Origin of the sequence: Synechococcus sp. BIOS-U3-1 (assembly GCF_014279975.1) — a bacterium.
In the GTDB taxonomy this organism is placed as follows: domain Bacteria; phylum Cyanobacteriota; class Cyanobacteriia; order PCC-6307; family Cyanobiaceae; genus Synechococcus_C.
Map to the genome: position 1 here is coordinate 1,708,598 of NZ_CP047936.1, position 52,462 is coordinate 1,761,059.

Genomic DNA, 52,462 nt, shown 5'->3' on the forward strand with positions numbered 1-52,462 from the left:
GAAGCTCCTGGCAGTCCAGGAACAACCTGGGTCTGGCCATCCCACTTGTCCAGGAAGAGTTTGTAGAGGACCTGATCATCGAGGCTCTCGTTGAGCGTGTCGTAACGCAATGCTTCCTGTTCGGCAATTTTGACCTCCGTCTGGGCGCGCAGCAGCTGCTGCTCAGCAATCTGTTTCTGCTCAATCGCAGCTCTGTATTCCTGACCAATTTCCAGACCGGTGAGATCCAGACCTACAACCTTCACGTAATCGAACTGGTCCAGTTCCTCAGCAACCGTTGAAGCCACAAGCGAAGAAATATCGTTCCACTCCGAAGCGATGGTGACGAGTTCGTACTGGGAGAACACAGACTTAAGAGCCTTCAGCAGCGAAGGCTGGATGATGCGGGGATACACATCGCGATCACTGCTGGCAATCGTGCTGTAAACACGACCCGCTTCATCCGGACGCAGGGCGTATTTGATGGTGGCTGTGGCCTGGATCACCTGAAGATCCTTGGTGAGCGTGGCGAAATTCTCTGGTTTCACCTGGGTTCTGATGCTGAATGGCCAGACCTGCTGAACCAGGGGTGCTTTCACGTTGAGTCCTGGCTGACGCGGAACCCCACTCACCTTGCCAAGGGTGGTGATCACCGCAACCTCACCGGCTGGAACCACGAACAGCGCCTGACCCAAGAGCAGCAAACCGGCCAGGACAAGGGCAACGATCGCCACCAGGCCTCCTTCAGGACCTCCTGGGTTGACCGATCGCATCGACGAAGGGCTCTGCATGAAATGAATGCGTCAGACGCTCAAGTTCGCCCTCTTCTAGCGACAGCCGGCTCTCTCTGCTCGCGGGGCCGATCAAGGCCTGATAACGTCCGCCAATCCTGTCTGGGTCCCATGCTGAGAAGTCTGTTCTCACTGCTGTTTGTTGCCCTCCTGCTGATGGCGCTACCGGCATGGGCTGCAGACCTGCGGCTCACCTCAGTGACCCTTGCTCCCTGCGACGCTTCCGACCCTGGCTCCCAGCCAAGCAACAGCAACAGCCAGCGCAGCAACATCAGCAGTCCTGAGGGAGCCAGCTGTTACGTCCTGAGCGGGAACGTCAACAACCCCAGCCGTAACTCGGTTGTGGACACCGATGTTTATGCCCGGATCCTGGATCGCAGCGGTGAACCGGTGCTTCAGAACCGCACGCGGGTGGGATCGATCGGAGATGTCCTGCCAGGAGACCACCCTTTTGCATTGCGACTGGCGGTACCGGCCGGGACACCAGGACCGTTTGAGGTGAAAAATCCACGCGCTCGAGGTTTCAATGCGCCGGTACGCAGCAGAGCCAGCGACGACGAGGAGTTGTTGCCGCTCGAGCAGGGCGTAGTGCAACCTGGGCTGGAAGACGAGATCAGCTGATGCTCCAGATGCTTCGAGCCGGAGCAGTCATCATGCTGATTCTGATTGGCATGATGCTGATCAGCTATCACCCGCGTGCACGACAGCCAGGGAAACGGATGCCCTCACTTCAAGACAATCGAATGATGCCCAGAAACACAATGAGGCGTCTTCGCCAAGACAGGCTTTAAGGCCTCAGGTCAGAGCCGGCTCTTAAGCCATAGCCATCCGTGGATAGTGGGTTGCCGATCATGAATTCACCGACGGAACATTCCAGCCGACTGGAAAGACCTGATGCCTGCTCAAACAATTCGCTGCTTCCAAAACTGAGACCACAAGGCGCGAGTCCGAGAGCCGTCGCAACCAAATAAAGCTGCTGGTAGATCGACCCGACATCTTTAAGGATCAACGCATAAGACAAACCAGTTTGCTGATGAAGACTTGCATTTCTGCCGTACCGGGCAGACATGACAACAAGAACATCGGGTCGCTGGCCCAGTCCCGGTGAAACAGAAGCCACTTGAGGTGCACGGCAGGTCGAGGCAGCTGCAAGGTCCAGCATCTGCAGGCAGGGCTCACCAAGGTCACGGAGCTTTCCCAGAGAGTGATTGCACGAGTCGTAGTGATAAAACCCGGACTGAAGGCCGATACATCGGTTGATGCACAAATAGAGCTCTATGGAATGAAGGGCTCCAGCGCTGGCGACAGGTCTCAACAAGCCTGGATAGGCTCGAGAAAGTCCCGGATCGCAAAGAATTTCCTCACGTATGTGCATGGAATGCCAGAGGAAATCACTTAGCACCGCAGCAGTAACCGGCTGCTCCTGATACCTACGGATTGTTTTACGTTCGCGAACGACCTGAAAAAAACTCAGGTTGTGATTAATCCGGGAAGGACTAGGAAGAGCTGCTGTAGAGAGAATGATTCTTTGATGCTTCGCAGGTAGCTGATTTGTATTGTTTGAAGTGGGGATTGCTTGATAACGACAGACATCAATCATCTGTTCACGCGTATGACAGTGAAACGCAAGATCTTCAGTCGTCCAGCCCGCCTCAACAGCTTCTTGATCAATATCTGCGACACCTTGACCATCACAAACTCCTGCAATATCTGAGCTCAACAATAGTGAAATAATATCCGCATAATGCGAACGTAGATCAATGGGAAGAGCCTCTTTGAGCGTAGCCTCATCGCACGCCAAAACAAGCTGCATCAGGATCGGGAACAATCGTTGATCCTTCAGACGAACAGTTGCAGATGACAACGGTGATGTGATTTCTAGCCCATCAACTAAAGGCTGAACATTGACAAATCTAGAAAACCTAACGCGATAGTCACCCCCTGGAGCATTCTTTCGGCGAAGCAAAGACTTCACGGGATTAAGAGAAATCGCAGCACCCTCTAAACCAACGAGCTCAACCGAAAGCAACCCTTTCGTGTAAAAGCCTTCAAGCTGACCGAGAAGCTCTAAATGCTGTTCTCGACTAACCCCACGATCTAATAGATCTCTTAAAAGAATCTTCAGCGCATCAGTTGGACGATCAATATGTAGGCTTTGTTGAATTGAATTCAGTCGTGTGGCATAAGGGGTCGTAATAACAACATCGCTCTCATTAAAAGCAATGTGAACACCCTCGCGGAATTGATAGCTCAGCATTGCTTCAATACTAGCTCTATGCGTTTACGCCAAAACCAGCCCTTCTTGATCATGGTTGACCACCAAGAACTAATCCGTTCGAACAATCAATTCAGATCACTGCATCCCGGAAAGTCGTCATTAAGCTTTTGAAGCGTATTGCTAGAGAACGTCGACGGGCCAACTGAGCGCTGTTCAGCCACAACTAGACGAGCTGCACTGAATGATCAGGCTAAATATTTCCAGAATTTCCGATTCACTGCAATTCGCGTCCAGAAATACAACGACAATAGGAATGCTCCAAGAAATCCCAGCCCCATTCCCCACATCAAGGTGTCTTCCACACCAAGAAAGTCCATGCAGTGAAAGAAAGCACCTGCCATAAAGAAGGCAAAGCCGTAAGCTCGAAAATTCTTGGGCATTTCAGTTGAGGCCTGCGTGGAGCTGTTCATTTTCTATTAAATCCTCTATTCAGAAAGGTGAACCATGCGCCGGCAACAAGAAACATTGCCGGCAGACCCGCGAAGAAAACACTGGAATCCGATTCTCCGGCACTGACAATCCAGAAAACTCCCCAAAACCAGGTCAAGAGAAAAATCAGATTGAGCAGTAGCTTCGAGGAGAATTGAGCGATAAGCACTTCTCCAACTCGACGCTGAAAAGTTGTAGCTTGAGTGTTAGCCATAATCATCACTGCCGATTAGATTTTGATACTCACACGTCCTCGCGGCGTATCAATTGCTTCAAAAAGCAAGGTCTCCTCGACCAGGAGCACGAATCAATTGATGCAAAGCCTCCATTTTGACGTGGCTTTGACGATTGAACTGATTGATTTCAAGCAAAAGTACTGCCAACTGATTCAATCAGACAACGCTTGAATAAGCTGACAGTAGAGACTATCTCCAACACCCAAAAAAGGGCAAGAAATGCCTAATTCCCACAAATCAACAACTCAATAACTGAGAAATATTTGTTGATAACCATAAGGAAATGAGTCAATATCCTCAGGCAAATACAGACGAAGACACCACAGCAGGTGGTCAAAGCAAGTGGTCAAAGCAGGTCGTGAGAAGCCGGTTGGAGTTACTAAAACCAGCATTCTTCCCAGACAGGGATTAAGTGAGCAAATCAGACAGCAACGAAAGCTGGCCATCATCTTTGTTTGAGACCGCTTCCCAGCCATTGGAATCCCAGGGACCAAGCAGCGGCTCAAACGCTTTTAACTGATGGCCATCCACGGCTGCCATCCAGGCTTCCTCTAATCCCTCAGGAATCAGCACGGGCATGCGGTGATGCAGCGGCTTGACGAGTTCATTCGGAACCGTGGTGAGGACCGTGCATGTATCAACCTCACTGCCATCACTACCCAGCCATCGTTCCCAGAGACCAGCAAGCCAAAAGGGTTGGCGATCGATCCGCCTGATGATGCGACCTTTTTCGAAAAAACCACTGGCAGGAATCAGGCAACGTCGATGACGCCAAGAGGCTCGAAAACTGGGCTTATCAGCCACTGTTTCTGCACGGGCATTAAAAGGCCTGGGGCCCTGGGAAGGATCTTTCAGCCAGCCGGGGATCAGACCCCAGAGCATGAGCGATGCCTCTGGGCCCGATTGATCAGTACGACATGCAAGCAGTGGCTCGCCAGGAACAATCAAATCCCGTGGTGCGTAGCGACTGCGATGTTCCTGATCCATGCTGTTAAGCAAAACAGGCGGCAACTTGATTAGAGGCGTGGAGAGGGCATAACGACCACACATCTCAAGTCTGCTCAATCAAGATTCCTGACGGAAGATACGTTCCAAGTCGCGACGGAATTGCTGGGTGGTGAGAGGGCGTTCTCCACGACGTCGATTGTTGCGGACCACCAGTGCACCAATCCACCAGACCTGGAGACCTGCGAAGACCGATCCGAACACGAGCAGGCTGAGTGTGGGAGCGTCGAGCTGGAATGGCATCAGCGAGGCGACAAATCAAGCAAAATGAAAGACCCCGCAGTCCATCCATGAAGGAGATCAGTCTTGTTGAACTGGTTGCCCGCAATTTTGCCCGTTTCGCTGCGGTAAGCGGAGTGATCGGCCTGGTGATTTGGCTCACCTGGGTTTTACTCGATTTCGAGCATATGAATACTGGTTTTACCCTGCCTCAGTCGGTGTACTGAAACAGGGAAGGGGTGGTGTCAGCCGACGCCGTCGGCAACCACATCCGCCTTGACAGCCTCGATTGAGACTTGATCTGCAGAAAATGCGGATTCAAGCTGATCTGCCTGGGAACGTGCGTCGGAACTGAACCGACGTGCAATCAATTCGTCAACAGACAGCCGGCCAGGACCCACAGCAAGAATCGCTGTTGCTGAGGCGAAGTACAGACCTAAAAGCTCCAGCAGATAAATGTTGAATCCAGCGGTGCTGACAGCGTGATAGATGGCCACTGTCATCGTTCCCAGGATGGCTAAAGCACCGAAACGAGTTAGGAGACCTGTGATCAACAACCAGCTGCCTCCAACTTCCGAGAAAGCTGCGATGTAAGACAGGGTGATCGGGAAAGGCAATCCCAAAGGACGAACGAACGCGTCGGCGAAATTGCTGATATTGGCGAGCTTTTCGTAGCCGTGATGGATCAGGAGCACTCCGGTGAAGACCCGGAGCAAGAGCAGACCTGCGTCAGCAAGAAATGGACGAGTAAGAATTGTCCTGATCACAGAAGTAAAAGATAGTTTACGAAACGTAAGGGACTAACCCCTTAACGCGTGTGCCCAAAGATCGGATCGCAGGGAAAATAAGCAGAAATACTCAGACAAAGGCGGCAACACGACCCCCTTCCAGCCGTTATGAATGAATCATTATTGCAATCACTTGACATGGGAACAGAAGGCCTGATCACTTTGTTCCTTGGCTTCGGGGCTGCGACTCTCAGCTTGCTGTTCTGGAAACTGAGCCGTGCTCAGTCAACAAACCGCTTGTAAAGCCAGCGCACAAAACCACCAACCACCGGAACCGGTTCAAAGGTTGGGCCCACGAAATCGAAGTAGTCCCTGTGGTCCTCCACCTTGCCTGCCGCGTTGAAGCGCAGGCGACTGGTGCCTGGATAAATGAATTCAATGCCTTTGATCTTGAGGCCCATCTCCCATTCCACGAATGCGATAGGTCCATCAATGGCGATAGCGGCCGGAGTGAGATAGACGTCATCGCAACGCCGCATCAATCCATCCTGTGCCTCGACATAGGCCTGAATGCCCTGGCGCTCCTGAGTCGGGTCTTTGAAGCGCACGTTCTCGTCGTATAGCTCTCTCCACTGCTCCTCGGTGGGAGCGGGCATGCCGTAAGGCTTCGTAAACAGTTCACGCACACGATCAACGTTCACAGCAGCAAACAAACAGGAAAATCACACTATTCAGATTTCTGCGGGGATTGCATAAGCTTCTGGGCCTCTCCAGTGATTTGTCCCATGCCTGATCAGAGATATCAATACGAACCGATCGAAGCATTCGGAGAAAGCCTGACCACCAACCGTCCCTGGAATACCTCAGCACTTGAGATCGTTGAACGAATCAATGGACGCACCGCCATGGTGGGATTCGCAGCCGCGATCATCGGCGAATGGATCACAGGAGAGGGTCCTGCCGGGCAAGTGATTGCCGTGATCCGCTGGTACCTCAGCTGAACTTCAAGACGAACGCCGAATCATCGTCCGTCCGTCAATTCATGAAGTGCGGAGTAGTCCCCCGCGTCCAGGTCTGTTCCATCAGCGCGTTCCAACAAGCTCGCGAGCCCCTCCAAAGCCGTGGCATTGACTCCTGCCAATCGCGCCTCCCGTAAAAAGAGCTGAAGATCCTTGCGCAGCAGGCTGGTACTGAAATTGGGATCGTCGTATTGATGAGACATCATCCGCTCCAACTTCTTGTCGACGGTGGGGGCATACAGAGCGGAAGGTCGCAGCACCTCCATGAAGCGATCTACATCCAGCCCGGAGGCTTGAACCAAACGCAGCGCCAGTGAATACCCATGAGTGAGGCTGGCGATCAGTTGATTGAGAGCCAGTTTCGCGGCAGCACCCGTGCCCACAGCGCCCATCAAGCGCGGCTCTGATGCCAACTGGCGAAGCAGAGGCAACTGAGCTTCGAACACGTCCTGAGCGCCGCCGGCCATGACCAACAAGCTGCCCTTCAACGCTTCAGGGCGACTGCCGAGCACCGGTGCTTCCAGCAAAGAGCCGCCCTGAAGCCGAACCTGTTCAGCAAGGGCGACGCTCTCACTGATTCCCATGGTGCCCATCGGCAGGATGCACCTCCCCGTCAAAGAACCAAGACTGCCGATGACCTCAGCGGTGACGGGACCATCGCGGAGCACTGTGATCACAGCCGATGCAGCCTCAAGCCCCTCCTTGGGATGGTTCAGTTGCTTTGCTCCTGCCTGGACCAAAGCTGCGCAACGAGCGGGGTTGCGGTTCCACACGGTCAGAGTGAAGCCCTTATCGATCAGCCTTTGGCCAATCGCAGCGCCAAGAAGGCCAGTACCCAGCAATGTGATGGTGGTCATCCGGCAGCGTTGAATCCCTTCCACCTTGCAACAAGCGGCGGACCAGCACGATTGATCCGTTCCCCACGTTCAGCCAAGTGGAACGCTGAGTCAGAGCTCGAAGACATCCGTGGTCAATCGCCCAAGATTTAGCAACCAATAGGGGATGTTTTGTCTGGCATCCAAATAATGGCGAGAAAGATCCAGCTCCCACTGTCCAAGCGCCCCAGTTCCATCACTGCGGCCTGGGCAACATTGACCTTCGCCTATGTCGCAGCCTGGGCTGTTTGGGGGTTGGCAAACGCTTATTCCAGCCTTTGATCTCAAGACGAAGGCCGCGCCTCAAGCGGGATTGACGGCTTGATCGTGCTCGCTCACCAGGCTGAATGCGTCCAGATTCATTCACCCTGGAAAATAGTTTTCTTATCTAAGAGAAAAGGCTTTAATTGAGAAATTAAGACCTTTTCTTAAGTCTACCTATTTCTGTTGCAGAGCAGCTGTAGGCGATGTAAATAAATCATCGAGATAGCGCTCAGTCACAGCTCTTTCACTACAACCGTTCTGGTACAAGAATCGTGCCAATGCAGAGGTCATCACTTGATATTGATCCCAATTGGGATTGGAACCGATGAACCCCTTCATTGCAGTGAAAAGAACCTCAGGTATTTCAGATTCCATGCTCACAAAAGGAGTCTCCTCAGGAGTGGCGATGGCCAGAGCGGGATTGATGCAGCTTTCCAGTTTGTTGCGATCCATTCAGTCTTCGGACGTCCGGCTTTCCGCCACTACAAAGCCATGAATCCAGGCGGACGTCAAAGCACTCGACGAATTGCCAGCAATCCCTGATCTCATACGAGACTCATTCCGCTGCAGTGTCTTCCTGCCTAGCGATCTGGCCCATGGATACCTTCTCAAGCGAGCACGACCATCTGTCAAGCGGCGAATGGCACCTGAACCACAAACCACAGACTTTCTTGTTTGATCAGGTTTTTTACAGATTTCCTGTGGAAAAGCACAAGAGTTTGGTGGAAAAGCCCCCTTGTTTTCCACAGGACAACACACCATCAGCAAGGCTTATCGCTGGAAGTTTCACAGGACCCGCCAAGAGCAAAGACGTTTGAGAAACAGCTGGGGCGAACGACGTTGGAGAATCGGAGTAGTACTTGCTACTTATTTGTTCTCAATGGCAGATCGCTGCACAGCGGCAATGTGTGTTGCCTTCACCCATGTCCATGCAGTGCTCCGGCTTCGAGCTCATTTCGCTGCGCATCAGCCATCGGATTGGAGTCCATGAAGCGATGGATCTAGCTTGCAGACCACAGGTCTGAGACTGTTCGGCTTCTACTTGGCACTCAAAGCGTGCCTCCAAGGATTGGGCAAAAGCGCAACTGAATCCCAAAGCCTGCAGACAGGAGCCAGGGTGCCAAGCAATGGGTTGCATCCAAAACCCAGCCCAACCACAAAAAAGACCCCACTGCTAGTGCAGCCGGGCCAGGGTGATGGGGTCCATAGTTTGGGATCACTCAGGAGGCGCGTCAACGCCACATGTGGTGCATTGCTGATGAATTGACGATCAGGTTCTGGTGATGAGAATCATTTCAGCCAGGCATCGAGCCTCTGCCACGGCGATGGCTGACTCAATCGATCAGCTGGAAATGGTCGAAAAAGGTCTGGAGTCCTGATCAAAGAGGAAGGCCGCCCCTCCCCCTGGAAAGACGGCCTAACTCGCTCGTTTGTGCATTGTTCAACCCATCACTTGTTGGCAAAGGAAGGGGTCGAAGCTTCTGGCTAGAGGCGCCCTGGGGCCATTGGCTCTAGGTGTCGGGCTGTGAACTCCTAGGGCACCTAGGGCGGTGCAAACGGAGCGTCGATTGGCGTGACGTATCTGATGTGTACCTAACCAAACGACCAACCCAGGTCATGGTTGAGACTGTTGGAGCAGGGGCCAGAAGTCAGTCTGCTTCTGGGGTCTGCTGTGTTGGACCGTCGTCTCTCATGAACGCCTCCGATCTCGATAGTCATACCTTCGTCAGCGAACACACATATGGCAACCAGCCATCCTGCTCATTGCCTTCACCGGCAAAAAATCCAATAGTGGGAATATTGTGCTCAAGCTCAGGCGAGGGGCAGGAGTGATGACACTTCGACGCGATGGGAACAGATCCAGGCATCCCTGGAGCCACTTTCAGAAAAACCGACCTTTCTGATTCCAACGAGCTGTAGAACCCGTGGTCAACCGTGGGCTTCCAAACGGCGACGGGCATCTGCCTGCGTGCGCCGGATAGCAACTCGCACAGGCAGGAGACCGGCGAACACATTCACCATGAGCAACATCCAAAACACAGGCACTGGAATCCAGTTCACTGTCTCGCCATCCGACAAACGCTGGAGAATTAACAACACGCCGCTAGTGATCAGCGACATGACAAAACGTGCGACGACATCCCATAACAATGGTGTGATGGTGCGCCGAGTGATCGCGTAATAGATGCCAGCAAAAGGCAGAACTGCATGAGCGAATGACCAGGGCCAGGCACGATCGCGAAGGCGATGCTCCAGAGCCCGATGACGGCTGGATTGCTGACCATCTACTGCAGAGCGTTGCTGCAACACACGGTGGTCCGCACGAATGGAGGGGATCGATTCAACGATGGTGCCCCATACGAGGAGGGTCAATCCGAATTGGAGGATCGGATCCAACCGCCAGCCTTGAAAGAACAGGATCGAAGCCGCCAGCGGTAGGGCGATGCAGCGTCCTGCCAGGGTGATCAGAAACCAGAAAAAGTCAAAGCCCTGACGTGATTCGCGCGGTTGATCCCGATCCATCAACACATCGAAGCGTCGTAACGACACCACGAGCGCAGGAACCCAAAGGGCCATCAGCAGCAGCCCTGAGATTGAAGCCCAATTCAGACTCGCATTCACCATCAGCAGCTCCGAGCTGTTCCCATATTGCTTTGCTCATGTCGCTATGTGGATCACCAGTGCGGAAGGAGAGGAGTGGTTGACTGGCTCTCGGCCTAGGGAGCGAGAGCGCGAGGCGTTGCTTCCGGGACAACCCAAAAGTGGGCCACATCGCTTTATCAGACATGAACACGCGGCACCGTCACGTCTTCAATGTCTCCCCGAATCGACTGATATCACTAATTTAAAAAAGGCCTGGGGTCCTGATCGAAACGATGCTCAAACGGCAGTGCATCTGGATGCTGATCACCATCCTCGGCGGCAGTGGACTCAAGAACCTGTCTCAGCAACCTGGCACTCTCCAGCGGCATGTCGCGCGGCACGGAGATGCGGTCGCGCAAATAGCGCAGCGCTGAAGCCGAACCCCTCTCTGGTATCACGGGCTGTTCAAGAATCATTGCCGTGAGTGCGGCCCTCAGCGGTTGGTCAAAACGATCCCCCAGAGGATTTCTTGCCAGAAGCGTGTGGCGATGCCGAAGCACCCTCTCCAAAGCACGCGCTCGCGCAGACACCGATTCACCTGAGGAGCTCCAACGACGTTCAAGCTCATCGAGTCCTGAACCGCTATCCACCGCTAGAGCCATACGCTGCTGAGCTTGGTTGCCGTCAACCCAGCAACCACCCATCTGCGGCGGCAGATCATGGGCATGGGTATGGACATCGCTCTGCGTGCCTCGATAAGTGTCGAGCTGTTCAAGAGCCGTGAGCCAGCGATCGATGAGCGGGTGTTCCCGACGCAACGCGAAGCCCTTGAAATAGGCGAGTGAGGCATTCATCCGTTCCACATAGGGAATGAACACAAGGTCAGCGGTGCCAGGAATCGAACCATCAGGTGCATCGGGATCCAACCAGCGCCCTCCACCGTTGGCGAGTGCCTGCTCCATCTGCTTGGCAACACGCTGAAACTGATCACGGGCTTGAAGCTCCTGTCGCTCTCCGAGACCAGGAGTGCACAACCAGATGCACCAGGCCCTAAACAGCAGACGTTCCAAATCCCGAAGCCGACGGACTCGGCGGTCGGCCATGGGAGCGCCGACAGGTCCGAAGCTGGATTCCAGAGCCTCCAAAATGCGATCACTTTCCGTGATCAAACGTCCATCCAGCTCCACAGCCGGCAGCATCCCGGATGGAACGAGGGCAGTGAACCAGGGTTCCTTAGGGCCATAACAGCGCATGGTCACTTTGCGAATCCGATAAGGAATCCGGCGAAACTCAAGCCAAAGCCACACTTTCTGACAGTACGGGCACCATGCGTGGTGATCGCGGAACAACGTGACCCGAACCGAGTCCTCAGGCTGACCAAACAGGCGCAACGTGGCCTGAGCGTTAGCAGGACCATCGATTCGCTCGGCTGCAGGCGGAGCAAGTGCATCCAATGCAGACCAGCTGAGCGCACCAGCGCCGGATCGGACTTCGGTCATGGCATCCTCGGTACACCGCTGCATGATCATCGCCAGAGCGGATCACCCGTGGACATTGCACACAGCCATCTACTGGATCTTGAGAAACAAGCCCGACGTACCGGTTCAGGACTGACTGCTAGCGACCTGCTGGGGTGCTGGCAGCTGAACACCATCTGGCCCAAGGGACAAACCGAAGCAAGTGTCCTCAACGGCTGGCTGCTACGCAGCATCGGTGCCTGCCTCGAAATTAGGGGGAACTCCGACGATGGGCTTCAACTGCGCAACGCCGTGAACCTGTCAGGTCTCACCCTCCAGTTCACAGGCCCAGGCGAACTGAATGGCCGCCAACCACTGCTGAAATTCCGCTTTGAGCAGGTAGAACTGCTGCTCGGCCGCTTCACGCTATTGAAGCGGGAGCTGCCATCACCGCAAGAAGGTCGGGAGCCGTTTTTCGCTCTGATCAAACGCAGCCCAGAAGGGTGGATGGCCGCGCGAGGCCGGGGCGGTGGGCTGGCGTTTTGGACGCTCAGGGATTAATGCGCTGCTCGGTCCAACCATCCTGAACCGTCCAGCAACGGCGAAGGTGGGGATGGGGCTTGAGGTCGAGCTGCTCAACACGATCCAGGGCGATGCGCATGATCAGCAGGTGATCGGAGATCGGCTCATCATCGGCAACCTCTTCTGGCCAGGGCCCTTGCAAATGAAAGGGTTCACCAGGAGACGGCCAGGCCCAGACCATGCGACCGGAGGGAGACAGGCGCTGCCAATGATCGAACAACGCCTCCGGTTCCTGCTCAGCACTGACCAGAACGGCAGTGCCACGGAGACGAAACTGCTCTCTGGCCTTACGGAACAACCAGCACAGTTCAACTCTCGGCTGGCTGATCAACTCAGAAGGCTTGTCACTGCGAACGTCAGTGAGCAGCTCCAGTTCCCCTGCAGGACTCCAACCTCGAAATACCAAAGTGCGCACACGGGGTGTTCCATCCGTTGCAGCAGTGGCCAACTGCAGCCAGGTCGCTCCAGAAGAGCGTCCCTCTCGTTGACGAGCACCACGCACAAGAGCACGCCAGGGAGGAAGGCTCATCGCAGTCTCCTGATCAATCGGCATGATTCAACCAGGGATCGAGGAACGCGAGCGGGCGCTGCATGGTTGCCGAATATCCAAGAATGCCTCGATCGCGGTAGACGTAGAGCAAGGAATCGTCGCTATCCAAAAGGAAGGTACCGCCGCGCTGCGTGATGAAACGATCATCCGGCACGTACGTCCTCCAGTGACGGAGCACCTCATTCATGTTGCGCAGCCGAACCGTTGCTAGCTCAAAAGGACGCTGAAAACCCTCGCCCCCGGCTCGGCGGAATAGGGCAGCAGGAATTGGAGGCAGGAGGCCTGTGGAAACAATTTCGTCGCCGCCGAAGCGCTGAGCAGCCGAACGGTCGCCGGTGTAACCACGCAACACCTCGGCGAGGGTTCCAGGAGAACCGATGCCGGCACACATCAGCAGAAGAGATGGCCAGGGCCCTCCAGGAGCCTGTAAACCAGGAGACAAGCCAAGGGTCTGATGCAACTGAGAATCTGGCTCCACCTGGAGAAACTCCCTTGGCATTCCCGTAAATGAGCAGAAGCGCTCAGCTCCGGCATGATCACCAATGGCAATGGCCAGGGGGCGGATCCCTGCCTGCTCGAGCTTGGGTAGCACTGGCACCACAGCCTGTGCGTATTCCATTGAGTCAAAGTCGCCGAGCTGTGTGAGCAGCAGAATCAGCCGCTTGAAGCCCTGGTCTTGGGCATGGCTATCTCCGATGCGTTCCAACAATGCTTCTGGTGCTTTCATATCTCAGCTGAGGACCGTATCGACTGAAGAATTGACCTGAAGTCAGCATGGTCTGTTTCGAAGGCAAACGGTGCTCGATGATGACCGCTCCCTAACGAATGAAACTTGCCGAAGGGGCGTAATCAGTGCAGCGTGGGAGCAGCACAGGCAAGGCTGACCATGGGAAGGGTCCAGAGGTTGGCAGCTCAGCGGCAGGTCACGCCCTATGAGCTGTCCCGCAACATTCTCCAGGAAGCCGGCTATGCGATCACACGCAGGGAAGAGAAGAACCCTGCTGGGCATCGCGGTTATGACGTGGTCTTCCCCTGCACGATTGATGGTCAGCAACATCAAAAGATGATGAGGCGAACATGGCTGATCGAGCTGGCTGAACTGGTACTGGAAGGATTCAAGCCAGAGGAGATCGCCACCAACTATTTCAAACGGGAATTTGATTCATAACAGACGTCTGGCTTAAGCCTCTCCCGAGACACTTTTTCGCTGAATCAGCAAGCAATAAGAGCCACTTCATCATTTATTGAGTCGTGATTTTAACGATCCCTCATTCATAAACTTCTCAGGCTCCAGCACTGATCGAAAAGGCTCTCTCATAGAGAAGTCCCGTTACAGAGCCTCACGCCGAGTGCACGTTTTTCTGCAAACGACATTTTCTCCACCTTAGTTTCACGAATCACCTCATCAACACAGTGATTGAAATATCGAGCTTGATTCGCCAGTGGGGAGACCTGGACTGCTCCATAGATCACAGCAAAGATCAAAAGCACTGGGTAGAGGTGCGCGTTGATCAGTTCGCGTGCCTGAGACATGGATTAATCCATCACTAACTGCGCGCTAGCAACGAACACTCCATCCCGTCAAGCGATCACTCTATCTTCAAGAACCTGAAATCTGAAGTGGAAGAACAGATGGGGTTGCATCAGTAAGTCAACAACAGTGGTCAACTCTCCATCAACAGGGGCAGTCAACAAGGCGCAAGACACAATCAGGCCACAACACCAACATGCTGCTCAGCGATCACCGCGCACGGTGATCGCTGACGGCGATCTGGCCTGTGTCAATGCTCCAATCTGAGCAAATAGGAAAGCCTGGATCAGCTCCCTTGTCTTAGGAGACAAAACTGGTTTGATGGCAATGTGTCACCCGGGAGTCCCCGCCGTGATTGGTCAAACCAGGATCTATTGCCAACAAGAAAAGGAGTTCCTGCTTGTGGAAGTTCCATCCCAGGACGCCTCATCGCAGATCAAAGAACTGAAAGATCAAGGCTGGGAGATCGAAGCTGAAATCCCTGTCTGAACCACTGAAAACACTTCACGCATACTGGCCATAGAGCGTCGACACGGCAGGAGAACCTGCCAATCACAATTTCAGCGCTGTAGAAATCACCCGGAACGACCTGAATCGTCGTCGTCAAACTTCTGCACAGCCGAGTCAATTAATCCCTTGGTATCGGTGTTCAAAGAAGCCACAACAAAAAACACCAACGAGAGCACGCCTGAGGCTGCAATCACAACAACACTGAGATTGCTCATCTCAAGGTTGCCGTAACGAAAAGCCAAATAAATCATCGTCGGCGCAACAGCTCAAAACCGATGGACTAAAGCCCATTCGCTGGCTTATCAATGTACGCGTGACACGAAACACGACGACAGCAGCAGCGCTAGGCGGACAATCAGGGCAAGCGTTGACACATCTGTACTACAGCACTAGAACAGATGTATCAGCAGAGGATTCATGGCTCCTAGCTCTCCCTATGCACCGTTCAAGGCTGAGGAGTGGATGCGTGCGTCCCTGATTACCCCACGCAAACGATGCCAAGCCATGGTTGGATCCAGGACCCCAGCACCCAGGAGACGAAACGGTTCCATGCCGACGAAAAAAGCTGGAACCACGCCCCGAGGATGTTCGTGGATTCAGGGAGACCTTTTCCAAACCAGGCACCACTGCTAACCACGCGCGTGCATCTAAATCAGGACACTGCCGAACGCCTCTGGGGTGAACTCCTTCGTGTCGGCTGGCTTCCATGCAGGCCCCAGTGGTCAGCTGACGCTGAATTCTGAATAGTGCACATTTGCCCAAGACAGCGTCGTGGTCAGCCGAACTGGTAGTGCTTGCGAACGGGTTGATGAACCTGCCAGGTGCACGACAACCCTGATGGGAACTCAACAAGATCGCCTGCACCGAATCGGACCGGTTCGCCGTCGTCAGGTGTCACAGTGACATCACCCTCAAGCAGCAGGCAGGTTTCTCGTTGGTGGTAATGCCAGGGGAAAGAGCTGATTTCACAGGCCCAAACCGGCCATTCGCGAACACCGAGGGCCAGGATCACACTCTCCGGGCAGTTGGAGGTCACACAGATCATCGCGGTGTCGGTCGCGGCATCAGGATCCCATGATTGCGCGGCGCCGGCCCAAAGCATCCGGCCTTGTAATTCAACCCATGGTTGGCCAGCGATGATCACAGCTGTGATCGAATCTCTGTAGGAGCAGCCCATGATCGACTCTGGCGACTATGGCTATCCACCGAGCACCCGCAGACAAGACTACGTGCTCGTTTTACTGCAGCTGCTGTGGCGCATGCGCTTCGACCTGTTAGTGCTGCTGTTGATCACTGTTCTTGTCCTTAACGATTGGATCCCACGCAGCTGGACCGCTAACGCAAGCGTGGTGAGGATCATGGGCATCGCGGCATCAATTTTTCTCGGCTTTCGCAACACGCAAGCGATCGGACGCTGGTGGGAGGCCAGAAAACTCTGGGGAACTGTTGTGAACGTGAGTCGAAACTGGTCTGACACATTGCGTGCGCATCTCGATAGCAGCAGGTCACCCGGACGCCAGGAACGCAAGTTGCTACGTCTGCAGGTCGCCATCGTTTGGCAGCTGAACTTTCAATTGCGCAACTTCTGGCGGCGAGATCTAAGGGAGTTGCAAGATCAATTGCTCAAGGATCTAAAGTTGCCCCGGAGTACCAACCTCCGTCAGCTGGGACAGCTGCGAGGCGTTTGGATTGGAGACCTCCATCGCGCAGGATTAATCGATGGCTTCGGACGCCTGCAGCTGATGCAAGTCGGAAACGGCTGCACCGATGCCATTGGGGGTTTGGAACGAATCCGCAACACACCACTTCCAGCGTCTTACGAGGTATTCGTCAGACTTCTGAACTGGTTATTTATCCTATTGCTGTTGTTGTACTTCCACGACTTAGGCCCAGAGTCACAGAGTCGTTTTGGAAGCGTGATGATTGTGGTGCTGTTCCTGATGGCCGAGCGGATCGGTGCCTATGTGGAAGGTCCATTTGACGCAGATTGCAGCAGCTTTTCATTACCTCTAAATAGCATCTGCCTCACAATCAGCCACGACCTGCTCGATCACGCTACAGACCATGTCCAACACCTGAAATCCGATGATCCAGTGCGCTGGGACTGATCAAAATAGGGCTATCAATCAGGTCATGGTTAACTTACGCCTAGATATCGATTACTGAATTCCCAGGCCACAGAACATCGATACTGATAATTCAAGCCAGCGATGCCAATTCTTTTGCAAGATGCATCAGTAATTGCTGCTCCCTCCGGAACTTTTGAAAGTAGTTTGTTCAGCGTGACCTCTCGATTTCGACCACTACCAACGATCGATAAATCATTCGCCAGAGCTCCAGACCCAAAGCCAAACAGCAAGAAGCTCAACAGAATTGCCATCAGGATTCTCATGACTAACTGGACTGCTTCCCCAGCAGTAGCCACAAAGAGAAACGGCAACCAACTCCTTGACACATTTTGATCTGCCCAGGAGTACGGGGAAGCCAATCAGACGATCGAACGCCGCCGCAGAGATCGCCTTCACTTCAAGCGACTGAGATCAACGAGTCATCGTCACTGAGGTCTCATAGGATGAACAAATGCAAGGACTTGTGATCAGCATGGCTTCCATCCTGTTTCAAATCACCCTCCCACTTGTTCTGGCCTTATTCCATTTCGTTGGACCGATACCAACCGACCTGAGCGCTGAGGGAGGACAGCTGAGTGCCTGCCCAGGCCCTGAGCACTGCGCAAGCAGCCAATGGCGGGTTGCTGATTCCTCTACCGCTCTAAAACAGCTGTCTCAACAGATCAATGACACTCCTCGGACTGAGATTATTGAGCAGAGCGCTACCTATCTGCATGCCACTTACAGCAGCAGGATCTTTGGCTTCGTGGATGACCTTGAACTTTTTGCATCCGATTCAGTCACTCTTGAGGCACGTTCAATCTCACGCCTCGGAGAGTCAGACCTAGGTGTAAATGCACAACGCCTAGAAGGCCTTGGCAAGACAATCGAAACCTCGGAAGCTTGAATAGGTCAAAACAAGATAATCCAATCAACGCTGTTGTTCATCTACTCAAATAACAGCGCAAATCAATTTAGAGAAAAGGAGACACGCCTCCGGCGAGGCCCTCTAGCTCCCCTTCACTGCGATAACTGAACTTATTAGCGGTGAACGAATAGCCGTACCCTTTAGCGATACTCACTACATCTTGAGATGACTTAGCTGCTTTAGTTGATCCTGAGTGCTGGGGTCGCCTCTGACTTTTCCTGGAAGGCCTTGAGTTACTCTAGGGACATGCGTAACAGGATGATTAAGCAGTCATAGCAACAGTCAGCTGCGGTGTCTTTGGGAAATCATTACAACGCTCAATTGTGCAAAGTATTGGAGGGAGTTGTATAGGAGTGATTATGGATTTGGGGATGTTGCCCTGTTTGTCCGGTAAATGGTTTGAAGCAGATACTCGGCAGGACCAGGGCTGGAATGTTTGGAGCGTCTATGACTCGGGTGCTTAGCGCGGTCACATGCGGCTCAACTTGCAGTTGAGCATGACATCACAAAGCCCTGCGTCTAACATAGAGTCACCAAACTGGGTTCTACAGATCTGAAATGACTTTATCCACAGTTCTTGTGTATGTTTCCATACCATTTGTGTTGGTAACCCTGTACTTCGGTACAAGGGGTGGTTTTTACAATACGGATAAGTATGACGGAGACGGAACCGCCCATAAAGTCCTGAAGTGATTTAACAAGAACGGTTGGTTAGATAAAACTTAATTCCAAACATCATTGTTTAAGCGCGGCGGAATCAGGGTAAATTCCCTTCAATTCTGCGTACATGCCTATTGAATACCCCTTAACTATCTGTTATTAATTTTTTCGTTAAGAATATATGCATTCCAGCAAAATTCCGAGGACTTGCTGTTCTCACAATTTAGAAATTCAACTCCAGAAAAGGGGTTGCCCTTCATAGGCGGGATATTGTCATAGTCAGATCGAACAGCAAATAGACCTTTTGCATGTCCAGAGCAAAGGTATCTAGTTGAACCACTTGGATTACCTGCTCTTCTTGCCTCCAAAGTTAGCCCTCTAGCGTTCCAATCAGCAGCAGCCGGGATAGCTACCAGAGAACCTGAGGCGGACAGCAGAAGTCCTAGGACAAACAACTTGAATCGCATAACTACTAGGCAACTCTCCTGAATCTAGCCATCCAATTTTTAATGAATCAATAAAAAGCCCCAGGTGGACTGAGGTAGCTTTTGAGTTCTTTGGCTTGTCAGAGAGGGGCAGTGCGCCGAGAAGGATTGGAAGTTTCATCTAAAAATTATTAGTTATAGCTTAATTAATTGGTGGGTATTTGTTCTTGCAAATCGTCACTATCTCTTGAAATATTTCTTTAAAATCTTGGTCTGCATACTTAACATAGATTAGATCGGCCATACAGTCGCAATACTTTGCTTTCTGAATCTTGTAATCATCTTCCATTTTTTCAGTACCCATGCAGCTCTTTTTAAAGACAACAAACTGATCTGGGGCGACATCAGCAAAGACCGGAGTACCGCTAAGGAGCAGAGCTCCGAGGACCATTGATAATCTCTTCATTGGTTGTTTCTCTTTCTGTCATTAGCATATTACCTGGCTACCGTGTTTCTATCAATAACGGTCTAGGAAATAATGACTGAGACAAAACCAACTGGACTATTAGCTCAATCAATTGGCGCAGGTGGTGGATTTGTTGTTTCTACATCTGACCCTATTACTTATCAGAACATACAGACAGATTAAATCATTAACTTCAATCCTTAATCAACGGTTCTGGAATGATTGCTGCTCCTAACTACCGATGCTCCTGCTGTTAATGACTACGAAAAGGGATCAGGTGCTGACTATCGATGGTGGCGTGCTGAATATTTCTACTCATGCCTCAATTGTCGTCTCTATCCGTTTGCCCTTCCTTATCAAGACGTATTGACTATTCCAAGGCTGGAGGCTGTCTTTGATGAGGATGTTTATGCACAGCTTCAAGCACTCTCTGAAGCCACTGGTAAGAGCCTGAGCCTCCTTACCTCTGAACTAGTTGTTAAGGCACTGGAGGCTTGTAGAGCAGCCACTGATGGAGCATCAGTAATTGATCACCTGAAGCAAGCTCTGAACATGCTCCAAAACGCCAATTCAAACCAGAGCCAGTGTGATCCTCTGTCGCACTCTGTATCGTACAACTTATCTTTCGCGCCTGCTGTAAACCCCTCCCAACACTGCAGTCTCAGCAATACCAACCAGCAACAGATGTTACAGCTGGATGACTGCTGTGCCGCAGAGGTGTTGACTGAGCTCAAACACCTGAGCAGTTCTCATATGAGCTGCTCAAAAGTGCCATCATCCTGACTTGAATCCCTCCAGCATTCGCAGATTTATCTTCACCCTGATCACCGGATACCTGGCGATCTTTGGGTTTCAGCAACTCCCCTACGAGCTTGAGAATCGGTGGCTTGTCCTGATTCCGGTCTTAATCGTTGTTTATATCATTACCGTCTGGCTGGATGGGATATTTTTCAAAGATTCTAGTTTAGACACAACAACTCAACCCAAAACAAAGAAAGCTCTAAAGCAATCATCTAAAAAAGGATTTGGTGAATAAACAGTCAAAACTTACAGCTAAAAACGAACCAAATTAATCTTGGTAAGCACCTGAACTGCCGAGGCGTCCTCTCAGCACAAGAGCGCATTGCGGCGAGCATGAGCAGACTCAAGGGCAGAGCTGGCACCCTGCTTCGTTGTCATTGGCGGCAGGCATAGATGCTCAGAACCCTGCCTTCATCAGTACTCCGAGTTCCAACACGATGGCAATGCGCCTCGGCGGGTGGAGTTCTTGAACCCACATGAATCGTGTAATCGGCCTTCACTCCGCTTGCCAAAACAAAGACAAAAGCTGCCAAAGAAAGCAGAGACGCGATCAACCTTCGCATTGCCTGGAATCAATGAGCTCGATTCTGCCCAATTCCTGATCATCCGGTGGTCGCTTGCGGCGTCAAGCAAACGCCTGACTCAAACCCCTTGACCCACAACCAACCCATACATTAGTACAGGTGTACTGATAACTAGCGGGTCATGGACGAATGGGACTACATCGACGAAAGGGAATTACAAAACTGGAAGGGAGCCCGGATCTGCCTGACCTGCCAGCACTTCACCTACGGAGTAGATGCTCACTGCCGCACGATGGTGGCCTGCACACTCAGGCAGCAGTTGCTTCAGCAGGGAGACCATCTCACGAAGCGCTGCCGACACTGGCATCCCACCTGGCAGGACCAGGCGGGATGGTGTGCGGAATACGGCTGATCAAGTCCAATGCTTGTTTAGAGTCGAGGATCGACCTTCAAAGACCAACCCGGGAGACAGTTTCCCTCACCTGCAGGCATAAACAGGGCGATCAGACTCAACCAATGGTTGGGTTTGCGTAACCATCTGGGTCAAACTACAACGCAGAGCCACACAGTCTTGACACTGGCACGGTTCGTCATCGTGAACACTGGCATGGACCCGGACAGGGTGAAATCGACTGGTCATGGAAAACGACCTTTTCTATGTTGTGACGCGCTCTGCCGATTCCTGCCAGCAGATATCACAATCCTGTGATTGTTTTGCATGAATCGACGATCGGTACCGTCTTCAACAATGGAAGTCGCGGTTCAGGGAGCGATCGACTCAGCCAGATCAATGCTGCTCTGCAGAGCCCCTTCCGCCATGCCAAAGCCAGATCCCGCGATCCAGTCGCCACAGAAACCCACTCGGGCTTGATTGCACCACTGCAGTGCTTTTGGCATTCCTCGGTCCAGAGGTTGAGCAGCTCCCCAGCGCATCACTCCCAGTGAATGAGCGCTGGACGCCAGCCTCTGCAGTGATGGCCAGGGCCGGAGCAGCTCTGGCAACACGCTCAGCAATCGCTGTTCCTGAGCGGTCAGCAACAGTGGCTGTGTTTTGGGTGTAATCAACGCGCCATCATCGAGACCGTGCAGTACAAGGCCGAGGCGACCCTGCTGCTGTCGCTGAAGCACAATGCGTTCTACTCCGAATTGCTGCTGAGCCTGAGGCGTCAGCCAAATCTGTCGAGGGAATGGGTCAAGATCAATCGCCGGAAACTCCAGCATCAGATTCCAGCGGATGGTCGCGTTGAGGCCGGCAATCCAGGCGAGTGCTTCGTCGAGAACAGGATCATGGCCATGAGGAACAGCCTCACGCAACGGCACGTCTTGCCAACCGAGCATTGCAAGCGAACGGGGATGGGCGAGGAGCGTCCCGCTCAGCACAAGTCTCTCCGCGCGAAGCCCACCCGCAAACACCCAGCTCTCCTCAACTCTGGAAAGCGTCTGGACCCGCTCTCCAAAACAGGCATCAACATCCTTTCCACCGTCAGCAAGCAACGTCTCCACCACGGTTGCCATTGTGGGGATGCCACGCCAGCGAGGGCCTCGCAGCAAAGGGTGATCAGGCGCTTCAACAACATCTCCGTGGTGGTCCAGACCCACAACAGGATCGTGGTCAACGCGAACAACGCCGCGATTCTCAAGCGATGTGATCAACTCCCGTAGCTGCCCAGACGGTTCAGCCTGAAAACTCAGGGTTGGGGATCCGTGATCCAAACGCCAAAGAGGATCATCGCGCCGCCGCCTTGTCGCACAGCGTCCACCAGGTCCTCGCCCAGCTTCCAGAATGTGGACGGTCCCGCACCAGCCCCTGCGCCTCAGAGCCGCAACCAGCGCGCAACCGGACAGACCAGCACCGATAACAACGAGATCAACATCCTTGCCTGGCATAGAAACTGATCCAGAAGCCCTGATTCTGAACGAGCTCCAAAAAAAAGACGGGTGGCGGCCCGCCTTCAATCTCCCTAAGCGCTTCCCGGAGCAAGACTCCGCGCCAGCTCTTTATCGCGCCGATCGTTCCCTTACGCATTAGGAATCGATACTCAAATCATGGAACACGATCTGCAAAATTCAAACCCTTCAATAAAGAGCTGCGCAGGCGTTTGGGATCACGAAAGCAGGTCAGCAAAAGGCTAAAAACAAAATATTATTATCTAAAAAGAAGCAAAAACCTTAAAAAAAGAAACTGCAAAAACTTATCTAACTCAGCAACTTCACATTCAAATGGCAAATACAAGAATTAAATACATCATCAAATATCAATTTAACAAAAGGACTTTTACATCAGCACACACAACATTAATCAAGCAACAAATAATTAAGCAGCAAATGATCAAGAAGTAGCTTCAAGGCTTAGAGCCGATGTCATTCTTCGCTCTTCACTGGCCAAGAAATCAGACCACATACCCACCAAAAAACTAAGCGTTGACAACGCACGAACCTGTTCCTGAGAACCCGGCTTGGTGTATTTGAAATCCATGAACATCTGATCAGCGACAGATTGTTGTTCTTTACAGCGTGAATCGATCGACATCAATCAGCCCTTTGCTTTGACGGAAGGCAGGTCGGTGGGCTGCGCAAGCACAAAAACCACACCTGCTGTGATCACAGTGGTGAACGCGATGAGCCCGTAGATGGCAGCGGAATAATCAGTCATCATCAGGCCTATGAAGATCTGTAAAGAAGATAGTCCATTTGTAAAGCTGTGTAACTAGGTGGTTTTGCTCGTCTTCGCTCTCTCCTCATGGAATGTCCTGGGGGGCTGCATGAATGATCAACTCAAAACAGCTGATACCTCAGAGGCGAGGCCTGAGGCAGGGCTTTATGGCTAGGTTTTGAGCTGGCTTTTAACCAATATGACGCGCACGATTGCCGTAAGCGGTGCCTCAGGCAAAACAGGCTTCCGTGTCGCTGAAGAAGTTCGAGCTTCAGGCGATCAGGCAAGGCTGCTTCTGCGACCTGAATCTCAGATTCCATCCTCACTGGAGGGCTGTGAACAGCACCGACTCAGCCTGATGGATGCGAACGCCTTGGACGACTCTCTGCGCGGCGTGGACGCGCTGGTGATCGCGACAGGAGCACGACCATCCGTTGACTTAACGGGACCCATGAAAGTGGATGCTTGGGGCGTCGAGCGCCAAGTCGAGAGCTGCCAACGCGTTGGTGTAAAACGCGTGGTGCTGGTCAGTTCCTTATGCGCAGGGCGTTGGAAACACCCTCTCAACCTGTTTGGCTTGATCCTGGTTTGGAAGCGTGTTGGTGAGCGCAATCTGGAAAACAGTGGGCTCGACTGGACCGTGATCAGACCCGGTGGGCTAAACGAACGTGAGGAGAACCTTAACGAGGAAGGCGTGCTGTGGACTGGAGCTGACAAGCAGGACAGTGATTCAATCCCTCGTCGTCTGGTTGCACGCTGTTGCATCGAAGCCTTGAACACCTCCGATTCGATCGGAAAAATCCTTGAGGTCACCAGTTCCAAGCAGCAGCCCGTGGTGAGCTTGCAAGAAGCAATCGCCAGCTGTTGAGTCGTTAAGGGCAACCGAATCCTGACAACATCGAGAGGGCAGAACGCGAGGCATGATCATGCTCTCCTCCGTTTTGTCGCAGTTCTGTGCCCTGGAAGCCGGCAGAAGCCTGGACTAGCCTCTCTCCCCGATCAGGACGACGTCATTTTCGCGTTGTTCTGCAGGGAGGACGCGGCTCTGAACGCTGGGTTGAACTGGCTTCACTGCTGGAGCCTCAGGTACGACTCAGAGAAAGCTGGACGCAGCTTCAAGACAAGGCGCAATGGCAGAGAGGCTGGCAGCCGATCCCCCCAAACGACTCAGAGGGAATCTGAAGCCAAGGGCTTGGTTGCGATCACGGCAAAAAAAGGATCTCCCTTTGCACCAACCCAACCCAGTGGACCGGATTGCTGCGTCTGCTCAGCAACCAATTGAGGCTTGGGCCAGCCCTGAGCCATCATCACCTCCGCCACGTAGCGAAGGTGGTCGCCATCTCCACCGTCCGTCCAGATCTGAGGGGCTTTCGTGAAGAACATGCGATTGCTAAAGGCACAGATGACCTGCCCCCTTGGTCGGGTGATGCGCAGCAACTCAGCGGCCACGGCCTCCGGCTGCTGAAGATACTGCCAGCCGGCAACGATCAACGTGCAGTCAACACTGGTGTCGTCGAGGGGAAGGGTCTGGTCTTGGTTGAGGTTCTGCACCCAGTGACGATCGAGGCGCGGATTGGCCTTCAACTCCTGAGCATTCAGTCCATGACCGATTACCTGCTCGTAGCGCTGATCCTCCGGCAGGTGACTCACCCAGCTGCTCATCAGATCAAGCACAACTGCGCAGCTGGGGATGCGCTCGCGATAGAGCTGCGTCAAGCGCAGACGAAATGCTGCGTCGAGATGCTGAACAAAACGGGGATCGCCGTAAAAGAGAGCATCATCGCTGTCATCGAGCTTGAAGCGCTCGTTGTCGTTCAAGACCTGCACGACCACGGGAAATTCCTGCTGTCCAAGATCTCGGAAGATAAAGAAACCGGCGACGAAGCGCGTCCCTAATCGCTCGCTAATAAGTAGTTAGTTCCTGTCGTGGTGGTCAAAGAGACAGGCTCTCTAGCAATTGCTTCTGAGCTCGCTGTCCAGTGATGGCATGGGCCGCCATCGCGCCACTTGCGGCCACAGGCGGAATGCCGATACCGGGGAAGGTGCTGGCGCCACATTGAAGAAAACCTCGCAGGGGCGTCTGTACACCTGGGAACAATCCTTTGGCTGCCGACAGCGCTGGTCCATAACTGCCCTGATGCACCGACAAGAAATGACGATGGGTGAGGGGAGTTCCCTCCATCACGATCCGACAGCGGCTGCGCAGATCGGGGATGCGCTGCTCAAGAACCTGCCAGAACACCGAACAGCGCTGCTCACGCTGCTTGTCATAGGCCGCAGTTGAACGTTCCAAACCGCTCCAATGAGACCAGGGTTCGTTAGCGGGTGTATATGCATGCAGAACATGCTGACCAGCAGGCGCCATCGAGGCATCAAGCACCGACGGAATCGACACAACAACGGCATTGCGTTCGGCATTGATCCCCCGTTCCCAGTCTCCAACCCACACCGTATGAATAGGCAGGTCCTCGAGGCCAGTGGCATCAAAGCCCAGGTGCAGATGGAGAAAGGAGTCGCAGGAGGGAGTCTCCAGGCGTTGACGTCGCCAGGAGGGTGATGTGGCTTCAGGCAACAACTGCGCCGTACTCCAGGCATCGGCGTTACTGACCACATACCCCGCAGCAATTTGTTCACCGTTGACCAGCTCGACGCCAACAGCCCGATCACCATCCAATAAGACCTGCTTCACACGCGCTCCAAGGCGCAGGCTGCCGCCATGTTTCTCAAGTCCACGAACCAGGGCTTGCACAACGGAGGCACTCCCGCCCTTAGGAAAATCAAGGCATGCTTCAGGTTCAAACCATTCGCCGAACAGTGTTGCCATCGCTGCCGCATTCGTATCGGCCATAGGCATTCCACTGATCAAAAAGCAAAGCAGATCAACCCAGTGACGCAGAAAGGGATCCTGAAGATGGCGGTCCACCAGCGGACCAAAAGCACCGCTGAGATGGCGCAGAGCCGGTAGATGGGGGAGCAAACGACCGCTACGACGCAAGAGAGGTCCAAGACCGTCGAGCCCACCCGGCGGTAGTGCCAGTAGCGGCAATGCGTCAGCCGCTGCTGCGATGGGCTGCAACACCTCAGCAAAACGACGCCATTCCTCGACCACAGCCGTTCCACGCAGATCAGCAACAACCTGTTCAAAGCCGTCAGCGCCCACCCCTATGCGCAGATGTCCCTCAGGGAACAACACATCCCAGTCTCGATAGGGGATGACCTCGAGAGATTCATCCAAGGCTTTGAGAATTTGAGCCAGCGGGTTGCTGCTTGGCCATCGGCCAAGTCCACTCCAGAGAGACGGTCCTGATTCGAACTGATAGCCCTGCCGCTCAAATCCATGAGCAGCTCCGCCCGGGTGGCCATGAGCCTCGAGAACCAAGACCTCATGGCCAGCTCTGGCACAGAGCGCAGCGCAACAGAGACCACCAATACCGCTGCCGATCACGATCACCTCACACTTGGTGGTCATGGTGTGATCCGCTCGCTGACTGGTCAGTTCATAGCGGGTCGGAGCTCATTCCGACACATGAACATCGGCTGTCAGCAACGCGGCGAGCCGTGATTGTTCACAAACTGCTTCAGTGATCAAAGAGACGCTCTTAAAGCATTGATCGCTCTGCCTCTGATTTTGCTGGGCTTCGCCTGGCTTCAAGAACTAGTGGATCAATTGCTCCTCGGAGGTCGCTGGAACCTGGCGATAGGTCCTGGAACACCCTGGTGGAGCTTATTGACAGCTCCATTCAGCCACCAAGGATTGGGCCATCTATTCACGAACAGCCTGGTGTACTTACCGCTGAGTTACCTCGTGCTGGCCAGAAGCCAAAGGGCTTATCTGAGCATCTGGGTTGCCGTGATTGTGCTGGAAATTCCGGTCTGGCTTGTCTGGCCGGTTGGCTCGCACGGGTTGTCCGGAGTGGTCTACGGGTTATTGGGATATCTAGTGCTGATTGGTTTTCTGGAACGACGTCCTTTGTCGATCCTGCTGAGCACCATCGTTCTGCTGCTCTACGGAAGCGCCTTACCTGGCCTACTTCCCTGGGCATCTCCCAGAGGCGTGAGCTGGATTGGACATGCGTCAGGGTTTTTGGCCGGATTGCTGACCGCACTGGCGGTCCATCGATCACCTGCTCAGCTACAAGACTGATCGCGATCAGCACTCTCTTGTGCAGCTTGGGTTTTGAAAAGGAAACGACTAGAAAGGCGCACCGCGAGAACAGAGGCAGCAGCTCCGTAGCCAATAAAGGTGGCGATCTGACCAAAACTCCCCTCCTGATATAGATCGGCATGGAGGAGCAACCAGTCCACCATTGAGGAAGCAGTGCCCCAGATCACAACCCAGACCGAAACGTAGATCACTCCTCGGGAGGTGTTGTTCAAGACGTGAAAACCTGTGCTGAACCAACGCTAAGCGAACCTCAATCGCGTCTCAGCCAGGGATCGGCACCCACGAACCAATCACCGAGGTCATCAGCCTCGGGGCTGTACTGCTGGTCGGGTTCAGAATTGCGGAGATCCAGCTCTTCGAGAAAGCATTCAAGGCCTTCAAGACGGCGGCCTGCGAGCTGACGTCGCCTGGCCCGACTCAGCCATGAAGAGACGGTGCGATCACATTCGTCGAATCTCTGGAGATCAACACGATCCGAAAGGCTGACGCTTGAATCTTCAGCCATTCTCCTGAGGATTAACTGCAGCTTCAGACGGGTGCTGGTGGTGAGCATGGCCCGAATACTCCGAGCTGTTGACGTTGTGGATTTTCAGAGCGACATCGATGCCAACCAACCAACCCACTGGTTTAGACGGACAAGACAACAATCATTGGCTACAACCATGACAGCGATCAACATTGAGTGAAAGTCGATGAGCGATCAGGAACAGCAAAGACCCGTCGTGATTCAACAGGGAAGCAACGGAATTGGCCTGGTTCTTGCCGCATTGATTGTGGGGGGCGCCATCGTCTATGCCGTCAACATTTGGTCAAATACTCAGCAACAGAAGCTCAGGGCGCCTGCAGAAGCGATCCAGAAAGGCGTTGAATCAGTCAAGGAAGCAATCAAGCCTGCACCTTGAATGGTCTTGATCGGATAAAACCTTCTAAGAACCGAAGCTGACAATCCGGAAAAAGTACATCCAATATTCAAATCATCAATCAGCAAATGAAGAGCTTTGTTGCCATCGTTCTTTCGATCTCAACCCTGTTGGCAGGATGTACCGCATCGGATCGCTTTGAAGAAAAAACTTTTCTGAGCAATGGACCTTACCAACAAGGAACAATCGCGATTAACAGGTCAAAACTTCAGACAGTGGTGACATGGTGCAGCCCAACTCTGCTGCAAATGGCCGTTTACGACGATATTGAAGAGACCTACCCGATGCAATACGAGCGATTGGAAGGGAAGGACCACCCACTTCAGGTCTCTGTGACTGTGTTCCCTCAAGAGTTGCCGTTCAGTTATGCGGAGGCATACAGCACACCAACAGATGTCACTAGTGTCTGTAGCCCCGCAAGCATCCAAACGACCCTAAGCACTGAGACAGGCAACTCAGCGAATCTCGACAAAAGCCTGGGGCAAGCATTCGAGGTCAGAAGCGATAAGCCTGTAGCAGTGAGGGTGGACTGCAATGCAGGCAAAGCTGGCTATTCAGAAATCAATCAATCTCGAGGTCCTGACTATGGAAAGAATGGAGGCGTTGTACTGATCCCGGCAGGCGAATCATCAAAAGTCAAGACAGAATGCAAAACCGATATTTTCTCTATTCAGATCAGTCCAACTCAATCATAAAAAACAAGAGTCCGAAGCCACTGCTCACTATTCAAAGCACTGATTTACTCAGCAGGCAGCACAAGACGATACTCAATCCTCTTGTATCAACGCTCATCAAAGGATTTCAGCACCTTATCAAGCACAATAATGTTCCTCATATGCTGAACTTCTGTAAGACCATTGACTCTCATGAATTCAGCGAGACGATCCGGAAAGTCAATAATCTCGCGACCGGTGCCAACGAACTGGTGAAAAGCTTTCAGCAACTCATCCTTATTATCCGCACGCTGAATGGCACAGCAGCACCAATTGATGGCCGCATGCTCCTGAAGCTGGTGATCTCGAACCTGCAACCTAAGATTTTTTATTGTTGATTTTGTTCTCCTTACATAAAAAGCCCATGCCAGGCCAAGACAAGCCAAAACAATTGTCTGTAACACACATACAAGGCAACTAGAGGCAGACTAATCAAGCGGGAAGGTCATGTCATTTCGCAACACCCTTTGACTCAGAGGCAGACTCATCAATGACAAGTGACTTTTGACTCGGCTCTTGCTCTTCAGCCGACTCTTGAAAGACGATGTCAATTTCAGCGACCCAGGCAACGATCGCAATCAAACCGACAACAGTTCCAACCAATAAAGCAATCCGTCGATTCGACATGTTAATCACTGAGTAGTGCGCTGAGACTAAGAAAAAAGACAAGTTGCTGATGATCACAAAGGGCTATTTGCAGGCCCATTGCCACCAGCTCTGTGCGACCGAAGATTGATCTATTTTCTCCCATTTTCTTTCGCCCCTTTGTTTTATTCCTATTTTTTTACATTCAATGGCATAAGTGAGTACATAATCCTTCTCAACCTCGTCTTTAGGACTGGTCACGAGGACCTTGATCACAACTTGATTGCCCATTCGGGAAAGCACTTGACCGTAGTAAGACTGTTCGTCAGCAGCAGTCGTCATATAATCCCAATTTCCCTTTCTAAGGTCTTTAGCAATAGCCAATGCAGGTAACGCAAGAGCTAAACCAAGAGCAGCAGGAAGAGCGAAACTCATAGCCAGTAAAAAAGACAATGAATTATTAGCAATGGACGGACATTGCAGCTACCGACGTTTTTGATCGACATCTCAGCTATCACTTTAAAGATACGTTCCTTTCAAGCAGCGATGATGTCAGGAGAGGTTTGATTACGTTCGGGCTGTTCAATCAGAAACTGAATTAGCCTCCTTCCATTGACTGTTGGTGGCTGTGCTGGCGAAAAAGATCGCTGGCTTCATCAAGCTCACTGATGTCAGAACTGTCCTGAGTTTTGTCGTCTTGACGACGCTTCTGCTCTCGCTCCTGTTGCTGCTCTTCCCTGCGAACAGCCCGTGCATAGGCATCAGCGGAGTCAGAGCTGAGCCGGCGCTGTTCAGAGCTCATAGACCCTCAGTTCGCACATCCGCCAATCTCTCACCCCGCCAACGGCACTGCAATCATGGCTGTCGATCCTGAGCCGTGATGAACAAGCGCGAAAGGGCCAGAGTGATCCTCGACCGGCTGAACGAGCAGTATCCCGAGACACCGATACCCCTAGATCACAGCGATGCTTTCACGCTGCTGATCGCCGTTCTGCTCAGTGCTCAGTGCACCGACAAGAAAGTGAATGAAGTAACTCCAGCACTGTTCTCTGCTGGACCCACACCCTCTGCCATGGCAGCGCTGGAAGAAACAGAAATCCATACCCACATCCGTCAGCTGGGACTGGCGAAAACCAAAGCCCGCAACGTGCATAAACTCGCCCACATCCTCGTCAATATTCACGACGGAGACGTACCCCAGACCTTTGAAGAGCTTGAAGCTCTACCAGGTGTCGGCCACAAGACCGCAAGCGTGGTGATGGCACAGGCTTTCAATGTCCCCGCTTTCCCAGTGGACACACACATTCATCGTTTGGCTCAGCGCTGGGGGTTGAGCAAGGGCGACAACGTTGTGAAAACAGAGGCTGATCTCAAAGCTCTCTTCCCTCAAGAGCATTGGAATCGACTGCACCTGCAGATCATTTTCTACGGCCGTGAGCACTGCACCGCACGCGGCTGTGATGGCACCGTCTGCAAGCTATGCCGAGAGCTTTACCCCAAACGCCGCAAGCCAGTGATCTGGCGTAAACCCTGATGCAGGCCGAACACATCACTCCACCGATTGCCCTCACCATCGCTGGAAGCGATTCAGGAGGAGGTGCCGGGATCCAGGCTGATCTGAGGGCCTTTATGGCTTTCAGAGTTCATGGCTGCAGCGCTCTTTCATGCGTCACCGCACAAAACACGTGTGAAGTGGTTCGTGTTGATCCGATTCCGCCCGCAGGCCTCAAAGCACAGCTACAAGCCGTCAAAAACGACCTGTCTGTCGAGGCGCTAAAAACCGGAATGTTGCTGAATACAGAGCTGATTCAAACCACCGCAGAGCTGTTAAAGCGCTGGACTATCCCCAAGGTGATCGACCCGGTGATGGTCAGCCGCACAGGTGCTGTGTTGCTCAAAGATGAAGCGATCACAGCGCTTCGCCAAGACCTGCTGCCGCTGGCAACCCTGCTAACTCCGAATCGTCACGAAGCCCAGTTACTCAGCGGTCACGAACTGAGTGACGACAACGACATCGAGACAGCCGCCGCCGTAATCCACGCCCAGGGCCCGGCCGCAGTGCTGATCAAGAGTGGCAGCGATCGTTCCATGGGTGGCCGGGATTTGCTGTTCGACGGGCAACCTCACTGGCTTGAAGGGGTTTGGGTGGACACACCCCATACCCATGGCACGGGCTGCACGCTGTCAGCAGCCATCACCGCCGGACTTGCTCTCGGTCAGGATCTTGACGTTGCGATTACGGCAGCACGTGCGTACGTGAAACGTGGCCTGAAGCAGGCTTTGGCCATCGGTCAGGGGCAAGGACCGATCTGCCACTGGGCAGAAATCAAAGACATTAAAAAAAGTGATTAAGGGCAAAAGTCAATGTGCTGTTACATTGCTAAACATCCGCAACGGTCTCATGAATCAACAGCAAGCAGGCGATAAGTGGTTCCAGGATTCAGCGGCCCGCGCCATCCACGAACAACAGCTGGAGCAGGTGGAACGCTTCAATGGCCGTGCCGCCATGTTGGGCATCGTGATCGGCGTCTTGACGGAAGCCATCACAGGTCAGGGAATCGTCCACCAAATCGGACTCGGTCCTCTGGTTGATGGTTACGCCGCCTGCAGCGCCAAATACCTTCCCTTCTGTTTCTGACCCCGCTGAAGACCTGCAGGTCCCACTCCCCCTGCAGGTCTCACTCCTAGGTTGAAGTCAGTCGAACCAGAGGCATGGCTCGCAAGCGACGCAAACTAAGCAAGGAGATGGAGGCTGAGATCAAGGCAGCCGAAAAGAAAGTGGAGTTTGTCTCAGCAATGATCAGAGACATCCGCGAGGAAGACATTCAGAACGAGTTCGCAGAAGCCTTTGCTCAGGTCCACGCCGCATGCAGCCATCTGGCCGCGCTTTACGTCACCGAGGGGGTGACCGAAGAAAGCGAGGGGACCTTGGCTCTGTACAAAGGCCTACTGGAGAGGTTTGAAGAGGAATACGAGCTCTAAACCTGAGCGACAGGTCCCGACCTCACCCATGGCCGAAGAGCAGGAAGCCGGTACAACCAGTGCATCCAGTTCATTCAAGCCATGGCAGAGCAGGGCCCGACGACCCCTCCGACCTCAGATCCCCGTTGGTTCATTCTGATGATGGCCAGCCGCTGGCCTCTGGCTGTGGTCATCGCTGCATGGGCCGTTGCAGTGGCTGCCATACAAATTCTTCGCCAACCGATCCCGATTGGCTTGCCACTCAATCAGCCATTACCTGTTCGACTCGTCGGCGGCATCACCGTTGACCAACTCACTGCACCAGTCAGAGTGCAAGGCGAAGGGCCTCTGTCGATCGAAGCTGTCAAGGCTCTCCCTGTCACTGGAGACGTGGGAGTTCCCAAAGGTGTCACCGTGACCCAACCTGTCGCGATTAAGGGTGGCGTATCCGTTGAAGGTCCCGTCACGGTGGGAGAAGTGACAGCTCCTGTCAGCGTGAATGGCAGCGACGGAGGTCCTGTCTTAGTCGGCACTCCCGACGGGGAACTGCTGAATGTGACCGGAGGAGTGAAAGTGGATTCTGTGGGAGGCAAGATCAACGTGCAGCTGCGCGACGCCGCCAAATCCGTCCTGCCAATTCCCTGAAGCAATTCCCTGACACAATGCCCACGCCTTTGGACAGCGACCTGAAATCTCTGAATCTTGCAGTGGTGGGGCATCAAGAGTGGGTCACCTTTCTGGAAGTCGACGCACTGCCGAAGCCAGGCAGGATCGGTAGAGCTTGCCGAGATCTCGAAGAACCTGCCGGTGCAGGGGCTGTAATTGCAGTCCAACTGGCTCGCCTCACAGGTCAAAGAGTCCTCTTTTTCACAGCACTCGGCCGAGATGCGATCGGCCAACGCAGCGAACAACGGCTCAGAGAATTGGGAGTTGAACCAGTGGTGGCCTGGCGCGACAAACCCAGTCGCCGCGGAATCAGCCTGATGGATCCCAGCGGTGACCGTGCAATCACGGTGATTGGGGAGCGCTTGATGCCCACGGCTAAAGATGACCTTGGCTGGGAACGGCTTGCAGATTGCGACGGCGTCTTCGTGTCAGCCACCGACTGCGATGGACTCCGTCAGGCTCGTCAGGCCAGAATTCTGAGCGCGACACCAAGACTGGGCATCTCGGTTTTACAGCAGGCATCAGTGCCACTGGACGCACTGATCGGCAGCGCTCTAGACCCAGGCGAACATGTTCCCGAAAACTCTCTTAATCCATCACCCGCCGTACGAATCGCCACGGAGGGTGAGGCCGGAGGCGTGCTGATTCCCGGCGGCCGTTTTGATGCTGTGCAACTGCCAGGCCCGATGGTGGAGTCGTATGGATGTGGTGACAGCTTTGCAGCAGGGGTCACCGCAGGACTGAGCGCTGGTTGGGAGACCCATCAGGCAGTCGTGCTGGGAGCGCAATGTGGTGCCGCCTGCGCCACGCGCTTCGGGCCTTACGGCGAACACTGATCAAGGCCATGCAAAGAATGAAATTTGACTTCTCAAACGAAGAGTTCAGCGAATTAATTACTGCTGCGAAGGAAGCACAGGTTCGCTGGAAAAAAGCCAGAACTTTATGGAAAGTGGGTCATCACGCCTATCTCAAACACAATGAGCAGGAACTGACGAACAACATCAACCGGTTTAAGCAAACCGAGAAAATGCTGCTTGATCGCTACAAAAGCGTGACTGGAAACGACTGGCATTGTTGAGCGGGCAATCACAATGACCTGTGTCAATGCAGAACGACTGAGGCCAAATCTCTGGCGCGCAACAACCAGTCGTTCACACGCTCAGCGGAAGCTGCCTTGAGCTGTCCCGCTTCAACATCGCAATAGAGAGCAGCAATCTGCCATGCGCTGGTATGTGGATCATCCACAGAACGCGGGATCAGATGCAAATGCAGATGTCTGAGACCTTCACCAAACGCGATGGCATCAACACGTTCGCAGCCGATGACCGCACAGACCAGCTGGGGGGCGCGCTTTGCACAACAGTGCACCACTCCCGCGCTTTGTCAGGCGCAATGTTCATCGAACCGCGGGAGCAGGACGGGGATGGTGTCGTAGCAACCAAAGATCGCTGCGTCAGAGCTCATGAGCCGTTAACTCAACCTGATCGCCATGGAGAGCACAGATAGGGCACGAAGCTACGGCTGGCGGAGAAACCATGGGCAGCGGCAACGACCTGAGCTCACTCTGTCTGCGTCCCAGAAAAGGAGGAGGTTTTCGATTGCAATGGGCTCTATAAGACAGAGAAGCAGAGGGGCTTGCCTTCATGTCCATCCGTATTGGCATCAATGGCTTCGGACGCATTGGGCGTCTTGCCTTCCGACAGGCCATGGCCTGCCCCGACGTGGAGGTGGTGGCCATCAACGACCTGATCGATCTCGACTATCTCGCCTACCTGCTGCGTTACGACTCAACGCATCGTCGGTTCCCAGGTGAAATCAAGGTCGTGGACGGGCACTTAATCGTGAATGGAAGCCACATTCGCGTTACTGCCGAACGTGACCCCCGCCAGCTGCGCTGGGGTGACGTAGGAGCCGACTACGTGCTGGAGAGCACCGGGTTCTTTCTCACCGACGAAACAGCACGTCAACACCTAGATGCAGGGGCCAAACGCGTCGTGATGAGCGCTCCCTCTAAGGACGACACTCCGATGTTCGTGATGGGGGTCAACCACAGCTCCTATGCAGGTGAGGAGATCGTTTCGAATGCGAGCTGCACAACGAACTGCCTGGCCCCACTCGCCAAAGTGGTGAACGACCACTACGGAATTGTCAGCGGCCTGATGACCACCGTGCATGCCACCACGGCGACACAGAAGCCGGTGGATAGCCCTTCGCTCAAGGACTGGAGGGGTGGACGAGGAGCAGGCCAGAGCATCATTCCCAGTTCCACAGGTGCAGCCAAAGCGGTAGGTCGCGTGATTCCGGAACTGAATGGAAAACTCACCGGCATGGCCTTCCGAGTACCCACTCCGGATGTCTCCGTGGTCGACCTGACCGTGAATCTGGCCAAACCAGCAAGCTACGAGGAAATCAAAAAAACAATGAAAAATGCCTCGCAAAACGGTCTTTCAGGCATCCTTGGTTACACCGAAGATCCGATTGTTTCCAACGATCTTCTGGGAGAAAGCTGCACCTCAGTGTTCGATGCAGGAGCCGGTATGGCACTGAATGATCGGTTTATGAAACTGGTGGCGTGGTACGACAACGAGTGGGCTTACAGCTGTAAATGCATTGACTTGATGCAGCACATGGCCAAGCATTCTGCTTGAGCCAGAGGGAACAGAAAAGTCAAACTATATTGATTAAAGAGCCCTTTCTAGCTGTTGCATCTCAATCAAGCGTGCCAATGCTTGTTGACATGTCCAGCGCAAGGGAACCCAAGGTGCCGATGAAGAGAGCTCATAAAGAAGGTCCATCTGGTCATAAAGTTTTAACTCAACGCACGCCCATGCCGCTGCAATTCTTGATTTCGTATATTGGGGAGTCGTTTCAGCAAGGGCAGACCGAATAAGATTACTTTTTTCGCTGATTTTACGCAAGCCAACAAGACAACTAAGGTAATAGTGGGTTACATAATCGGACCATAGTCTTTCCTGCATACTCTCAATCAATTCAATACATTCACTGCGATTAATCCGCATCAGGCTCGCTGCAGCACCGTACTGTCGAGCTTCATCGCGATGGCTGAGATTTTGCTCTATGTCAGCAGGATCTGGTCCACACTCCCACTCAGAACGAATATCCAACAACAAAGGATCATCTCGAAGCAGCTGTTGAAACAAAGCCTGGTTTTCAGCTTTTGAAAGAGTCTGATTGGCGTCAACGATCTGCAAAAAACTCTTCGCTCGAAGCGACATGGATACCGGAGCCCGAACCAAAACAGGCAGGAGACTTTCATCCCCAGAATCACCAATATCAATCACCGCAGATCTCCTTTTACCAGCAACCAGATCGTTGAGAGATGCCACTAATGGTTTCATCAAAACAGATTCGCCATAAAGGGAAGCCATATAAGCTCTGGCAGCACCGGAGATCAAAAGACTTTCATGGTCACAACAATCAACGATGCAAGACTTCGAGCGACGACTCTTAATTCCAAGTCTTGTGAAAGTTTGGATCACTGCACGAGTTTGTGTCACTTCCCCATTTAATAATTCCAGAAGACGATCTTCTTCTGCTTCAATGGGGCGCCATCCAATTCTAGTCAAGGCCGACAGTGCATTAATCACGGCCTCAGTGTCACTGCACCCCAAGACATCAAAAAGAGCAGGGATGGATCTTGGATCTTTTCGTCGACCTAAAGCCTCAACAACCTTACGCCTGGTAATTCGGTCAAATAATTCGTCGACTTTGAGCTCATGCGTCGCTCGAATCAAAGCATCAAGCGTTTTATCACTATCAGAAAGCCCTAATCGAGTCGCTGCAAAATAGCGATCAGCTGGCCTTTCAACACAAGCTGTGTCAGCAAAAAGCAGCGAAAGAGCATCAGCCTCTGACAGTCCTTGCACTAAAACATCAAAACGCTCTGCCATAACCAAACAAATGGCTTGAGAAAAGCTATCAGAGAAAAATTCAAAATTTCTCAGAAAAAGCAACTCATAAAACTATTTTGAATAAAGCAGAAACCAATACTTTAAGAAAGAAAGCATCTCACAAATACAAGAAATAAACCACTGAAAAAGTCGAATTCACAAAAACACAATTGCACAAAACCATAAAAACTACTCAGCGCAACATAGCTCCACAAAAAAATATGGAGTCCTAGGCCCTAAAGGATAAAAAAACGATTTAAAGAACTACTTTGAGCGGCGATCGATCAATTCGATGAGATGAGCATCATGCTTATTACAAAACTCAGAAACGCACTCACGCAAGATATGACCGATAGAAACTGATTCGGTATAGCAGAGAAGCTTTAACTTCTTATGCAGATCGTCGCTGAGCTCAAATGTGACTCTTTTCATCTGCAGACAACTGACATGACAAGAGTGCGAAACACGGGAAAGTCCCTTATAAGCACATTTTAGTTGTTTTGATAAGAAATGGATACCGATGATCGTTCAGTTTACAAAGCTAAACAGCAGTATCAAATGGATCTGGTGTCGCCAGTCCTTGACCTGAAGAATCAAATGCTATGAGTGGCTACCGGAAACCAGGTCTTGAGCAACTTGCAAGACCAAAAATGAATCCAAAAGCACTAAGCATTTTGGAGCGTCTGACTTGGCAATTCTCCGAAACTATTGAAGTATCTCCGGGCATAGCGCCCCGCGTGCTTAAAACCATATCGAACAGCAACTTCACGAATCATGCTTTCTTCAGCGACCGACTGGTACTGACATCTCAATAAAGCTCGTCTTGACTCCTCCATACGTACTTGCATCATCATCTCAATAACTCCCATTCCAAAATTTTTCTGACAAACTCGATAAAGTGATGCTTGTGCAGTATCAAGAAATTGGCAGACATCACCCAATGTCATAGGAGCAGACATTTTCTCAGTATCATGAGCTAAACGAACAATCTCAGATAAAAGTGTATGATTTTTAGTTTCACCTTTTTTATAGGCACGTGACCTTCCATCTTCTAAACAACAAATAATGAGATCATAATACTTCGAGGGACTGGATATTCCAGATTGGAGATCTTTTCTTGCCAACCTTTTAAGCTGATTACTCAATTGATCCGAAACTTCCAGTCCCTTATTACTTGTCAGGTTTTGAATACCAACCTGAGCATTACAAGCAATCATTGCCTCCATCAACGAGGCTTTGTCGAGCATGCAAGCAGTCGAAGAACATAGTGGTGAATACTTTCCCCATGATCCACCCGGAGACCCATTGTAAGTATTCAAACCTCCAATACTGTTTGCTTTCATCTCATATCCCTCACAAAGTCCCATTGGAGCAACCGAATTTTTCAGTGGTGTGATCCAATTAAAATCAACTGACCAATCAGTTCCCCATCCCTCATAAAGAAGTGTTTTTGATGCCTTAATTTCCGCAATTGAAATGCCAGATGCCATCGAATGAGTCATGCTGTAACTCCCAGCCCCAGAATCAAACTGTGTAATTCTGGTCAGCTGCCCCAACTCATTCAGAGTTTCTGAGAGCTGAAGAGGATCTGAATAAGGTAGAGATAACTTCATTAGTTTCTGAACCTCAACAAATCAGAGACAAACACAGTCGGCTTACTTCCCTTTTCGATCGTTTCCTCTGGACTCTGGGAGAAAGTTTTGAAGTATAACCTTTTAAAGGTATTCCAATTCTTAAATCCATAATATTCAGAGTTGTTTTTCATTGTAAAATATCGCAAGCCTTTAGGAACATGTGGATTCAAATATGATTTTTTTACTTGTTCCAGTCTGATACTTTTGATCAGTTCAAGGATGCTCATATCGAAATTTGATCGGCAAACGTCGCTCAAAGACTTTTCTTCTGAATTAAGAAATTTAGTGATGTCACTAATACTCAGGGGAGGCAATCCCAGCCTATCTTCATGCAACAACTTGACCAGATCTTCAATCAGATCAGTTTTGTCTGATCGTTCCGTAATAAAATTATCGTGATCAGAGGATTCTTCAAGCGTTGCAATCGCAAGATCATAAAAACTTTGTCCGCACTTAAGGCCATATTCAAAATGCTTTTCGAATAGACGCTTCAACTGTTTGGTGCATTCACTTTCAGAATCAATGCCTATGCACTCTTCTAAACGTGCATAAGCGTTATAAGCATTCATTTGATCAATCTGCTCTTTTAATTTTTCCCACTTCAAGCTCATGCAGCACAAGACTGTGTTCGCGCCAACAATGTCCCATGTATTACCTCCCGCCTTATTCAAACGGTTGAATCCAGCAACGCTTAGATTTCGCATTTTATGGCCGCCAATAACAGTACTGGAGAACGAATCTCGTACTTGATCTCTAATCCAACAGAATGCAACTGAATTTTGATTAGCGTCTTCTTCATATAACAGTGTCTGATTAGACTTGAAAATTTCTAGATGAACATTCTTAATTGGAGCGCAAATTGAACTTGTTATAAGTTCTCCTTTGCTCAACTGTGTGACATTACATTTGAAATTCGATTTTGAATAATATTCAGCATAGTGATTCTGGCAGTGAGTCTCCATGCCAAGCAAGTCGCCAAAAACATATTCCCTTGCTTTCCTTGCCTTCATGTCCGGCGTGGAGCGATCCAAACAAATTTTTGTTCCGTAAATCTATAATGAAGATCTGCAGTCGTCAATCTTTGAGCAAACTTCGAAATCTGAAGACAACAATCTTCTAGCGAGATTCTGCGGAAATAAGCCAATACGTTACAGTTTTTATGGTTAAAGCCTTGTCCGCCGAGCGTTCGCAGCCAGTCTTGAACAATTAATTGTGCAAGAGCAGAACTCATAGTTGTGAGCTCGCGCCAGCAATAAGTGTAATTCTACGATTAGCCATTATTTAGGTCGCTTTTTCAAGTAAAAATGATTGAGATGCAATCATCAGATGAGCAAGTCTGCACTGCATGCTTTTATCGACAGGGCAAGGGTCGACGAAGATTTTAAGTCTCAATTATCTGAGCTTGGGCCACAAGAAATAATTGATTTTGCAACGCAAAGCGGATTTCACTTTTCCGACGAAATCAAAGGTCGGTTTATCAACCGCTGGGCTGGTGTTTACTTCTGTCCACAGGCAATCGAGGTGGGCATTCTTTGCCCTGGGTTAGTCCCGAAAGGATATATAAATCTGATTCACTATGCTCAATCAACCTGCAGTTCGACTGAACTCAAAGAAGAAGAGCATGATTTTAGAGCTGGCAAAAAATACTAAACTTATGCCATTACCAAGCAATTTATACAATGCAATTACTCATAAATCCACTCGTTAATCATTAAAAGGATGCCAACATAGCCTGCTTGCTAAGACCTTTAATTACAGCATGAGTTGTCTTGTCCCAGGTCTTGGAATTAGCTGATTCCGATGAACTGATTGATTCACAAACTCATGAACTAATTGTCCAACAAAAAGCCCCCTCGTGAGAGGGGGCTTTCCGATTCAGTTGACCTGAATCGTTTGTTGATTCCAGATCAACCGATGGCAGGTGCTTGCAGAGCCACAGGTGTGGACTCAATAGCAGCCAGGTCGAGGGGGAAGTTGTGAGCGTTGCGCTCGTGCATGACTTCCATGCCGAGGTTGGCGCGGTTCAGCACATCAGCCCAGGTGTTCAGGACGCGGCCCTGACCATCAAGGACAGACTGGTTGAAGTTGAAACCGTTCAGGTTGAAGGCCATGGTTGACACGCCCATGGACGTGAACCAGATGCCGACAACAGGCCAGGCAGCCAGGAAGAAGTGCAGGCTACGGCTGTTGTTGAACGACGCATATTGGAAGATCAGGCGACCGAAGTAACCGTGGGCAGCCACGATGTTGTAGGTCTCTTCTTCTTGGCCGAACTTGTAGCCGTAGTTCTGGGACTCGCTCTCGGTTGTTTCACGAACCAAGGAGGAGGTCACCAGTGAACCGTGCATGGCGGAGAACAGTGAACCACCGAAGACGCCAGCCACACCAAGCATGTGGAAGGGGTGCATCAGGATGTTGTGCTCGGCCTGGAACACCAACATGAAGTTGAAGGTGCCGGAGATGCCCAGGGGCATGCCGTCAGAGAAGGAACCCTGACCGAAGGGGTAAACCAGGAACACGGCCATGGCTGCAGACAGCGGAGCGCTGTAAGCAACGCAGATCCAGGGGCGCATGCCGAGGCGGTAGGAAAGCTCCCACTGACGCCCCATGTAGGCGGAGATGCCGATGAGGAAGTGGAAGACAACCAGCTGGTAAGGACCGCCGTTGTACAGCCACTCATCAAGAGAAGCAGCTTCCCAGATGGGATAGAAGTGAAGGCCAATGGCGTTCGAGGAGGGAACAACAGCACCAGAGATGATGTTGTTTCCGTAGATCAGAGAGCCAGCAACGGGCTCACGGATGCCGTCGATGTCGACGGGAGGTGCTGCGATAAACGCAATGATGAAGCAGACGGTGGCTGCAAGCAGACAGGGAATCATCAGCACACCGAACCAACCCACATAAATGCGGTTATTGGTGTCGGTGACCCACTGACAGAAATTTTCCCAGCTGCCGCGGCGACCGCTGCGGATTGCAGTAGCCATGAAAGGAAAGAGAACGGATATGAACCAGGCTTCCCAAAGGGTCAGCCGTGATTCGAATCAAGGCTATGGAGATCCTGACTCCTGACCTGGCAATCACATCATTCGAGTCAACTCGCAGCATTCATTCATGACGACTTCATGAAGGCTTCATGAACAAACCTGAAGCAGTTCAGAGCTATCCAGCTGAGTCAACAGGAATCAGGCGGGTGTGCAGCGGTTGCGGTCCTGAATCCATTCACGAGCCTGCTGGGCAAACCCAGCGAGATCGAGCCGCTCCTGCTCTGCAGCCCGCGCCACCAACAGCGGTGCCTGTCGCTTGAGCTCCTCCAGATCGGGCTCAGTGACACCGGCATTGAGGGCCATCCAATCAGCCATGGAAACGCCCACCACACGGGTGAGGTAAGCAGCACTCAATCCCTGCATGGCCCCTGCGGCAATCCAGCTGGCGCCATCAAGCTTGGCCAGCCCGAGTAGCGCCTGGCCACTCAACTCCACAACACCCTGGGCCAGGGCAGCACGGCCCAGCTGCCGGGCCACGACCTGGAGCACCTCGGAACTCCAGGGACAGCTCCAAATCGTGGCCATCTCCTTCACCATCAAGCCATTGCCCACGGCAACAGCCAACAAATCAAGAGAGGGAACAGGTGAAGCGATGACAACCCCAGCCACGATCCACTGACTGCGCTGCAGCAATAGACGGAATCTCTCCCTCCGCAGCGTTTCAAGATCAGCTTGCCAGCACCGATGCAGGTTGCTGAGAAGGCGTTGACGGGTGCCCTGTCGCACCCGTTCCGCACTCAGCAGCTGTTGACGGACCGGCTGGAGCACACCACGCAGTTCGATGGCTGCACCGGACCAAGGGAGCAGGCACTGATGCCATTGCTCAGGCAATTGGCATCGCAAAGCCCCCAGATGGCCTTCAGCAGATCTATCGGCTGAAGAGTGCAGGAGCAGCCAAACCGGACGATCCGCAGGCAGCTGGTCCAACCAGAGCAGGTCCGCAGCTCGCAAGGGCAGAGGCAGCACATGCAGCAGCACATCCAGCTCCTGCAGATCGTCAGGCCAGCACCAGGAAGTGGATGTCACCGGCAACGGCTTGGCCAGGCAGAGATCGAGCGAATTCACTCCAGCCAATGCCTGTTGCAACTCAAGAGTGGCGGGTAGAGCGGATCCCTCAGTCGCCACAACACCGAGACTGATTGGCGCATCGAAGCTTTCGATTCGCCGCAGCTCAGTTTCACGGGGAGAACGCAATCCCTGAAGCCCCAGCGCCACCTCAAGCTCCGCGAACTGATTCAGCACTTCTTCACAGCGCTGAATCCAGCCTTTCAGTGATGCCGGCTCTCTGAAGCTGGGTTGCTTTGGAGGCCTGGACAACCACCACAGACCTGCGGCAGCAGCAGCAACGCCGAGCCCACCCCCAGGAACATGCACCACTTCCGACAGCAGCCACTGACCGGTTCCGATCACGCCGACCGAGAGCAAAACGCGCCGGATCAAACCAGATGTGATGGTTCCATCACCCAACGGCAAGGAGCGGATCAATTGCATCGGAAACGGCACTGGGATCCTCCAGATCTGGCCTTCTTAGCTCACCTCCAGTGATACAGCCCAGAGAATCCGCAGCCTGCAATCGATCAACAAGCTGATCCGGCCTGGCACACACGAAGCCGGCAAGGAGCGTGAGGAGCTGGCATTAGGCGCACGCGAACACGGCCAAGTTGTCTGAAACGGTCAAAGTCACTGCCAGAAGAGCGGTGATGCGTCACACTTGCGCCTGACTCCAGGCCCCAGGCCATGACTGATTCCTACAGCGATTCCCGCCACCAGGGCGGACAGGGTGATAACGGCCGCGATGGCGGTCGAGGAGGCCGCGGTGGACGTGGCCAGGGCAACCGTGAGGGCGGTGGCTTCAGAATCAGGCTGAGTGACAACGAAATGCGCTCTGCACGAGCTCTCCAGGAGGCCTTGAATCTCCGTTCAACCGTTGCCGTGCTGGGCTTCGCAGTGCGCGCACTCGGCCAGATGCTCGAAGAGGGGAAGCTGGAGGAGCTGGTGGCTGCTCAACGGGCCCAAAGCAATCAGGGCAACCGTGGAGGTGGCCGACGTGATGACGACCGTGGCGGACGCCGTGAGGGCCGTGGAGAGGGTGGTCGTGGATCACGACCAGATCCCTTCGCGCGCCCGGCCAAGCCTCAGCCCGCCGCTCCGGAGCCCGAAACTGAAGAGGTTGTTGAAACAGCAACAGCTGCGGAATCGGACTCAACTCCTGAACAACCAGCAGCAGATGACAGTGCCAACCAGGACAGCACAACAGAGGCCTGATTGATGGGGCTGCCTCGTGTTCTTTCGGGCGTCCAGCCGACAGGCGCCCTGCATCTGGGCAACTGGCTAGGTGCGATCCGCAACTGGGTTGATCTGCAAAAGGATCACGACACTTTTTTCTGTGTCGTCGACCTGCATGCCATCACGGTTCCCCACGAACCGAATCAATTGGCCCAAGACACCTTGAGTACGGCAGCGCTGTATCTGGCCTGCGGACTGGATCACGAGCGCTCCACTGTTTTTGTTCAGAGCCAGGTGGCTGCTCACAGCGAGCTCTGCTGGCTGCTGAACTGCGTTACTCCTCTGAATTGGCTGGAAAGGATGATCCAGTTCAAGGAGAAAGCGGTCAAACAAGGCGACAACGTATCCGTGGGGCTGCTCGATTACCCCGTACTGATGGCAGCGGACATCCTTTTATATGACGCTGATCTGGTGCCTGTCGGGGAAGACCAAAAGCAACACCTGGAACTGGCCCGTGACATCGCTCAACAGCGAATCAATGCCCGCTTCGGTCAGGCTGACAATCCCGTACTCAAGGTTCCGAAACCACTGATCCTCAAGGAGGGCGCCAGGGTCATGAGCCTGACCGACGGCCGCAGCAAGATGAGCAAGAGCGATCCCAACGAGGGAAGCCGCATCAGCCTGCTAGATCCACCTGAGCTGATTGCCAAGAAAATCAAACGGGCCAAAACAGACCCTGAGCGTGGACTGGAATTTGACAATCCAGAACGCCCAGAGACCGACAACCTGCTGGGGCTCTACGCCATCCTCAGCGGCAATGGACGTGACGTCGTGGCCAAGGAGTGCGCCGAGATGGGTTGGGGCCAGTTCAAACCCCTACTGGCGGAAGCCACCATTGCCGCTCTTGAGCCGATTCAGGCGCGCTACCGATTGCTGATGGAGGACCGCGGTCAACTGGAGATAGTCCTGCAGAGAGGACGCGAGCGGGCGAGCGCTGTTGCTGACTCCACCGTCAAGCGGACGCGGGAGGCCATGGGGTTCCTCAGCGCCAGCTAATCAATCACGAATCAATTAAAAAGATTCGCTAATACTTAAACCCTGGTGAGAGCATTCAGTCCATGAAAGAGAGCTGAAGCGAGGGGTTGCAAGCCATCAGGCCGGTCTCGCGAGTCCAGTGACGGGATTCGAGTGAGCTTTTCTGCCTAGGCATATCAACGGCAACGCGTCAAGAGAGCCCTTGGTGCCCTCGCCATCAAGCCATGCCATTGACGAAGGTGGCAACTCCTTTGTTCGGAGTCACCTCGGTTGCTGCATCGATTTACCCAACGGATCCAGCCCCTTGCTCAGGCCGCGCCAAAAGTCATCGGTCTTGGCGCTATCAGCATTGGGCTCGGGCTTTCCCTTGGACAGAGCCTGCAGGCTGAGCGCTCCAGCGAACGCAATCAGCAGAACAGCATCGTGGCCGAGGCCCTGAAGCCGCAGCGATCTGCAAACACCACGACGGAGAACATCAGCACGGCGAGCGTCTCGGGCCAACCCGCATCGCATTACGCGATTACTCCTGAGCGTCGCGCACTGCTTAATACCATCCGCTTTGCCGAAGGCACCTGGAAGGATGGTCACGATCTTGGCTACCGCACCCTTTATGGAGGTGGTCAGTTTCAAGACCTCTCACGTCATCCCGAACGTGTTGTCGTCAAGCGATATTCCAGTGCAGCAGCAGGGGCTTATCAGTTCCTGCCAACCACATGGCAGGAAGTGGCTCTCAGACTCGACTTACCGAGCTTTGCTCCTGAGCACCAAGACCAGGCAGCGCTACACCTCGTCAGGAAGCGTGGAGCCTTGGAGGAGATTGATCGCAATGGTCTGACCAAAGCTGCAATGAATCGCCTCGCACCAGAATGGGCTTCCTTTCCAACCCACGCCGGACAAAGCGCGTACGGACAACCCGTCAAAAGCCATGCCGAGCTAGTGGCTTTCTACGTAACCAACCTGAGTCAGCTGCGCCAAGGAGCTTGATAACAAGCCCTCAATGATTCACGGCTGTACTGAAAGCAGCCAAAACAACTCAGGCCATAAGCTCATGAAGAGGCCCGCGACACTCGTGCGGAGAGAGCCCAAACTTCCATGACCAATTGATGCCAAGGAGCCATCGCCTTCATCGAGACGGCGACAGGTTCTGGGGAGGCTTGCAAGAGAGAACGCGTGGCAGCGATCGAACGTTTGCCGTCCGCAAGGCGTTCAGCCAACTCAAGACGATCACCTGTGGAAAGAACACCATCAGGACATTGCTCAAGCAATGTTTGACCCCTGGTAAACCAGTGATCAAAATCAGCGAGCAAAGAAGCAAGGAGTGACCCCAGTAAGTCACCACCTTCAACATCAGAGGACAAGCGAAACAAGCCTCACTCATTTGTGAGCGTACATCCACTAATAGGATGTCTGTGGCTTGCCAGCTATAGCAGCAGCCATCGATCAGATCTCAGGACTCACGCATCCATGCCCGTCGTCACCCTTCCAAACGGAACAACCAAAATTTTCGAAGGGCCTGTCACCATCGCAGACGTAGCTGCATCGATTGGCCCTGGGCTTGCCAAGGCAGCTGTAGCAGGAGTGGTGGACGGTGAATCCTTGGACATGGCCATGCCCATCGACAAGGATGTTGACCTGCGTTTGTTAACAGCAAAAGATGCTGAAGGAATTGACGTCATAAGACACTCTTTTGCTCACCTAGTCGGGCATGCAGTGAAACAGTTATATCCTGAAGCTCAAATGGCAATTGGACCTGTCATAAAAGACGGATTTTATTACGACATCGCCTATGACAAATCCTTCACTCCAGAAGACTTAGAAGCCATAGAAAAGCGAATGAAAGAGCTAATAGCAAAGGACTACGAAGTCAATGTTGAGGTGGTAAATCGCAATCAGGCAAAACAAGCATTTGAATCCCGAAAAGAGCCCTACAAATTGAAGATTGTAGAAGAAATACCCGATGGGGAGATGATCAAGCTTTATCACCATGAGGAGTACACAGACATGTGCCGCGGGCCTCACGTCCCTAACACGAGGCACTTACGACATTTCAAATTAATGAAGGTGTCTGGTGCTTACTGGAGAGGCGACTCCAACAACCAGATGCTTCAAAGGATCTATGGAACGGCTTGGGGCACAGAAAAAGAACTCAAATCACATTTAACGCAACTCGAAGAAGCCGAAAAAAGAGATCACCGTCGCCTTGGTCGCCAGCTGTCACTCTTTCACATCCAGGACAATGCACCTGGCATGGTGTTTTGGCATCCCCCTGGGTGGGCGATCTATCAAAAACTTCAGCAATATATCCGTAGACGGCTACGAGAGTCCGGTTATCAAGAAATCAGCACTCCCCAAATCGTTGACAGAACATTGTGGGAAAAATCAGGACATTGGGATAAATTTAAAGAGGATATGTTTACGACATCCTCAGAGAATCGAGACTATGCGGTTAAACCCATGAATTGCCCGTGTCATGTTCAAATTTTCAATCAAGGCTTACGGAGCTATAAAGATTTACCAGTCAGGCTCTCTGAGTTTGGTTCCTGCCACAGAAATGAACCATCAGGAACACTCCATGGACTAATGAGAGTCAGAAACTTTGTTCAAGATGATGGGCATATCTTTTGTTCAGAAGATCAAATCCAGTCAGAAGTATCAAGCTTTATCGATCTAGTTTTTGACGTCTACAAAACACTTGGATTTGAAACAATTTCCATTAAATTATCAACTCGACCTGAAAATAGAGTTGGGAGTGATGAAGTCTGGGATAAGTCTGAGAAGGCACTCCAAGACGCACTAGAAAATAAAAATCTAGAATGGGAATTATACCCAGGTGAAGGAGCATTTTATGGTCCCAAAATTGAATTCTCGCTGCAAGACTGCCTCGGAAGAGTCTGGCAATGCGGAACAATTCAGGTTGATTTTTCGATGCCTGATCGACTCGATGCAACCTTCATCGGTGAAGACGGGTCTCGACACACACCCGTGATGCTGCACAGAGCCGTTCTTGGCAGTTTTGAGCGATTCATTGGAATTTTGATTGAAAATTACGCTGGCGACTTTCCCTTTTGGCTTGCACCGGAACAAATTAGAATTCTTCCAGTGAGCGACGACGCAAGAGAATTCTCAGAAACGATCCAGAAAAAGTTACTTGGCCAGAGTATCGCAGCCACTGTGGATGAATCAGGTGAGCGACTCGGCAAACTGATTCGCAATGGAGAAAAAGCTAAAATCCCAGTATTGGCGGTAATTGGAGCCAAAGAAGCCGCTAACAATACCGTCAGCCTTAGAAGTCGAAAAAATGGAGATCTTGGAGAGATATCTGTTGACGAATTGATCGCTTATTGCAATCAAGCCAACAAAAACAAATCAGAGGATGCTCTGGTTGCAGCCGTACATTCATGAGACTCAGTGACTTGAACCGATTAAGAACTGCACCCGTTCTCAATTCAACAGACAAGGCTTTACTCATTCCTGAGCTTCAACAGCAAATGACTTTGTATAGCTGGTTCACCGCTGGAATCATGGCTTTAACAGCTGATCAGGCTGTTCAATCTCTCCGCCAACTTGAACAACATCAGGCCTGGGATGCGCATGACCTGATGTCCGATTCCGAACTGGATGGGCCGGTTTATCTAAAAGCCAACCAGAAAACATTGACCGCCAGATTGCGCATCGAGCACGGCCTCGGAGAAGGAATCCTGATCAGTGGCCATGGCAATGACAACACCGAGCCAAGCGCCACCTGGGGGCCGCTACCTCTTGATTTCTTTGCGTTCACCCCCTGATACCTCGTCATCCATTGGCGGGCGCATTCCAATTGGTTGCCGAGTTGCGACGCGAGCCCCAGCCTGAAGACAGCAGCCTTGATCCGCACCCATGGCAGCCAAGACCTACCTGGCAGGCGATCTTGGAGGCACAAAGACACTCCTGAGCCTCTACAGGGAGATTGATGGACAGCTGAAGAAAGAGCACAGCCACCGCTACAGATCAGCGGACTGGCAGGACCTCGAATCGATGCTTAAGCATTTTTTGAATCAATCCCCTGCCGACCTGCCAAAACCAACAACCAGTTGCATTGCCGTTGCCGGGCCTGTTCATCAGGGCAGCGCCAAGCTCACCAATCTGCCCTGGCAATTGAGTCAGACGTCTTTATCGGCTGCAACGGGTTTGGAACGGCTTGAGCTGGTCAATGACTTCGCTGTCTTGATCCATGGGTTGTCCCACTTAAGTGATGAACAACAGGTGGTGCTGCAGACGGGACGAGACAAAGCGACACCCGCCCCAGGTGGAACCGAAAATGGTCCTGTGGCCATTCTCGGTGCGGGAACCGGCCTGGGCATGGCGCGTGGATTGCCCATAGCCGGCGGATGGCTTGCCATTCCCAGCGAAGGCGGCCACCGGGAATTTTCGCCTCGCACCGAGGATGAATGGGAACTCGCTCAATGGCTGAGACAGGATCTTGGACTGCAACGGTTGTCCATTGAGCGGATTGTCAGTGGCACTGGTCTCGGACATGTGATGAATTGGCTGCTTCACCGTCAGCCGGAAACCGAGCATTGCCTGAGGGCTCATGCCCACGCCTGGCGCACAATGACTGCCGATCAACCCGGTTATCAGGATCTGCCGTCCTGCACCGGAAAAGCAGCCGCAAGCGGTGACCCTCTTGCTGGCGAAGCACTGAAACTTTGGCTTGGAGCCTATGGATCTGTAGCAGGAGACCTGGCTCTACAGGAGCTCTGCACCGGGGGCCTCTGGATTGGGGGGGGAACAGCCCCAAAAAACCTAGGTGGCCTCTGCTCCAAGCAGTTTCTGGAACCTTTACGGTCCAAAGGACGGTTCCGTTGCCTGATCGAAGGATTGACCATCCGCGCAGTCGTCGATCCGGAGGCAGGATTGTTTAGTGCGGCTTGCCGCGCACGTGATCTCGTGGAGTCGGGTGGGACACTGGCCTGAGCCGAGCAGCAGGGATGGCGCAGCCGCGCATAGGCCAGACCGTGGTGGTGGATGTACCAGCCACCACAGCCAACATCGGGCCGGGCTTTGACTGTCTTGGCGCCGCCCTAGATCTCAATAACCGCTTCACGATGCGACGCATCGAGGGCCACGGAGAGCGTTTCGAGCTGATCATCGAAGGACAGGAAGGCTCTCACCTGCGAGGCGGTGCTGAAAATCTCGTGTACAGAGCTGCTCAGCGGGTCTGGAAAGCTGCCGGGGAAGAACCGGTTGCCTTGGAGGCAAGGGTGCGTCTTGCTGTCCCTCCCGCCAGAGGACTGGGAAGCAGTGCGACGGCAATCGTGGCTGGACTTGTTGGGGCCAACGCCCTGGTTGGAGAACCTTTGAGTCGGGAGAAACTGCTGGAGCTAGCCATCGATATCGAAGGGCATCCAGACAATGTCGTGCCATCGCTACTGGGCGGCCTCTGCATGACGGCCAAAGCCGCCTCCCAACGCTGGCGCGTTGTGCGCTGCGAATGGATGAACAGCGTCAAGGCCGTTGTGGCAATTCCAGCGATCCGGCTGAGCACCAGTGAAGCGCGGCGCGCCATGCCCAAGGCTGTTCCTGTGGGCGATGCGGTGGTCAACCTGGGTGCACTCACACTTCTGCTCCAGGGATTGCGCACCGGGAATGGCGACCTGATCTCGGATGGGATGCACGACAGGTTGCATGAGCCCTATCGCTGGAGATTGATTAAAGGCGGTCAGGAGGTCAAGCAAGCCGCACTGGCTGCAGGGGCCTGGGGATGTGCCATCAGTGGTGCCGGTCCAAGCATCCTGGCCCTCTGTTGCGAAGAGCGTGGTGCGGCCGTCAGCCAGGCGATGGTGAAGGCATGGGAATCCGTTGGTGTTGCCAGTCGCGCGCCGCTGCTGAGCCTTCAAACAGCAGGCAGCCACTGGCAGCCCAAGGACGGAGGCTGAGGCCATAGCTGGGTAGAAGTACTCAGGAGAGGCCCCGGAGCTGATAAGTTCAATCACAATCTTGGGAGTTCCATGGACGCCAACCTGCCGCTGTCGGCTGCGTCCGACTCAGGGTTCCCCTGGCTGTCGCTGATTGTGCTGCTTCCTGCAGCGGCAGCGCTGTTGATGCCACTTCTCCCCGGAGAAGACCAGAACACCTCACCGATCCCACGCAATTTCACGATTGCCGTTCTGCTGGCTGATCTCGGCCTGATGATCGCTGCGTTCAGCCGTCACTATGACCCGCTGGACAGTCAGCTACAGCTGGTGGAACGCGTCAACTGGGTCCCTGCCATTGGTCTGGAGTGGTCCCTGGGAGCCGATGGACTTTCAGCTCCACTCGTCGTGCTTAGCGGTCTGGTCACGTTGCTGACCGTGGCCGCCAGCTGGAACATCACCCATAAATCAAGGCTGTATTTCGCACTGCTGCTCGTTCAGGCCTCCGCACAGGCCCTGGTGTTTCTGTCCCAGGACTTTCTGTTGTTCTTCTTGGCCTGGGAGCTGGAGCTGGTGCCGGTGTATCTGCTGATTGCCATCTGGGGCGGCCAGAACCGTCAGTACGCAGCGACCAAATTCATCCTGTACACAGCTCTGGCGTCCCTGCTGATCCTGATCAGCGGACTGGCCATTGCCAACTCTGGCGACAGCTTCACCCTCAACATGACAGAGATGGCCCAGCGCTCCTCTGGAGGCAGCTTCGGCCTGCTCTGCTACCTGGGCTTCCTGGTGGGTTTCGGTGTGAAATTGCCGATTTTCCCTCTGCATACCTGGCTGCCAGATGCCCATGGCGAAGCAAACGCTCCGGTCTCAATGCTGCTCGCCGGTGTGTTGCTCAAAATGGGCGGCTACGCGCTGCTGCGCTTCAACGTGCAGATGCTCCCGGAAGCCCATCTGGTGCTTGCCCCGGCTCTGATCATTCTCGGGATCGTCAACATTGTCTATGGCGCTCTCAACGCCTTCGCTCAGGACAACGTGAAGCGCAGGATTGCCTGCAGCTCAGTGAGTCACATGGGCTTCGTGCTGGTAGGGATCGGAGCCGTGGATGCT

The 52,462-nt window shown here is 52.9% G+C and carries 72 protein-coding genes and 1 pseudogene (2 of these 73 cut by a window edge); 36 read left to right on the plus strand and 37 right to left on the minus strand.

Annotated features, from left to right (window positions below; all coding sequences use genetic code 11):
- Positions 1-770, minus strand: partial view of a prohibitin family protein gene (locus SynBIOSU31_RS09245; RefSeq protein WP_186489398.1) — the 5' portion only. Its footprint begins 37 nt before the window's first position; 770 of the gene's 807 nt are visible here — the first part of the coding sequence; the start codon lies at positions 768-770; its stop codon lies off the left edge, out of view.
- A 111-nt stretch (positions 771-881) separates the two neighbouring features.
- Between SynBIOSU31_RS09245 and SynBIOSU31_RS09250 the strand changes: the two genes are divergently transcribed.
- The gene (locus tag SynBIOSU31_RS09250; protein WP_186489400.1) at positions 882-1,391 is read left to right on the plus strand and encodes a hypothetical protein; all 510 of its coding nucleotides are present in this window, start codon (positions 882-884) and stop codon (positions 1,389-1,391) included.
- A 166-nt stretch (positions 1,392-1,557) separates the two neighbouring features.
- Here SynBIOSU31_RS09250 and SynBIOSU31_RS09255 read toward each other — a convergent pair whose 3' ends face one another.
- From SynBIOSU31_RS09255 to SynBIOSU31_RS09275, 5 genes are all read right to left on the minus strand, one after another.
- Positions 1,558-3,027: a SagB family peptide dehydrogenase gene (locus SynBIOSU31_RS09255; protein ID WP_186489402.1), complete on the minus strand. Its 1,470-nt coding sequence runs from the start codon at positions 3,025-3,027 to the stop codon at positions 1,558-1,560.
- Positions 3,028-3,233: 206 nt separating this feature from the next.
- Positions 3,234-3,458, minus strand: a complete 225-nt coding sequence (locus SynBIOSU31_RS09260; protein ID WP_186489404.1) for a hypothetical protein — start codon at positions 3,456-3,458, stop codon at positions 3,234-3,236.
- The gene (locus SynBIOSU31_RS09265) at positions 3,455-3,691 is read right to left on the minus strand and encodes a hypothetical protein (protein ID WP_186489405.1); all 237 of its coding nucleotides are present in this window, start codon (positions 3,689-3,691) and stop codon (positions 3,455-3,457) included. The genes SynBIOSU31_RS09260 and SynBIOSU31_RS09265 overlap by 4 nt, the downstream gene beginning before the upstream one ends.
- Before the next feature lie 430 nt (positions 3,692-4,121).
- Positions 4,122-4,763: an SOS response-associated peptidase gene (locus SynBIOSU31_RS09270; protein WP_186492955.1), complete on the minus strand. Its 642-nt coding sequence runs from the start codon at positions 4,761-4,763 to the stop codon at positions 4,122-4,124.
- A gap of 15 nt (positions 4,764-4,778) precedes the next feature.
- The gene (locus SynBIOSU31_RS09275) at positions 4,779-4,961 is read right to left on the minus strand and encodes a hypothetical protein (RefSeq protein ID WP_186489406.1); all 183 of its coding nucleotides are present in this window, start codon (positions 4,959-4,961) and stop codon (positions 4,779-4,781) included.
- A 47-nt stretch (positions 4,962-5,008) separates the two neighbouring features.
- Here SynBIOSU31_RS09275 and SynBIOSU31_RS09280 point away from each other — a divergent pair, with 47 nt between their 5' ends.
- Entirely contained in the window at positions 5,009-5,164 is a 156-nt protein-coding gene (locus SynBIOSU31_RS09280; RefSeq protein ID WP_186489407.1) for a hypothetical protein, read from the plus strand.
- 18 nt (positions 5,165-5,182) lie between these two features.
- On the opposite strand, the gene SynBIOSU31_RS09285 is transcribed toward SynBIOSU31_RS09280, so the two are convergent.
- Positions 5,183-5,704: a DoxX family protein gene (locus tag SynBIOSU31_RS09285; RefSeq protein ID WP_186489408.1), complete on the minus strand. Its 522-nt coding sequence runs from the start codon at positions 5,702-5,704 to the stop codon at positions 5,183-5,185.
- 242 nt (positions 5,705-5,946) lie between these two features.
- Positions 5,947-6,321 carry a nuclear transport factor 2 family protein gene (locus tag SynBIOSU31_RS09290; RefSeq protein WP_186492956.1) on the minus strand — a complete coding sequence of 125 codons (375 nt, stop codon included), beginning with the start codon at positions 6,319-6,321 and terminating at the stop codon, positions 5,947-5,949.
- 129 nt (positions 6,322-6,450) lie between these two features.
- Here SynBIOSU31_RS09290 and SynBIOSU31_RS09295 point away from each other — a divergent pair, with 129 nt between their 5' ends.
- The gene (locus tag SynBIOSU31_RS09295) at positions 6,451-6,666 is read left to right on the plus strand and encodes a chlorophyll a/b-binding protein (RefSeq protein ID WP_186489409.1); all 216 of its coding nucleotides are present in this window, start codon (positions 6,451-6,453) and stop codon (positions 6,664-6,666) included.
- A 20-nt stretch (positions 6,667-6,686) separates the two neighbouring features.
- Here the strand turns inward: SynBIOSU31_RS09295 and SynBIOSU31_RS09300 are convergent, their stop codons facing one another.
- Positions 6,687-7,541, minus strand: a complete 855-nt coding sequence (locus tag SynBIOSU31_RS09300) for an NAD(P)-dependent oxidoreductase (protein ID WP_186489410.1) — start codon at positions 7,539-7,541, stop codon at positions 6,687-6,689.
- A gap of 168 nt (positions 7,542-7,709) precedes the next feature.
- Between SynBIOSU31_RS09300 and SynBIOSU31_RS14805 the strand changes: the two genes are divergently transcribed.
- Positions 7,710-7,841 (plus strand): hypothetical protein, encoded by a 132-nt coding sequence (locus SynBIOSU31_RS14805; RefSeq protein WP_255477181.1) that lies wholly within the window; start codon positions 7,710-7,712, stop codon positions 7,839-7,841.
- Between the two features lie 156 nt (positions 7,842-7,997).
- On the opposite strand, the gene SynBIOSU31_RS09305 is transcribed toward SynBIOSU31_RS14805, so the two are convergent.
- The 3 genes from SynBIOSU31_RS09305 to SynBIOSU31_RS09315 form a co-directional block, all read right to left on the minus strand.
- Positions 7,998-8,276 (minus strand): DUF2811 domain-containing protein, encoded by a 279-nt coding sequence (locus SynBIOSU31_RS09305; RefSeq protein ID WP_186489411.1) that lies wholly within the window; start codon positions 8,274-8,276, stop codon positions 7,998-8,000.
- Between the two features lie 1,476 nt (positions 8,277-9,752).
- The gene (locus SynBIOSU31_RS09310; RefSeq protein ID WP_186489413.1) at positions 9,753-10,448 is read right to left on the minus strand and encodes a hypothetical protein; all 696 of its coding nucleotides are present in this window, start codon (positions 10,446-10,448) and stop codon (positions 9,753-9,755) included.
- A 215-nt stretch (positions 10,449-10,663) separates the two neighbouring features.
- On the minus strand, positions 10,664-11,905 hold the full coding sequence (locus tag SynBIOSU31_RS09315) for a glutathione S-transferase (RefSeq protein WP_186489414.1): 1,242 nt from the start codon (positions 11,903-11,905) through the stop codon (positions 10,664-10,666).
- Positions 11,906-11,953: 48 nt separating this feature from the next.
- Between SynBIOSU31_RS09315 and SynBIOSU31_RS09320 the strand changes: the two genes are divergently transcribed.
- Positions 11,954-12,424: a hypothetical protein gene (locus SynBIOSU31_RS09320; protein WP_370593618.1), complete on the plus strand. Its 471-nt coding sequence runs from the start codon at positions 11,954-11,956 to the stop codon at positions 12,422-12,424.
- Here SynBIOSU31_RS09320 and SynBIOSU31_RS09325 read toward each other — a convergent pair.
- Both SynBIOSU31_RS09325 and SynBIOSU31_RS09330 read right to left on the minus strand, forming a co-directional pair.
- On the minus strand, positions 12,414-12,998 hold the full coding sequence (locus SynBIOSU31_RS09325) for a pyridoxamine 5'-phosphate oxidase family protein (RefSeq protein ID WP_186489415.1): 585 nt from the start codon (positions 12,996-12,998) through the stop codon (positions 12,414-12,416). The two genes, SynBIOSU31_RS09320 and SynBIOSU31_RS09325, sit on opposite strands and share 11 nt — an antisense overlap.
- Positions 12,988-13,722, minus strand: coding sequence for an AhpC/TSA family protein (locus SynBIOSU31_RS09330; protein ID WP_186489416.1), 735 nt, complete (start codon positions 13,720-13,722; stop codon positions 12,988-12,990). Before SynBIOSU31_RS09330 ends, SynBIOSU31_RS09325 begins: the two co-directional genes overlap by 11 nt.
- A 132-nt stretch (positions 13,723-13,854) precedes the next feature.
- On the opposite strand from SynBIOSU31_RS09330, the gene SynBIOSU31_RS09335 reads away from it, so the two are divergent.
- On the plus strand, positions 13,855-14,163 hold the full coding sequence (locus SynBIOSU31_RS09335; protein ID WP_186489417.1) for a hypothetical protein: 309 nt from the start codon (positions 13,855-13,857) through the stop codon (positions 14,161-14,163).
- Positions 14,164-14,309: 146 nt separating this feature from the next.
- Here the strand turns inward: SynBIOSU31_RS09335 and SynBIOSU31_RS09340 are convergent, their stop codons facing one another.
- The gene (locus SynBIOSU31_RS09340) at positions 14,310-14,528 is read right to left on the minus strand and encodes a hypothetical protein (protein ID WP_186489418.1); all 219 of its coding nucleotides are present in this window, start codon (positions 14,526-14,528) and stop codon (positions 14,310-14,312) included.
- Positions 14,529-14,847: 319 nt separating this feature from the next.
- Here SynBIOSU31_RS09340 and SynBIOSU31_RS09345 point away from each other — a divergent pair, with 319 nt between their 5' ends.
- Positions 14,848-15,015 (plus strand): hypothetical protein, encoded by a 168-nt coding sequence (locus tag SynBIOSU31_RS09345; RefSeq protein ID WP_186493179.1) that lies wholly within the window; start codon positions 14,848-14,850, stop codon positions 15,013-15,015.
- Positions 15,016-15,101: 86 nt separating this feature from the next.
- Here SynBIOSU31_RS09345 and SynBIOSU31_RS09350 read toward each other — a convergent pair whose 3' ends face one another.
- The gene (locus SynBIOSU31_RS09350) at positions 15,102-15,278 is read right to left on the minus strand and encodes a hypothetical protein (RefSeq protein WP_186489419.1); all 177 of its coding nucleotides are present in this window, start codon (positions 15,276-15,278) and stop codon (positions 15,102-15,104) included.
- 252 nt (positions 15,279-15,530) lie between these two features.
- On the opposite strand from SynBIOSU31_RS09350, the gene SynBIOSU31_RS09355 reads away from it, so the two are divergent.
- A complete protein-coding gene (locus SynBIOSU31_RS09355) occupies positions 15,531-15,779 on the plus strand; it encodes a DUF1651 domain-containing protein (protein ID WP_186492958.1) in 249 nt (82 codons plus the stop codon).
- A gap of 32 nt (positions 15,780-15,811) precedes the next feature.
- Here the strand turns inward: SynBIOSU31_RS09355 and SynBIOSU31_RS09360 are convergent, their stop codons facing one another.
- Positions 15,812-16,081: a cupin domain-containing protein gene (locus SynBIOSU31_RS09360; protein ID WP_186492959.1), complete on the minus strand. Its 270-nt coding sequence runs from the start codon at positions 16,079-16,081 to the stop codon at positions 15,812-15,814.
- A gap of 130 nt (positions 16,082-16,211) precedes the next feature.
- Here SynBIOSU31_RS09360 and SynBIOSU31_RS09365 point away from each other — a divergent pair, with 130 nt between their 5' ends.
- Together SynBIOSU31_RS09365 and SynBIOSU31_RS09370 are read left to right on the plus strand one after the other, a co-directional pair.
- Entirely contained in the window at positions 16,212-17,144 is a 933-nt protein-coding gene (locus SynBIOSU31_RS09365) for a bestrophin family ion channel (protein WP_186489421.1), read from the plus strand.
- A gap of 493 nt (positions 17,145-17,637) precedes the next feature.
- Positions 17,638-18,051, plus strand: coding sequence for a DUF1499 domain-containing protein (locus tag SynBIOSU31_RS09370; RefSeq protein ID WP_186489423.1), 414 nt, complete (start codon positions 17,638-17,640; stop codon positions 18,049-18,051).
- 67 nt (positions 18,052-18,118) lie between these two features.
- Here the strand turns inward: SynBIOSU31_RS09370 and SynBIOSU31_RS14890 are convergent.
- Together SynBIOSU31_RS14890 and SynBIOSU31_RS09375 are read right to left on the minus strand one after the other, a co-directional pair.
- Positions 18,119-18,247 (minus strand): annotated as a pseudogene (locus tag SynBIOSU31_RS14890) (hypothetical protein); the annotation flags it as partial.
- A gap of 1,112 nt (positions 18,248-19,359) precedes the next feature.
- Complete coding sequence (locus SynBIOSU31_RS09375; protein ID WP_186489425.1) at positions 19,360-19,608, minus strand: hypothetical protein; 249 nt, start codon at positions 19,606-19,608, stop codon at positions 19,360-19,362.
- A 237-nt stretch (positions 19,609-19,845) separates the two neighbouring features.
- On the opposite strand from SynBIOSU31_RS09375, the gene SynBIOSU31_RS09380 reads away from it, so the two are divergent.
- The 3 genes from SynBIOSU31_RS09380 to SynBIOSU31_RS09390 all read left to right on the plus strand — a co-directional run bounded on the left by SynBIOSU31_RS09380 (position 19,846) and on the right by SynBIOSU31_RS09390 (position 21,360).
- Complete coding sequence (locus SynBIOSU31_RS09380; protein WP_186489427.1) at positions 19,846-20,406, plus strand: hypothetical protein; 561 nt, start codon at positions 19,846-19,848, stop codon at positions 20,404-20,406.
- 1 nt (position 20,407) lies between these two features.
- Positions 20,408-20,659 (plus strand): hypothetical protein, encoded by a 252-nt coding sequence (locus tag SynBIOSU31_RS09385; RefSeq protein ID WP_186489429.1) that lies wholly within the window; start codon positions 20,408-20,410, stop codon positions 20,657-20,659.
- Between the two features lie 470 nt (positions 20,660-21,129).
- Positions 21,130-21,360 (plus strand): hypothetical protein, encoded by a 231-nt coding sequence (locus tag SynBIOSU31_RS09390; protein WP_186489431.1) that lies wholly within the window; start codon positions 21,130-21,132, stop codon positions 21,358-21,360.
- A gap of 350 nt (positions 21,361-21,710) precedes the next feature.
- Here SynBIOSU31_RS09390 and SynBIOSU31_RS09395 read toward each other — a convergent pair whose 3' ends face one another.
- From SynBIOSU31_RS09395 to SynBIOSU31_RS14810, 3 genes are all read right to left on the minus strand, one after another.
- Positions 21,711-22,835 carry an NAD(P)-binding protein gene (locus tag SynBIOSU31_RS09395; protein ID WP_186489433.1) on the minus strand — a complete coding sequence of 375 codons (1,125 nt, stop codon included), beginning with the start codon at positions 22,833-22,835 and terminating at the stop codon, positions 21,711-21,713.
- Between the two features lie 442 nt (positions 22,836-23,277).
- Positions 23,278-23,478 (minus strand): hypothetical protein, encoded by a 201-nt coding sequence (locus SynBIOSU31_RS09400; protein WP_186489435.1) that lies wholly within the window; start codon positions 23,476-23,478, stop codon positions 23,278-23,280.
- 3 nt (positions 23,479-23,481) lie between these two features.
- Positions 23,482-23,604 carry a hypothetical protein gene (locus tag SynBIOSU31_RS14810; RefSeq protein ID WP_255477470.1) on the minus strand — a complete coding sequence of 41 codons (123 nt, stop codon included), beginning with the start codon at positions 23,602-23,604 and terminating at the stop codon, positions 23,482-23,484.
- Between the two features lie 196 nt (positions 23,605-23,800).
- On the opposite strand from SynBIOSU31_RS14810, the gene SynBIOSU31_RS09405 reads away from it, so the two are divergent.
- Both SynBIOSU31_RS09405 and SynBIOSU31_RS09410 read left to right on the plus strand, forming a co-directional pair.
- Positions 23,801-24,469 carry an SDR family oxidoreductase gene (locus SynBIOSU31_RS09405; protein ID WP_186489437.1) on the plus strand — a complete coding sequence of 223 codons (669 nt, stop codon included), beginning with the start codon at positions 23,801-23,803 and terminating at the stop codon, positions 24,467-24,469.
- A gap of 86 nt (positions 24,470-24,555) precedes the next feature.
- The gene (locus SynBIOSU31_RS09410; protein ID WP_186489439.1) at positions 24,556-24,783 is read left to right on the plus strand and encodes a TIGR02450 family Trp-rich protein; all 228 of its coding nucleotides are present in this window, start codon (positions 24,556-24,558) and stop codon (positions 24,781-24,783) included.
- On the opposite strand, the gene SynBIOSU31_RS09415 is transcribed toward SynBIOSU31_RS09410, so the two are convergent.
- Positions 24,769-25,434: a class I SAM-dependent methyltransferase gene (locus tag SynBIOSU31_RS09415; RefSeq protein ID WP_186489440.1), complete on the minus strand. Its 666-nt coding sequence runs from the start codon at positions 25,432-25,434 to the stop codon at positions 24,769-24,771. The genes SynBIOSU31_RS09410 and SynBIOSU31_RS09415 overlap by 15 nt on opposite strands.
- A 100-nt stretch (positions 25,435-25,534) precedes the next feature.
- Positions 25,535-27,070 (minus strand): phytoene desaturase family protein, encoded by a 1,536-nt coding sequence (locus tag SynBIOSU31_RS09420; RefSeq protein WP_186489441.1) that lies wholly within the window; start codon positions 27,068-27,070, stop codon positions 25,535-25,537.
- A gap of 138 nt (positions 27,071-27,208) precedes the next feature.
- Between SynBIOSU31_RS09420 and SynBIOSU31_RS09425 the strand changes: the two genes are divergently transcribed.
- Positions 27,209-27,745: a rhomboid family intramembrane serine protease gene (locus SynBIOSU31_RS09425; protein ID WP_186489443.1), complete on the plus strand. Its 537-nt coding sequence runs from the start codon at positions 27,209-27,211 to the stop codon at positions 27,743-27,745.
- On the opposite strand, the gene SynBIOSU31_RS09430 is transcribed toward SynBIOSU31_RS09425, so the two are convergent.
- Complete coding sequence (locus SynBIOSU31_RS09430; protein ID WP_186489445.1) at positions 27,730-27,978, minus strand: hypothetical protein; 249 nt, start codon at positions 27,976-27,978, stop codon at positions 27,730-27,732. The two genes, SynBIOSU31_RS09425 and SynBIOSU31_RS09430, sit on opposite strands and share 16 nt — an antisense overlap.
- A gap of 38 nt (positions 27,979-28,016) precedes the next feature.
- Entirely contained in the window at positions 28,017-28,271 is a 255-nt protein-coding gene (locus SynBIOSU31_RS09435) for a hypothetical protein (RefSeq protein WP_255477182.1), read from the minus strand.
- 187 nt (positions 28,272-28,458) lie between these two features.
- On the opposite strand from SynBIOSU31_RS09435, the gene SynBIOSU31_RS09440 reads away from it, so the two are divergent.
- Together SynBIOSU31_RS09440 and SynBIOSU31_RS09445 are read left to right on the plus strand one after the other, a co-directional pair.
- Positions 28,459-28,668, plus strand: coding sequence for a hypothetical protein (locus SynBIOSU31_RS09440; protein ID WP_186489449.1), 210 nt, complete (start codon positions 28,459-28,461; stop codon positions 28,666-28,668).
- An 86-nt stretch (positions 28,669-28,754) separates the two neighbouring features.
- Entirely contained in the window at positions 28,755-29,381 is a 627-nt protein-coding gene (locus SynBIOSU31_RS09445) for a hypothetical protein (protein ID WP_186489451.1), read from the plus strand.
- Positions 29,382-29,467: 86 nt separating this feature from the next.
- Here the strand turns inward: SynBIOSU31_RS09445 and SynBIOSU31_RS09450 are convergent, their stop codons facing one another.
- The 4 genes from SynBIOSU31_RS09450 to SynBIOSU31_RS09465 form a co-directional block, all read right to left on the minus strand.
- Positions 29,468-29,803 (minus strand): hypothetical protein, encoded by a 336-nt coding sequence (locus SynBIOSU31_RS09450; RefSeq protein WP_186489454.1) that lies wholly within the window; start codon positions 29,801-29,803, stop codon positions 29,468-29,470.
- Between the two features lie 46 nt (positions 29,804-29,849).
- The gene (locus SynBIOSU31_RS09455; protein WP_186489456.1) at positions 29,850-30,068 is read right to left on the minus strand and encodes a hypothetical protein; all 219 of its coding nucleotides are present in this window, start codon (positions 30,066-30,068) and stop codon (positions 29,850-29,852) included.
- 21 nt (positions 30,069-30,089) lie between these two features.
- On the minus strand, positions 30,090-30,437 hold the full coding sequence (locus SynBIOSU31_RS09460) for a hypothetical protein (protein WP_186489458.1): 348 nt from the start codon (positions 30,435-30,437) through the stop codon (positions 30,090-30,092).
- A 145-nt stretch (positions 30,438-30,582) separates the two neighbouring features.
- Positions 30,583-30,786 (minus strand): hypothetical protein, encoded by a 204-nt coding sequence (locus SynBIOSU31_RS09465; RefSeq protein WP_186489460.1) that lies wholly within the window; start codon positions 30,784-30,786, stop codon positions 30,583-30,585.
- Positions 30,787-30,864: 78 nt separating this feature from the next.
- On the opposite strand from SynBIOSU31_RS09465, the gene nth reads away from it, so the two are divergent.
- From nth to SynBIOSU31_RS09500, 7 genes are all read left to right on the plus strand, one after another.
- Positions 30,865-31,518, plus strand: coding sequence for an endonuclease III (gene nth, locus SynBIOSU31_RS09470; protein ID WP_186489462.1), 654 nt, complete (start codon positions 30,865-30,867; stop codon positions 31,516-31,518).
- A complete protein-coding gene (thiD, locus tag SynBIOSU31_RS09475) occupies positions 31,518-32,336 on the plus strand; it encodes a bifunctional hydroxymethylpyrimidine kinase/phosphomethylpyrimidine kinase (RefSeq protein ID WP_186489464.1) in 819 nt (272 codons plus the stop codon). The genes nth and thiD overlap by 1 nt, the downstream gene beginning before the upstream one ends.
- Positions 32,337-32,385: 49 nt before the next feature.
- Entirely contained in the window at positions 32,386-32,622 is a 237-nt protein-coding gene (locus tag SynBIOSU31_RS09480; RefSeq protein ID WP_186489466.1) for a high light inducible protein, read from the plus strand.
- A gap of 74 nt (positions 32,623-32,696) precedes the next feature.
- Positions 32,697-32,966, plus strand: coding sequence for a hypothetical protein (locus SynBIOSU31_RS09485; protein WP_186489468.1), 270 nt, complete (start codon positions 32,697-32,699; stop codon positions 32,964-32,966).
- A gap of 81 nt (positions 32,967-33,047) precedes the next feature.
- Positions 33,048-33,590, plus strand: coding sequence for a hypothetical protein (locus SynBIOSU31_RS09490; RefSeq protein WP_186489470.1), 543 nt, complete (start codon positions 33,048-33,050; stop codon positions 33,588-33,590).
- 17 nt (positions 33,591-33,607) lie between these two features.
- Positions 33,608-34,447, plus strand: coding sequence for a PfkB family carbohydrate kinase (locus SynBIOSU31_RS09495; protein WP_186489472.1), 840 nt, complete (start codon positions 33,608-33,610; stop codon positions 34,445-34,447).
- Positions 34,448-34,464: 17 nt separating this feature from the next.
- Positions 34,465-34,689: a hypothetical protein gene (locus SynBIOSU31_RS09500; protein ID WP_186489475.1), complete on the plus strand. Its 225-nt coding sequence runs from the start codon at positions 34,465-34,467 to the stop codon at positions 34,687-34,689.
- A gap of 23 nt (positions 34,690-34,712) precedes the next feature.
- On the opposite strand, the gene SynBIOSU31_RS09505 is transcribed toward SynBIOSU31_RS09500, so the two are convergent.
- Entirely contained in the window at positions 34,713-34,856 is a 144-nt protein-coding gene (locus SynBIOSU31_RS09505; protein ID WP_186489477.1) for a hypothetical protein, read from the minus strand.
- Between the two features lie 27 nt (positions 34,857-34,883).
- Between SynBIOSU31_RS09505 and SynBIOSU31_RS09510 the strand changes: the two genes are divergently transcribed.
- Entirely contained in the window at positions 34,884-35,117 is a 234-nt protein-coding gene (locus SynBIOSU31_RS09510) for a hypothetical protein (RefSeq protein ID WP_186489479.1), read from the plus strand.
- 137 nt (positions 35,118-35,254) lie between these two features.
- Positions 35,255-36,259 (plus strand): type I glyceraldehyde-3-phosphate dehydrogenase, encoded by a 1,005-nt coding sequence (gap, locus tag SynBIOSU31_RS09515; protein WP_186489484.1) that lies wholly within the window; start codon positions 35,255-35,257, stop codon positions 36,257-36,259.
- Between the two features lie 33 nt (positions 36,260-36,292).
- Here the strand turns inward: gap and SynBIOSU31_RS09520 are convergent, their stop codons facing one another.
- The 3 genes from SynBIOSU31_RS09520 to SynBIOSU31_RS09530 form a co-directional block, all read right to left on the minus strand.
- Positions 36,293-37,585: a HEAT repeat domain-containing protein gene (locus tag SynBIOSU31_RS09520; protein WP_370593619.1), complete on the minus strand. Its 1,293-nt coding sequence runs from the start codon at positions 37,583-37,585 to the stop codon at positions 36,293-36,295.
- Between the two features lie 602 nt (positions 37,586-38,187).
- The gene (locus tag SynBIOSU31_RS09525) at positions 38,188-39,012 is read right to left on the minus strand and encodes a helix-turn-helix domain-containing protein (protein ID WP_370593620.1); all 825 of its coding nucleotides are present in this window, start codon (positions 39,010-39,012) and stop codon (positions 38,188-38,190) included.
- 122 nt (positions 39,013-39,134) lie between these two features.
- Positions 39,135-40,166: an AraC family transcriptional regulator gene (locus SynBIOSU31_RS09530; RefSeq protein WP_186489487.1), complete on the minus strand. Its 1,032-nt coding sequence runs from the start codon at positions 40,164-40,166 to the stop codon at positions 39,135-39,137.
- Between the two features lie 316 nt (positions 40,167-40,482).
- Here SynBIOSU31_RS09530 and SynBIOSU31_RS09535 point away from each other — a divergent pair, with 316 nt between their 5' ends.
- Positions 40,483-40,806: a Nif11-like leader peptide family natural product precursor gene (locus SynBIOSU31_RS09535; protein ID WP_186489495.1), complete on the plus strand. Its 324-nt coding sequence runs from the start codon at positions 40,483-40,485 to the stop codon at positions 40,804-40,806.
- Between the two features lie 257 nt (positions 40,807-41,063).
- On the opposite strand, the gene psbA is transcribed toward SynBIOSU31_RS09535, so the two are convergent.
- Entirely contained in the window at positions 41,064-42,140 is a 1,077-nt protein-coding gene (psbA, locus tag SynBIOSU31_RS09540; RefSeq protein ID WP_186489497.1) for a photosystem II q(b) protein, read from the minus strand.
- Between the two features lie 198 nt (positions 42,141-42,338).
- Complete coding sequence (locus SynBIOSU31_RS09545; protein ID WP_186489499.1) at positions 42,339-43,691, minus strand: YcjF family protein; 1,353 nt, start codon at positions 43,689-43,691, stop codon at positions 42,339-42,341.
- Positions 43,692-43,937: 246 nt separating this feature from the next.
- Between SynBIOSU31_RS09545 and SynBIOSU31_RS09550 the strand changes: the two genes are divergently transcribed.
- The 3 genes from SynBIOSU31_RS09550 (at position 43,938) to SynBIOSU31_RS09560 (ending at position 46,445) form a co-directional block, all read left to right on the plus strand.
- Entirely contained in the window at positions 43,938-44,465 is a 528-nt protein-coding gene (locus tag SynBIOSU31_RS09550; protein WP_186489501.1) for a hypothetical protein, read from the plus strand.
- Between the two features lie 3 nt (positions 44,466-44,468).
- Positions 44,469-45,482 carry a tryptophan--tRNA ligase gene (gene trpS, locus SynBIOSU31_RS09555; protein WP_186489503.1) on the plus strand — a complete coding sequence of 338 codons (1,014 nt, stop codon included), beginning with the start codon at positions 44,469-44,471 and terminating at the stop codon, positions 45,480-45,482.
- 249 nt (positions 45,483-45,731) lie between these two features.
- Positions 45,732-46,445, plus strand: coding sequence for a glycoside hydrolase family 24 protein (locus SynBIOSU31_RS09560; protein ID WP_255477183.1), 714 nt, complete (start codon positions 45,732-45,734; stop codon positions 46,443-46,445).
- Between the two features lie 62 nt (positions 46,446-46,507).
- Here the strand turns inward: SynBIOSU31_RS09560 and SynBIOSU31_RS09565 are convergent, their stop codons facing one another.
- Positions 46,508-46,819 carry a DUF2605 domain-containing protein gene (locus tag SynBIOSU31_RS09565; RefSeq protein ID WP_186489505.1) on the minus strand — a complete coding sequence of 104 codons (312 nt, stop codon included), beginning with the start codon at positions 46,817-46,819 and terminating at the stop codon, positions 46,508-46,510.
- A gap of 106 nt (positions 46,820-46,925) precedes the next feature.
- Here SynBIOSU31_RS09565 and thrS point away from each other — a divergent pair, with 106 nt between their 5' ends.
- The 5 genes from thrS to SynBIOSU31_RS09590 all read left to right on the plus strand — a co-directional run.
- Entirely contained in the window at positions 46,926-48,863 is a 1,938-nt protein-coding gene (gene thrS / locus SynBIOSU31_RS09570; protein WP_186489507.1) for a threonine--tRNA ligase, read from the plus strand.
- Positions 48,860-49,246 (plus strand): DUF1824 family protein, encoded by a 387-nt coding sequence (locus tag SynBIOSU31_RS09575; protein ID WP_186489509.1) that lies wholly within the window; start codon positions 48,860-48,862, stop codon positions 49,244-49,246. The genes thrS and SynBIOSU31_RS09575 overlap by 4 nt, the downstream gene beginning before the upstream one ends.
- A 91-nt stretch (positions 49,247-49,337) precedes the next feature.
- Positions 49,338-50,414: a glucokinase gene (locus tag SynBIOSU31_RS09580; protein WP_186489511.1), complete on the plus strand. Its 1,077-nt coding sequence runs from the start codon at positions 49,338-49,340 to the stop codon at positions 50,412-50,414.
- A gap of 14 nt (positions 50,415-50,428) precedes the next feature.
- Entirely contained in the window at positions 50,429-51,376 is a 948-nt protein-coding gene (gene thrB, locus SynBIOSU31_RS09585) for a homoserine kinase (RefSeq protein WP_186489513.1), read from the plus strand.
- 72 nt (positions 51,377-51,448) lie between these two features.
- Positions 51,449-52,462 carry the 5' portion of an NAD(P)H-quinone oxidoreductase subunit 4 gene (locus tag SynBIOSU31_RS09590; protein ID WP_186489515.1) on the plus strand. It continues 558 nt past the right edge of the window, so only the first 1,014 of its 1,572 coding nucleotides appear in the window; it begins with the start codon at positions 51,449-51,451; its stop codon lies off the right edge, out of view.

Bases quoted from the DNA above. Each gene is read 5' to 3' on its own strand.
- SynBIOSU31_RS09400 (WP_186489435.1), bottom strand. From the start codon at position 23,478: ATGTCGATCGATTCACGCTGTAAAGAACAACAATCTGTCGCTGATCAG.
- SynBIOSU31_RS09440 (WP_186489449.1), top strand. From the start codon at position 28,459: ATGAGCGATCAGGAACAGCAAAGACCCGTCGTGATTCAACAGGGAAGC.
- SynBIOSU31_RS09490 (WP_186489470.1), top strand. From the start codon at position 33,048: ATGGCAGAGCAGGGCCCGACGACCCCTCCGACCTCAGATCCCCGTTGG.
- SynBIOSU31_RS09395 (WP_186489433.1), bottom strand. From the start codon at position 22,835: ATGCCAGGCAAGGATGTTGATCTCGTTGTTATCGGTGCTGGTCTGTCC.
- SynBIOSU31_RS09500 (WP_186489475.1), top strand. From the start codon at position 34,465: ATGAAATTTGACTTCTCAAACGAAGAGTTCAGCGAATTAATTACTGCT.
- SynBIOSU31_RS09310 (WP_186489413.1), bottom strand. From the start codon at position 10,448: ATGGTGAATGCGAGTCTGAATTGGGCTTCAATCTCAGGGCTGCTGCTG.
- nth (WP_186489462.1), top strand. From the start codon at position 30,865: ATGAACAAGCGCGAAAGGGCCAGAGTGATCCTCGACCGGCTGAACGAG.
- SynBIOSU31_RS09435 (WP_255477182.1), bottom strand. From the start codon at position 28,271: ATGGCTGAAGATTCAAGCGTCAGCCTTTCGGATCGTGTTGATCTCCAG.
- SynBIOSU31_RS09525 (WP_370593620.1), bottom strand. From the start codon at position 39,012: ATGGCATCTGGCATTTCAATTGCGGAAATTAAGGCATCAAAAACACTT.
- SynBIOSU31_RS14810 (WP_255477470.1), bottom strand. From the start codon at position 23,604: ATGATGACTGATTATTCCGCTGCCATCTACGGGCTCATCGCGTTCACC.
- SynBIOSU31_RS09250 (WP_186489400.1), top strand. From the start codon at position 882: ATGCTGAGAAGTCTGTTCTCACTGCTGTTTGTTGCCCTCCTGCTGATG.
- SynBIOSU31_RS09270 (WP_186492955.1), bottom strand. From the start codon at position 4,763: ATGTGTGGTCGTTATGCCCTCTCCACGCCTCTAATCAAGTTGCCGCCT.
- SynBIOSU31_RS09260 (WP_186489404.1), bottom strand. From the start codon at position 3,458: ATGAACAGCTCCACGCAGGCCTCAACTGAAATGCCCAAGAATTTTCGA.
- trpS (WP_186489503.1), top strand. From the start codon at position 44,469: ATGGGGCTGCCTCGTGTTCTTTCGGGCGTCCAGCCGACAGGCGCCCTG.
- SynBIOSU31_RS09405 (WP_186489437.1), top strand. From the start codon at position 23,801: ATGACGCGCACGATTGCCGTAAGCGGTGCCTCAGGCAAAACAGGCTTC.
- SynBIOSU31_RS09465 (WP_186489460.1), bottom strand. From the start codon at position 30,786: ATGAGCTCTGAACAGCGCCGGCTCAGCTCTGACTCCGCTGATGCCTAT.
- SynBIOSU31_RS09265 (WP_186489405.1), bottom strand. From the start codon at position 3,691: ATGGCTAACACTCAAGCTACAACTTTTCAGCGTCGAGTTGGAGAAGTG.
- SynBIOSU31_RS09420 (WP_186489441.1), bottom strand. From the start codon at position 27,070: ATGACCACCAAGTGTGAGGTGATCGTGATCGGCAGCGGTATTGGTGGT.
- SynBIOSU31_RS09580 (WP_186489511.1), top strand. From the start codon at position 49,338: ATGGCAGCCAAGACCTACCTGGCAGGCGATCTTGGAGGCACAAAGACA.
- SynBIOSU31_RS09535 (WP_186489495.1), top strand. From the start codon at position 40,483: ATGAGCAAGTCTGCACTGCATGCTTTTATCGACAGGGCAAGGGTCGAC.
- SynBIOSU31_RS09575 (WP_186489509.1), top strand. From the start codon at position 48,860: ATGAGACTCAGTGACTTGAACCGATTAAGAACTGCACCCGTTCTCAAT.
- SynBIOSU31_RS09370 (WP_186489423.1), top strand. From the start codon at position 17,638: ATGGCTTCCATCCTGTTTCAAATCACCCTCCCACTTGTTCTGGCCTTA.
- SynBIOSU31_RS09545 (WP_186489499.1), bottom strand. From the start codon at position 43,691: ATGCAATTGATCCGCTCCTTGCCGTTGGGTGATGGAACCATCACATCT.
- SynBIOSU31_RS14805 (WP_255477181.1), top strand. From the start codon at position 7,710: ATGGCGAGAAAGATCCAGCTCCCACTGTCCAAGCGCCCCAGTTCCATC.
- SynBIOSU31_RS09330 (WP_186489416.1), bottom strand. From the start codon at position 13,722: ATGAAAGCACCAGAAGCATTGTTGGAACGCATCGGAGATAGCCATGCC.
- gap (WP_186489484.1), top strand. From the start codon at position 35,255: ATGTCCATCCGTATTGGCATCAATGGCTTCGGACGCATTGGGCGTCTT.
- thrB (WP_186489513.1), top strand. From the start codon at position 50,429: ATGGCGCAGCCGCGCATAGGCCAGACCGTGGTGGTGGATGTACCAGCC.
- SynBIOSU31_RS09360 (WP_186492959.1), bottom strand. From the start codon at position 16,081: ATGATCTGTGTGACCTCCAACTGCCCGGAGAGTGTGATCCTGGCCCTC.
- SynBIOSU31_RS09295 (WP_186489409.1), top strand. From the start codon at position 6,451: ATGCCTGATCAGAGATATCAATACGAACCGATCGAAGCATTCGGAGAA.
- SynBIOSU31_RS09280 (WP_186489407.1), top strand. From the start codon at position 5,009: ATGAAGGAGATCAGTCTTGTTGAACTGGTTGCCCGCAATTTTGCCCGT.
- SynBIOSU31_RS09510 (WP_186489479.1), top strand. From the start codon at position 34,884: ATGTCTGAGACCTTCACCAAACGCGATGGCATCAACACGTTCGCAGCC.
- SynBIOSU31_RS09550 (WP_186489501.1), top strand. From the start codon at position 43,938: ATGACTGATTCCTACAGCGATTCCCGCCACCAGGGCGGACAGGGTGAT.
- SynBIOSU31_RS09255 (WP_186489402.1), bottom strand. From the start codon at position 3,027: ATGCTGAGCTATCAATTCCGCGAGGGTGTTCACATTGCTTTTAATGAG.
- psbA (WP_186489497.1), bottom strand. From the start codon at position 42,140: ATGGCTACTGCAATCCGCAGCGGTCGCCGCGGCAGCTGGGAAAATTTC.
- thrS (WP_186489507.1), top strand. From the start codon at position 46,926: ATGCCCGTCGTCACCCTTCCAAACGGAACAACCAAAATTTTCGAAGGG.
- SynBIOSU31_RS09375 (WP_186489425.1), bottom strand. From the start codon at position 19,608: ATGGTCCTCGGAGCTCTGCTCCTTAGCGGTACTCCGGTCTTTGCTGAT.
- SynBIOSU31_RS09480 (WP_186489466.1), top strand. From the start codon at position 32,386: ATGAATCAACAGCAAGCAGGCGATAAGTGGTTCCAGGATTCAGCGGCC.
- SynBIOSU31_RS09445 (WP_186489451.1), top strand. From the start codon at position 28,755: ATGAAGAGCTTTGTTGCCATCGTTCTTTCGATCTCAACCCTGTTGGCA.
- thiD (WP_186489464.1), top strand. From the start codon at position 31,518: ATGCAGGCCGAACACATCACTCCACCGATTGCCCTCACCATCGCTGGA.
- SynBIOSU31_RS09290 (WP_186492956.1), bottom strand. From the start codon at position 6,321: ATGCCCGCTCCCACCGAGGAGCAGTGGAGAGAGCTATACGACGAGAAC.
- SynBIOSU31_RS09345 (WP_186493179.1), top strand. From the start codon at position 14,848: ATGGCAATGTGTCACCCGGGAGTCCCCGCCGTGATTGGTCAAACCAGG.
- SynBIOSU31_RS09365 (WP_186489421.1), top strand. From the start codon at position 16,212: ATGATCGACTCTGGCGACTATGGCTATCCACCGAGCACCCGCAGACAA.
- SynBIOSU31_RS09495 (WP_186489472.1), top strand. From the start codon at position 33,608: ATGCCCACGCCTTTGGACAGCGACCTGAAATCTCTGAATCTTGCAGTG.
- SynBIOSU31_RS09530 (WP_186489487.1), bottom strand. From the start codon at position 40,166: ATGAAGGCAAGGAAAGCAAGGGAATATGTTTTTGGCGACTTGCTTGGC.
- SynBIOSU31_RS09325 (WP_186489415.1), bottom strand. From the start codon at position 12,998: ATGCCGATTGATCAGGAGACTGCGATGAGCCTTCCTCCCTGGCGTGCT.
- SynBIOSU31_RS09315 (WP_186489414.1), bottom strand. From the start codon at position 11,905: ATGACCGAAGTCCGATCCGGCGCTGGTGCGCTCAGCTGGTCTGCATTG.
- SynBIOSU31_RS09390 (WP_186489431.1), top strand. From the start codon at position 21,130: ATGGACGAATGGGACTACATCGACGAAAGGGAATTACAAAACTGGAAG.
- SynBIOSU31_RS09485 (WP_186489468.1), top strand. From the start codon at position 32,697: ATGGCTCGCAAGCGACGCAAACTAAGCAAGGAGATGGAGGCTGAGATC.
- SynBIOSU31_RS09340 (WP_186489418.1), bottom strand. From the start codon at position 14,528: ATGTCTCAGGCACGCGAACTGATCAACGCGCACCTCTACCCAGTGCTT.
- SynBIOSU31_RS09300 (WP_186489410.1), bottom strand. From the start codon at position 7,541: ATGACCACCATCACATTGCTGGGTACTGGCCTTCTTGGCGCTGCGATT.
- SynBIOSU31_RS09305 (WP_186489411.1), bottom strand. From the start codon at position 8,276: ATGGATCGCAACAAACTGGAAAGCTGCATCAATCCCGCTCTGGCCATC.
- SynBIOSU31_RS09355 (WP_186492958.1), top strand. From the start codon at position 15,531: ATGCCAAGCCATGGTTGGATCCAGGACCCCAGCACCCAGGAGACGAAA.
- SynBIOSU31_RS09275 (WP_186489406.1), bottom strand. From the start codon at position 4,961: ATGCCATTCCAGCTCGACGCTCCCACACTCAGCCTGCTCGTGTTCGGA.